This is a genomic window from Brevibacillus laterosporus, from assembly GCF_030489605.1.
GTDB classification, from domain to species: Bacteria; Bacillota; Bacilli; order Brevibacillales; family Brevibacillaceae; genus Brevibacillus_B; species Brevibacillus_B laterosporus_E.
On sequence record NZ_JAUKFY010000020.1, the window covers coordinates 1 to 57671 of the forward strand.

General features: G+C 41.9%; 59 protein-coding genes, 1 other RNA gene and 2 other annotated features (1 of these 62 running past the window's edge). Of the genes, 54 read left to right on the plus strand and 6 right to left on the minus strand.

What is annotated here, in order from left to right:
* Positions 1 to 63: 63 nt before the first annotated feature.
* Positions 64 to 1167, minus strand: coding sequence for a YaaC family protein (locus QZ995_RS18160; protein WP_301809675.1), 1104 nt, complete (start codon positions 1165 to 1167; stop codon positions 64 to 66).
* Between the two features lie 107 nt (positions 1168 to 1274).
* On the opposite strand from QZ995_RS18160, the gene guaB reads away from it, so the two are divergent.
* The 7 genes from guaB to aceA all read left to right on the plus strand — a co-directional run bounded on the left by guaB (position 1275) and on the right by aceA (position 11105).
* The gene (guaB, locus tag QZ995_RS18165; protein WP_301809678.1) at positions 1275 to 2735 is read left to right on the plus strand and encodes an IMP dehydrogenase; all 1461 of its coding nucleotides are present in this window, start codon (positions 1275 to 1277) and stop codon (positions 2733 to 2735) included.
* 376 nt (positions 2736 to 3111) lie between these two features.
* On the plus strand, positions 3112 to 4407 hold the full coding sequence (locus tag QZ995_RS18170) for a D-alanyl-D-alanine carboxypeptidase family protein (RefSeq protein ID WP_301809680.1): 1296 nt from the start codon (positions 3112 to 3114) through the stop codon (positions 4405 to 4407).
* Between the two features lie 157 nt (positions 4408 to 4564).
* On the plus strand, positions 4565 to 5449 hold the full coding sequence (gene pdxS, locus QZ995_RS18175; RefSeq protein ID WP_301809683.1) for a pyridoxal 5'-phosphate synthase lyase subunit PdxS: 885 nt from the start codon (positions 4565 to 4567) through the stop codon (positions 5447 to 5449).
* A 1-nt stretch (position 5450) separates the two neighbouring features.
* The gene (pdxT, locus tag QZ995_RS18180; RefSeq protein WP_301809686.1) at positions 5451 to 6053 is read left to right on the plus strand and encodes a pyridoxal 5'-phosphate synthase glutaminase subunit PdxT; all 603 of its coding nucleotides are present in this window, start codon (positions 5451 to 5453) and stop codon (positions 6051 to 6053) included.
* 109 nt (positions 6054 to 6162) lie between these two features.
* Positions 6163 to 6402 (plus strand) — a binding site (T-box leader).
* A gap of 49 nt (positions 6403 to 6451) precedes the next feature.
* Positions 6452 to 7735 carry a serine--tRNA ligase gene (serS, locus tag QZ995_RS18185; RefSeq protein WP_301809688.1) on the plus strand — a complete coding sequence of 428 codons (1284 nt, stop codon included), beginning with the start codon at positions 6452 to 6454 and terminating at the stop codon, positions 7733 to 7735.
* Between the two features lie 449 nt (positions 7736 to 8184).
* Complete coding sequence (aceB, locus tag QZ995_RS18190; protein WP_301809691.1) at positions 8185 to 9798, plus strand: malate synthase A; 1614 nt, start codon at positions 8185 to 8187, stop codon at positions 9796 to 9798.
* 23 nt (positions 9799 to 9821) lie between these two features.
* Positions 9822 to 11105 (plus strand): isocitrate lyase, encoded by a 1284-nt coding sequence (gene aceA / locus QZ995_RS18195; RefSeq protein WP_301809694.1) that lies wholly within the window; start codon positions 9822 to 9824, stop codon positions 11103 to 11105.
* Between the two features lie 128 nt (positions 11106 to 11233).
* Here the strand turns inward: aceA and QZ995_RS18200 are convergent, their stop codons facing one another.
* Positions 11234 to 11449: a hypothetical protein gene (locus QZ995_RS18200; RefSeq protein WP_301809698.1), complete on the minus strand. Its 216-nt coding sequence runs from the start codon at positions 11447 to 11449 to the stop codon at positions 11234 to 11236.
* Positions 11450 to 11704: 255 nt separating this feature from the next.
* Here QZ995_RS18200 and QZ995_RS18205 point away from each other — a divergent pair, with 255 nt between their 5' ends.
* The 7 genes from QZ995_RS18205 (at position 11705) to tadA (ending at position 15449) form a co-directional block, all read left to right on the plus strand.
* Positions 11705 to 12031 (plus strand): general stress protein, encoded by a 327-nt coding sequence (locus tag QZ995_RS18205; protein WP_301809701.1) that lies wholly within the window; start codon positions 11705 to 11707, stop codon positions 12029 to 12031.
* 174 nt (positions 12032 to 12205) lie between these two features.
* Positions 12206 to 12562: an STAS domain-containing protein gene (locus QZ995_RS18210; RefSeq protein ID WP_301809703.1), complete on the plus strand. Its 357-nt coding sequence runs from the start codon at positions 12206 to 12208 to the stop codon at positions 12560 to 12562.
* Positions 12559 to 13059 carry an anti-sigma B factor RsbW gene (gene rsbW, locus QZ995_RS18215; protein ID WP_301809706.1) on the plus strand — a complete coding sequence of 167 codons (501 nt, stop codon included), beginning with the start codon at positions 12559 to 12561 and terminating at the stop codon, positions 13057 to 13059. The genes QZ995_RS18210 and rsbW overlap by 4 nt, the downstream gene beginning before the upstream one ends.
* Positions 13010 to 13801, plus strand: coding sequence for a sigma-70 family RNA polymerase sigma factor (locus QZ995_RS18220; protein ID WP_301809709.1), 792 nt, complete (start codon positions 13010 to 13012; stop codon positions 13799 to 13801). The genes rsbW and QZ995_RS18220 overlap by 50 nt, the downstream gene beginning before the upstream one ends.
* Positions 13802 to 14164: 363 nt before the next feature.
* Positions 14165 to 14419 carry a GlsB/YeaQ/YmgE family stress response membrane protein gene (locus QZ995_RS18225; protein ID WP_301809711.1) on the plus strand — a complete coding sequence of 85 codons (255 nt, stop codon included), beginning with the start codon at positions 14165 to 14167 and terminating at the stop codon, positions 14417 to 14419.
* Positions 14420 to 14479: 60 nt separating this feature from the next.
* Positions 14480 to 14746 (plus strand): hypothetical protein, encoded by a 267-nt coding sequence (locus QZ995_RS18230; RefSeq protein ID WP_301809713.1) that lies wholly within the window; start codon positions 14480 to 14482, stop codon positions 14744 to 14746.
* 202 nt (positions 14747 to 14948) lie between these two features.
* Positions 14949 to 15449: a tRNA adenosine(34) deaminase TadA gene (gene tadA / locus QZ995_RS18235; protein WP_301809716.1), complete on the plus strand. Its 501-nt coding sequence runs from the start codon at positions 14949 to 14951 to the stop codon at positions 15447 to 15449.
* Between the two features lie 14 nt (positions 15450 to 15463).
* Here tadA and QZ995_RS18240 read toward each other — a convergent pair whose 3' ends face one another.
* Complete coding sequence (locus QZ995_RS18240) at positions 15464 to 16192, minus strand: pseudouridine synthase (RefSeq protein WP_031412563.1); 729 nt, start codon at positions 16190 to 16192, stop codon at positions 15464 to 15466.
* Positions 16193 to 16384: 192 nt separating this feature from the next.
* Here QZ995_RS18240 and ffs point away from each other — a divergent pair.
* From ffs to QZ995_RS18280, 8 genes are all read left to right on the plus strand, one after another.
* An RNA gene (gene ffs / locus QZ995_RS18245) (signal recognition particle sRNA large type) lies at positions 16385 to 16650 on the plus strand.
* 207 nt (positions 16651 to 16857) lie between these two features.
* Positions 16858 to 18282 (plus strand): ATP-binding protein, encoded by a 1425-nt coding sequence (locus tag QZ995_RS18250; protein ID WP_437124752.1) that lies wholly within the window; start codon positions 16858 to 16860, stop codon positions 18280 to 18282.
* 171 nt (positions 18283 to 18453) lie between these two features.
* Entirely contained in the window at positions 18454 to 20232 is a 1779-nt protein-coding gene (gene dnaX, locus QZ995_RS18255) for a DNA polymerase III subunit gamma/tau (protein ID WP_301809721.1), read from the plus strand.
* 37 nt (positions 20233 to 20269) lie between these two features.
* Positions 20270 to 20581, plus strand: coding sequence for a YbaB/EbfC family nucleoid-associated protein (locus QZ995_RS18260; protein WP_003333941.1), 312 nt, complete (start codon positions 20270 to 20272; stop codon positions 20579 to 20581).
* A 37-nt stretch (positions 20582 to 20618) separates the two neighbouring features.
* Positions 20619 to 21215 (plus strand): recombination mediator RecR, encoded by a 597-nt coding sequence (gene recR / locus QZ995_RS18265; protein WP_031412553.1) that lies wholly within the window; start codon positions 20619 to 20621, stop codon positions 21213 to 21215.
* Positions 21216 to 21434: 219 nt separating this feature from the next.
* Complete coding sequence (locus QZ995_RS18270; protein WP_301809728.1) at positions 21435 to 22400, plus strand: CPBP family intramembrane glutamic endopeptidase; 966 nt, start codon at positions 21435 to 21437, stop codon at positions 22398 to 22400.
* A 30-nt stretch (positions 22401 to 22430) separates the two neighbouring features.
* Positions 22431 to 22667, plus strand: a complete 237-nt coding sequence (locus tag QZ995_RS18275) for a DUF2508 family protein (RefSeq protein WP_301809731.1) — start codon at positions 22431 to 22433, stop codon at positions 22665 to 22667.
* Positions 22668 to 22684: 17 nt separating this feature from the next.
* A complete protein-coding gene (locus tag QZ995_RS18280; protein ID WP_301809733.1) occupies positions 22685 to 22954 on the plus strand; it encodes a pro-sigmaK processing inhibitor BofA family protein in 270 nt (89 codons plus the stop codon).
* 3 nt (positions 22955 to 22957) lie between these two features.
* Here the strand turns inward: QZ995_RS18280 and QZ995_RS18285 are convergent, their stop codons facing one another.
* On the minus strand, positions 22958 to 23482 hold the full coding sequence (locus tag QZ995_RS18285) for a hypothetical protein (RefSeq protein WP_301809736.1): 525 nt from the start codon (positions 23480 to 23482) through the stop codon (positions 22958 to 22960).
* A gap of 133 nt (positions 23483 to 23615) precedes the next feature.
* Here QZ995_RS18285 and QZ995_RS18290 point away from each other — a divergent pair, with 133 nt between their 5' ends.
* From QZ995_RS18290 to rsmI, 13 genes are all read left to right on the plus strand, one after another.
* Positions 23616 to 25127, plus strand: a complete 1512-nt coding sequence (locus QZ995_RS18290; RefSeq protein ID WP_301809739.1) for an alkaline phosphatase family protein — start codon at positions 23616 to 23618, stop codon at positions 25125 to 25127.
* Between the two features lie 27 nt (positions 25128 to 25154).
* Entirely contained in the window at positions 25155 to 26258 is a 1104-nt protein-coding gene (locus tag QZ995_RS18295) for a hypothetical protein (protein ID WP_301809741.1), read from the plus strand.
* A gap of 36 nt (positions 26259 to 26294) precedes the next feature.
* Positions 26295 to 26477 (plus strand): sigma factor G inhibitor Gin, encoded by a 183-nt coding sequence (locus tag QZ995_RS18300; RefSeq protein ID WP_003343399.1) that lies wholly within the window; start codon positions 26295 to 26297, stop codon positions 26475 to 26477.
* Positions 26478 to 26585: 108 nt separating this feature from the next.
* Positions 26586 to 28070: an aminotransferase class I/II-fold pyridoxal phosphate-dependent enzyme gene (locus tag QZ995_RS18305; RefSeq protein ID WP_301809745.1), complete on the plus strand. Its 1485-nt coding sequence runs from the start codon at positions 26586 to 26588 to the stop codon at positions 28068 to 28070.
* A 25-nt stretch (positions 28071 to 28095) separates the two neighbouring features.
* On the plus strand, positions 28096 to 28719 hold the full coding sequence (tmk, locus tag QZ995_RS18310) for a dTMP kinase (protein WP_301809748.1): 624 nt from the start codon (positions 28096 to 28098) through the stop codon (positions 28717 to 28719).
* Between the two features lie 407 nt (positions 28720 to 29126).
* Entirely contained in the window at positions 29127 to 29456 is a 330-nt protein-coding gene (locus tag QZ995_RS18315; RefSeq protein WP_003333929.1) for a cyclic-di-AMP receptor, read from the plus strand.
* 33 nt (positions 29457 to 29489) lie between these two features.
* Positions 29490 to 29933 (plus strand): YaaR family protein, encoded by a 444-nt coding sequence (locus QZ995_RS18320; RefSeq protein WP_301809757.1) that lies wholly within the window; start codon positions 29490 to 29492, stop codon positions 29931 to 29933.
* Positions 29934 to 29943: 10 nt separating this feature from the next.
* Positions 29944 to 30927, plus strand: coding sequence for a DNA polymerase III subunit delta' (holB, locus tag QZ995_RS18325; RefSeq protein ID WP_301809759.1), 984 nt, complete (start codon positions 29944 to 29946; stop codon positions 30925 to 30927).
* A 3-nt stretch (positions 30928 to 30930) separates the two neighbouring features.
* Positions 30931 to 31746, plus strand: a complete 816-nt coding sequence (locus QZ995_RS18330; protein ID WP_031412540.1) for a PSP1 domain-containing protein — start codon at positions 30931 to 30933, stop codon at positions 31744 to 31746.
* A gap of 26 nt (positions 31747 to 31772) precedes the next feature.
* Entirely contained in the window at positions 31773 to 32159 is a 387-nt protein-coding gene (gene yabA / locus QZ995_RS18335) for a DNA replication initiation control protein YabA (protein WP_031412539.1), read from the plus strand.
* Positions 32160 to 32262: 103 nt separating this feature from the next.
* Entirely contained in the window at positions 32263 to 33030 is a 768-nt protein-coding gene (locus tag QZ995_RS18340) for a tRNA1(Val) (adenine(37)-N6)-methyltransferase (protein WP_301809762.1), read from the plus strand.
* Positions 32984 to 33304 carry a GIY-YIG nuclease family protein gene (locus QZ995_RS18345; protein WP_301809764.1) on the plus strand — a complete coding sequence of 107 codons (321 nt, stop codon included), beginning with the start codon at positions 32984 to 32986 and terminating at the stop codon, positions 33302 to 33304. Before QZ995_RS18340 ends, QZ995_RS18345 begins: the two co-directional genes overlap by 47 nt.
* Before the next feature lie 20 nt (positions 33305 to 33324).
* Positions 33325 to 34203, plus strand: coding sequence for a 16S rRNA (cytidine(1402)-2'-O)-methyltransferase (gene rsmI / locus QZ995_RS18350; RefSeq protein WP_301809767.1), 879 nt, complete (start codon positions 33325 to 33327; stop codon positions 34201 to 34203).
* A gap of 70 nt (positions 34204 to 34273) precedes the next feature.
* On the opposite strand, the gene QZ995_RS18355 is transcribed toward rsmI, so the two are convergent.
* Positions 34274 to 34540, minus strand: coding sequence for an AbrB/MazE/SpoVT family DNA-binding domain-containing protein (locus QZ995_RS18355; RefSeq protein ID WP_301809770.1), 267 nt, complete (start codon positions 34538 to 34540; stop codon positions 34274 to 34276).
* A 440-nt stretch (positions 34541 to 34980) separates the two neighbouring features.
* Positions 34981 to 35233 (plus strand) — a binding site (T-box leader).
* Positions 35234 to 35284: 51 nt separating this feature from the next.
* Here QZ995_RS18355 and metG point away from each other — a divergent pair.
* From metG to spoVG, 10 genes are all read left to right on the plus strand, one after another.
* The gene (gene metG, locus QZ995_RS18360) at positions 35285 to 37318 is read left to right on the plus strand and encodes a methionine--tRNA ligase (RefSeq protein ID WP_301809773.1); all 2034 of its coding nucleotides are present in this window, start codon (positions 35285 to 35287) and stop codon (positions 37316 to 37318) included.
* Positions 37319 to 37466: 148 nt separating this feature from the next.
* On the plus strand, positions 37467 to 38246 hold the full coding sequence (locus QZ995_RS18365) for a TatD family hydrolase (RefSeq protein ID WP_301809776.1): 780 nt from the start codon (positions 37467 to 37469) through the stop codon (positions 38244 to 38246).
* A 715-nt stretch (positions 38247 to 38961) separates the two neighbouring features.
* Positions 38962 to 40005: a 3D domain-containing protein gene (locus QZ995_RS18370; RefSeq protein WP_301809778.1), complete on the plus strand. Its 1044-nt coding sequence runs from the start codon at positions 38962 to 38964 to the stop codon at positions 40003 to 40005.
* A 181-nt stretch (positions 40006 to 40186) separates the two neighbouring features.
* Positions 40187 to 40744: a ribonuclease M5 gene (gene rnmV / locus QZ995_RS18375; RefSeq protein ID WP_301809781.1), complete on the plus strand. Its 558-nt coding sequence runs from the start codon at positions 40187 to 40189 to the stop codon at positions 40742 to 40744.
* Positions 40745 to 40747: 3 nt separating this feature from the next.
* On the plus strand, positions 40748 to 41635 hold the full coding sequence (gene rsmA, locus QZ995_RS18380; protein WP_301809784.1) for a 16S rRNA (adenine(1518)-N(6)/adenine(1519)-N(6))-dimethyltransferase RsmA: 888 nt from the start codon (positions 40748 to 40750) through the stop codon (positions 41633 to 41635).
* Between the two features lie 191 nt (positions 41636 to 41826).
* Entirely contained in the window at positions 41827 to 42099 is a 273-nt protein-coding gene (gene veg / locus QZ995_RS18385; RefSeq protein ID WP_003333913.1) for a biofilm formation stimulator Veg, read from the plus strand.
* A gap of 78 nt (positions 42100 to 42177) precedes the next feature.
* Positions 42178 to 42360: a small, acid-soluble spore protein, alpha/beta type gene (locus tag QZ995_RS18390; RefSeq protein WP_104032317.1), complete on the plus strand. Its 183-nt coding sequence runs from the start codon at positions 42178 to 42180 to the stop codon at positions 42358 to 42360.
* A 137-nt stretch (positions 42361 to 42497) separates the two neighbouring features.
* Positions 42498 to 43376: a 4-(cytidine 5'-diphospho)-2-C-methyl-D-erythritol kinase gene (ispE, locus tag QZ995_RS18395; protein WP_301809851.1), complete on the plus strand. Its 879-nt coding sequence runs from the start codon at positions 42498 to 42500 to the stop codon at positions 43374 to 43376.
* Between the two features lie 62 nt (positions 43377 to 43438).
* A complete protein-coding gene (purR, locus tag QZ995_RS18400; RefSeq protein WP_003333910.1) occupies positions 43439 to 44269 on the plus strand; it encodes a pur operon repressor in 831 nt (276 codons plus the stop codon).
* 176 nt (positions 44270 to 44445) lie between these two features.
* On the plus strand, positions 44446 to 44733 hold the full coding sequence (gene spoVG, locus QZ995_RS18405; protein ID WP_003343428.1) for a septation regulator SpoVG: 288 nt from the start codon (positions 44446 to 44448) through the stop codon (positions 44731 to 44733).
* A 144-nt stretch (positions 44734 to 44877) separates the two neighbouring features.
* On the opposite strand, the gene QZ995_RS18410 is transcribed toward spoVG, so the two are convergent.
* Positions 44878 to 45894 carry a CobW family GTP-binding protein gene (locus QZ995_RS18410; protein WP_301809789.1) on the minus strand — a complete coding sequence of 339 codons (1017 nt, stop codon included), beginning with the start codon at positions 45892 to 45894 and terminating at the stop codon, positions 44878 to 44880.
* 158 nt (positions 45895 to 46052) lie between these two features.
* Here QZ995_RS18410 and glmU point away from each other — a divergent pair, with 158 nt between their 5' ends.
* From glmU to QZ995_RS18455, 9 genes are all read left to right on the plus strand, one after another.
* Positions 46053 to 47432 carry a bifunctional UDP-N-acetylglucosamine diphosphorylase/glucosamine-1-phosphate N-acetyltransferase GlmU gene (gene glmU / locus QZ995_RS18415; RefSeq protein WP_301809791.1) on the plus strand — a complete coding sequence of 460 codons (1380 nt, stop codon included), beginning with the start codon at positions 46053 to 46055 and terminating at the stop codon, positions 47430 to 47432.
* A gap of 24 nt (positions 47433 to 47456) precedes the next feature.
* Entirely contained in the window at positions 47457 to 48407 is a 951-nt protein-coding gene (locus QZ995_RS18420; RefSeq protein ID WP_301809793.1) for a ribose-phosphate diphosphokinase, read from the plus strand.
* Between the two features lie 84 nt (positions 48408 to 48491).
* On the plus strand, positions 48492 to 49115 hold the full coding sequence (locus tag QZ995_RS18425; RefSeq protein WP_301809795.1) for a 50S ribosomal protein L25: 624 nt from the start codon (positions 48492 to 48494) through the stop codon (positions 49113 to 49115).
* 148 nt (positions 49116 to 49263) lie between these two features.
* A complete protein-coding gene (gene pth / locus QZ995_RS18430; protein ID WP_301809797.1) occupies positions 49264 to 49836 on the plus strand; it encodes an aminoacyl-tRNA hydrolase in 573 nt (190 codons plus the stop codon).
* Between the two features lie 76 nt (positions 49837 to 49912).
* Positions 49913 to 50143, plus strand: a complete 231-nt coding sequence (locus QZ995_RS18435) for an anti-sigma-F factor Fin family protein (RefSeq protein WP_301809799.1) — start codon at positions 49913 to 49915, stop codon at positions 50141 to 50143.
* A 210-nt stretch (positions 50144 to 50353) separates the two neighbouring features.
* A complete protein-coding gene (gene mfd, locus QZ995_RS18440; RefSeq protein WP_301809801.1) occupies positions 50354 to 53920 on the plus strand; it encodes a transcription-repair coupling factor in 3567 nt (1188 codons plus the stop codon).
* A 43-nt stretch (positions 53921 to 53963) separates the two neighbouring features.
* Positions 53964 to 55058: a peptidylprolyl isomerase gene (locus tag QZ995_RS18445; protein WP_301809803.1), complete on the plus strand. Its 1095-nt coding sequence runs from the start codon at positions 53964 to 53966 to the stop codon at positions 55056 to 55058.
* Between the two features lie 350 nt (positions 55059 to 55408).
* Positions 55409 to 55948, plus strand: coding sequence for a stage V sporulation protein T (spoVT, locus tag QZ995_RS18450; protein WP_031412514.1), 540 nt, complete (start codon positions 55409 to 55411; stop codon positions 55946 to 55948).
* 192 nt (positions 55949 to 56140) lie between these two features.
* Positions 56141 to 57671, plus strand: the 5' portion of a protein-coding gene (locus QZ995_RS18455; protein WP_301809804.1) for a putative polysaccharide biosynthesis protein. It continues 119 nt past the right edge of the window; only the first 1531 of its 1650 coding nucleotides appear in the window; it begins with the start codon at positions 56141 to 56143; its stop codon lies off the right edge, out of view.

The window sequence follows — 57671 nt, forward strand, 5'->3', positions numbered from 1 at the left end:
CAGGGAATAAAGATAGAAGCTAGTTACCGTAATGGTAGCTAGCTTTTTTGGTGTGTGAACAGATTATTTAAGGAGTTGTAATTGCTGTCCTACCATGTATGGGAAAATTCCCATATGATACTTGCAGAACCTATCTATTAATAATTTTTCAGCATACTGATGCGACAATACTAGATCCCCCCATAATTCGCTTTCATAGCGACAAAGCATGCTTAGACCATAGAGTAGTAAATAATGATTTGCAAATTGGGGAACAGGATGATTCTCGGTAGCATTCCAAAGATAAACATTTCTATTCTGATCCATTGAAAAGAGAGGATGGTCTAACAGAGATACTTGGTCATCACACTCAAAAAATCGTCCCTGATTAGAAATAGATGAAGTTGAAGGAAGAGCGAATCTAGCTTTATCGGTGTTTTGTCTAAGGGTACAGAATAAAGGAAAGCTTCCAGAGGTTCCTTGGTTATTAGTAGCTGGAAATAGCCGATTTAAATAATGCTGCAAGGTTTCGTCTGAATAAGAGAGTGCTCCTTGGCTAGCATAAGGCAGAGTAAACACAAAGGGTCGCTCTGTCATAATTGATACAGTTACCCAAGGACTTGGTTTTTGAAAATGGTCCATTTCCTCACGAAGCTCAGGTATTGATAAGAAAAGATCACCTACTCGATAACGATCCGATATGGGATGGATTGAAAGGAGCCGACATAGATGGGGAAAGAAGCCTTCTTTTTGGGGTTTCATTTCATCATCTAATAGATGGTAAGGATTTTTCTTAACTTTTCGTGCTGTAACACCATGCTGCAACATGCGACTGTTCTGGGGATAATCTGGATCTTTGGCAAGAATTAGTCCCTTTAGTAAATGAACGCATCCGTAAAATAATAAGAGAGGCTTGATTAATAAAGAGCTTTTCGCAGCCATTTCATAATAATGTCTAGCCTGCATCCAGGTGTATAAAAAGCGAGTACTGTTTTGAAAGGCATGCTTTTCAGGATTTTGTAAGCCCATTCTATGGTAAGAGGCTGTAAGAAAAGATCGTGAAGTAGGTTCTGTTTCCATAATAGAAAGCTGTTGCCAGACATCTTGAAGAGACATGGAAAAAATTACCCCTTTATTTTCCGAATATTCACTTTTATAAATGATATTCTTATGGAATCTAAGAAACATTTATATTTTCTCCTATAAAAGCGAACAATATAAGCATTCCTTGACATTAAATTGAGCCGTTTGCTACACTGATGAAAAGATTTTCGGCTGAAAGGGGTCCTTGAACCGTGTGGGAAAATAAGTTTGCTAAGGAAGGCTTAACTTTTGATGATGTATTATTGGTACCAGCTAAATCAGAAGTGCTTCCAAAAGACGTTAATGTATCCACAGTATTAAGCAAAAAGGTGAAACTCAACATACCATTAATCAGCGCCGGTATGGATACAGTAACCGAATCTGCACTTGCTATTGCAATGGCTCGTCAAGGCGGTCTAGGTATCATTCATAAAAATATGACCATTGAACAGCAAGCAAGTGAGGTAGATCGCGTAAAGCGCTCTGAAAGTGGTGTTATTACAAACCCATTTTCGTTAACTGAAAACCACACTGTTGCAGATGCAGATGCCCTCATGGGTAAATATCGTATTTCCGGTGTACCAATCGTTAACGATCAAAATCAATTGATTGGTATTTTAACAAATCGTGATCTACGTTTTGTACATGACTTCTCTATCATGGTCAAAGAAGTAATGACTAAAGAAAATCTAGTTACAGCACCTGTGGGCACTACATTGCCGGAAGCTGAACAAATTTTACAGAAGCATAAAATCGAAAAGCTACCTTTGGTAGATGAAAATAATGTCTTAAAAGGGCTTATTACGATTAAGGATATCGAAAAGCTTATTCAATATCCGAATGCAGCGAAGGATGAGCAAGGACGATTGCTTTGCGGGGCAGCAGTAGGGGTATCCAATGATACATTTGAGCGTACAGAAGCTTTAGTACAAGCAGGGATTGATGTACTAGTTATTGATACAGCTCACGGCCATTCTAAAGGGGTTCTAGAGACCGTTAAGAAGGTTCGCAGTCTTTACCCTGATTTAACGATTATTGCTGGTAACGTCGCTACTGGACAAGCTACGAAGGACCTGATTGAGGCAGGAGCTTCTGTAATTAAAGTGGGAATTGGTCCTGGTTCCATTTGTACGACTCGTGTTGTTGCCGGTATTGGGGTTCCACAAATCACAGCGATTTATGAATGTGCGACTGTAGCACGTCAATATAATATCCCAGTTATCGCTGATGGCGGTATTAAGTACTCTGGTGACTTGGCAAAAGCTATAGGTGCTGGTGCATCTGTTATCATGATTGGTAGCTTGTTTGCGGGTACAGATGAATCTCCAGGTGAATTTGAAATTTATCAAGGACGCCGTTTTAAAGTTTATCGCGGAATGGGCTCCATTGGCGCTATGAAAGCAGGAAGTAAGGATCGTTACTTCCAGGAGAATGCTCAGAAGCTTGTTCCTGAAGGCATTGAAGGACGCGTAGCATATAAAGGGCCTTTGGCTGATGTTGTGTATCAGCTTGTTGGTGGTCTAAGAGCTGGTATGGGCTATTGCGGGGCGGCAACCATTGCTGATTTACGCGATAATTCTACTTTCGTTCGTATTACTGGTGCAGGCTTGCGCGAAAGCCATCCGCATGATGTTCAAATTACAAAAGAATCTCCGAACTACTCTATTTCATAAGGATAGAGCAACGATCGCTTTACCAAGCTAATTAGCAAGGTAAGACAAAAGGGCTTTCCATTTGGGAGTCCTTTTGTTTTTTATACAAACCAAAGACTAGAATATATGTCGTATAGTAGCTCATTACCATATAGGATTGCAGAATTCGAAACGATGTTCTAAATAAAAAAAGAAAATCTGAATCCAAACATCCTTTTGGAACGTCAGGTTAAAAGAGAGGTTTTTCAGTTGGCTATGATTACCAGTGCTTTTTCTTGTTGAGATGCGACTGGTGCTCTTCAAACAACGGCTTTTAGTATGATAGACTAAAGACTGTGTTCAACAGGAAAAAAGAAAAAAAAGGATATTTTTAAAAGTAGGGGGAGTGATTGTAGACATGATGCACAAATGGACAGCAAGAGTAAGCAAACTTTTATTGGCTGGTGCAATTGGTATGCTATCCATTGTGGGGGGAGCAATGCAGGCTTCTGCTGCTGAGACGGCTGCCAATCTTGATCTAGTGGCGAGTTCAGCAATTTTAGTCGAGGCATCAACGGGAAAGGTTTTGTACAGTAAAAACCCAGATCAGCCATTACCACCAGCTAGTATGACGAAAATGATGACAGAGTATCTGGTATTAGAGGCTATTAAAAAAGGTAAAATTAAACAAGATGAACTTGTACCTGTTAGTGACTATGCTTTCTTTATTGCCAAAAAGAAGGATTCCTCAGGCGTGTACTTAAATGCTGGGGAAAGTCACAAGGTAAGTGAACTATATAAAGCTATGGCGATTGCCTCAGCTAACGATGCTACAGCCCTGTTAGCCGAAAAGATTGGCGGAACGGAAGCCAACTTTGTAGACATGATGAATAAAAAAGCCCAAGAGCTTGGGATGAAAAATACGTTTTTTGTTACATCCACTGGATTGCCTGCTAATGAATTAGGACCTTATAAACCGGCGGATACAAGCAAGGATAATGTGATGTCTGCACGTGATGCAGCTATCTTGGCGGATCGTTTAGTGAGTGATTATCCTGAGGCATTAGAAATTTCTAAAATCCCGCGCTGGGTGTTCCGTGAAGGTCAAAAAGACGAAATCAAGCTAGCAAACAATAACTGGATGCTTCCAGGCTTGCCGAATGAAACGCTTGGAGTAGATGGTCTTAAAACGGGTTATACGGATGCAGCCCAATTTTGTTTTACGGGAACGGCTTATCGTGATGGAATGCGCTTAATCACAGTTGTCATGGGAGCTAAAACAAAAACAAGCCGTTTTGAAGAAACCAAAAAGTTATTAAATTATGGTTATAGCACCTACAAAACTACAGAAAAACTGGGAAAAGGCGTACCTGTTCCGGGATTTGAAAATGCGCCACTTAAAAAGGGTGTATCCCTAGAGGTTCCGGCTGTTACCGCTAAATCAGTTAATGTTGTGGGTAAAATCGGAGAAGAAGCGAAAGTAACGCCGCGGGTAGAATATAAAACTTTGACCGCGCCTATTAAAAAAGGTGACGTTATTGGAACCGTCTACCTTGATACAGAAGGAAAAAGCGATTATTTGATGCCAAGCAATCAAAAGGGCGGAGTGGATTTAATAGCTGCTGAGGATGTAGAAGAGGGTAGCTGGATTCGCCTATTCTTTAGAAGTATCTTCGAATTTATCGCTAATCTGTTTAAAAGTATTGTGGGCTAATGAAGCAAAAGGTAACTCTGCGGATGGCAGAACTTTAAAAGAAGGCAAATATTCTGTCAAGATATGTTGTCTACTTTTTCTGATTGGTTTACAATAAAAACAATGTTGCAAATCTAATCCTTTTGTAGGGATGTTCACTTATAGGGGAGGCTCACTGATGGTACAGCTAGGTACAGATCGTGTTAAACGTGGAATGGCAGAAATGCAAAAAGGCGGCGTAATTATGGACGTTGTCAACGCCGAGCAAGCTAAAATTGCGGAAGCTGCGGGTGCAGTGGCCGTTATGGCACTGGAACGCGTTCCGTCTGATATTCGTGCGGCCGGCGGCGTAGCGCGCATGGCTGATCTAGGAATTGTAGAGGAAGTATTAAAAGCGGTTACGATTCCTGTAATGGCAAAAGCACGTATTGGTCATTTTGTAGAAGCACGTGTCCTTGAATCTATGGGAGTAGATTATCTTGATGAAAGCGAAGTACTTACTCCTGCCGATGACTTGTACCATATTAATAAAAAAGATTTCACAGTGCCATTTGTTTGCGGGGCGCGTGATTTGGGTGAAGCTCTTCGCCGTATCGGAGAAGGTGCATCTATGATTCGTACAAAAGGGGAGCCGGGAACAGGAAACATTGTTGAGGCTGTTCGCCATATGCGTACGATGCAATCACAAATCCGTAAAGTGCAAAGCATGTCTTATGATGAATTAATGGCCGAAGCGAAAAATCTTGGGGCTCCGTATGAATTGTTAGAGCAAATTCACAAAACAGGAAAGCTTCCTGTTGTAAACTTCGCGGCTGGTGGTGTCGCTACACCTTCTGATGCTGCATTGATGATGCAATTAGGCGCAGATGGCGTATTTGTAGGTTCAGGTATCTTTAAGTCCGAGAATCCTGAAAAATTCGCTCGTGCTATTGTAGAAGCGACTACGCATTACACAGATTACGAATTGATTGCACGCGTTTCGAAAGACCTTGGTTCTGCGATGACAGGAATCGAAATTTCTAAGTTGCCGCAGGCTGAGCGTATGCAGGAGCGCGGCTGGTAATATGAGTAAGCCAAGAATCGGTGTTCTCGCCCTACAAGGTGCGGTTGCAGAACATATGCGCATGCTTGAGTTGGCAGGGGCAGAAGCAATCGCAATTAAAAAGGTGGACGAGCTATCTGAGATAGATGGCTTAGTCATTCCAGGTGGCGAGAGTACAACCATTAGTAAACTCATGCATAAATACGGCTTTATGGATGCGATTCGTCGGTTTGCGAATGAGAAGAAGCCTGTGTTTGGAACCTGTGCAGGTGCTATCTTAATTGCAAATGAAATTGAACATGCACCGGAAGCCCATCTAGGTCTAATGGACATGAAGGTAGCGCGAAATGCTTTTGGGCGGCAAAAGGAAAGCTTTGAAATCAAAATGCCAATTGCTGGCGTAGCTTCCGACTTTCCAGCGGTCTTTATCCGTGCGCCTCTTATCCTGAAAATCGGAGATAAGGGTGAAGTGCTGGCGAAGCATGAAGATAATATCGTAGCGGCTCGCCAAGGGCAATTTTTAGCGGCATCCTTTCATCCAGAACTAACTGATGATTATCGAATGCATAAATATTTTTTAGACATGGTGAAAGAATATCAAACAACAGGGAAAGCATCCGTATAGGGTGCTTTCTTCTTTTCAAAATAAAACAGAGCGTGTAAAATGGACATAGAGCATTGTTTGCAATTGCTTACATCATGTAGTACATTTAATAACAAGAAAAACACCCATAAAAAACATGTTGATAAGAAATAGTACTCTGTTTTAATTGGTTAAGAGAGTCGATGGTTGGTGCGAATCGACCCAATGGGCAGAAGAATCCATCTTTGAGTGGTAAAGGACATAACTTTGCCCGGTCTCGCGTACCGTTATTTACGTGGAATGAAGAGGATAAGACCAGCTTGCTTACCTATGCAGAGCAATATGGCTTATCAATGAGGGTGGCAACGCGGAGTTAACATTCGTCCCTGGTATATGGGATGGGTGTTTTTTATTTTGTCTAAATTTTGGAGGGGTTGTACATGTTAGACGTAAAAATACTGCGTCAGGATCTTGAAGAAGTAAGACGTCGATTGACGCACCGTAACGAGGATATCTCCGCACTGGAACAGTTTGCAGAAGTGGATGAAAAACGTAGACAGCTTATTCAAGAAGGGGATACGCTAAAAAATAAACGTAATACAGTATCAGAGCAGGTAGCTGTATTAAAGCGTAATAAAGAGAATGCAGATCATTTGATTTCTGAGATGAAGCAAGTGAATGAACGCATTAAGGCATTGGATGAAGAGCTGCGCCAGTTAGATGAACAGCTCACTATCATTTTATTAAGCCTTCCTAATCTGCCGCATGAAAGCACGCCAATAGGTACAACTGAAGATGACAATGTGGTGCATCGCGTGTGGGGAGAGGCTTCGACCTTCAGCTTTGAACCAAAGCCGCATTGGGAGGTAGCCGATGCGTTGGGTATTCTTGATTTTGAAACAGCCTCTAAAGTAACGGGAAGCCGTTTTGTTTTCTATAAAGGAATGGGTGCTCGCTTAGAACGTGCCCTAATTAACTTCATGATGGATCTTCATGCAGACAAGCACGGATACGAAGAAGTATTGCCGCCATATATGGTTAATCGCGCTAGCATGACAGGGACAGGGCAACTGCCTAAGTTTGAAGAGGATGCTTTTAAGATTGATGGGGTAGATTATTTCTTGATCCCAACTTCTGAGGTACCTGTTACAAATATGCATCGTGACGAGATCCTTGATGCGGCTCAACTTCCGATTAAATATAATGCATTTAGTGCATGCTTCCGTTCTGAGGCAGGGTCAGCTGGACGTGATACACGTGGATTGATTCGCCAGCATCAGTTTAATAAGGTTGAACTTGTGAAGTTCGTTAAACCTGAGGATTCATATGAAGAGCTGGAAAAACTGGTAAACAATGCGGAAACCGTGTTGCAAATGCTTGGCCTGCCATATCGTGTCATGAGCATGTGCACAGGTGATCTTGGATTTACAGCTGCGAAAAAATACGATTTGGAAGTATGGCTTCCAAGCTATAGCACGTACCGTGAGATTTCTTCTTGTTCTAATTTTGAGGATTTCCAAGCTCGGCGTGCCAATATTCGCTTCCGTCGCGATGCAAAAAGCAAGCCTGAATTCGTGCATACAATGAATGGCTCCGGCTTGGCATTAGGTCGCACAGTAGCAGCTATACTGGAAAATTTCCAACAGGAAGATGGTTCTGTTGTGATTCCGGAAGTATTGCGTCCTTACATGGGTGGCGTAGATCGAATTACGGCTAAGAAATAGCTGTATAAGTACAGATTGAGTGTTGGCAATAAACTTCATAGATAAAAGCATAACTGGTAGTCGTCTATTAAAAGGCGGCTACCAGTTTTTTTGTAAGTTTGAGTGTAAAAAAGCTGTTGGATTAAGGAATTTTTATGATAAAAAACAATTTATTGGAAAATAAATTTAAAAAAGATTGTCAATTCGGAATTAACTGTTATATATTAATTTATATAAACCGAGATTGTTATAATACAGTTTTCCCGCAGGATAAGGAGGATGGAAGATGGACTGCTACAAGTGTAATGGAAATGGCGAAAACGATTGCCCGCATTGCAAGGGGAAAGGTCATACACACGAGGGGGGTTACTGTGTCTCATGCCAGGGACACGGTTTCATAAGTTGTTGTACATGTAGTGGATCAGGATTAGTTGAATAATTGAGGCGTTATACGGAGGGGAGTGTTGAAAATGGAAAGAATTTTAACTGAAATTCAACCGTATCCAACTGGCGTTCACATTACCGGAGAGATGAATGAGCGTTATCTAGAAATATTGACACCAGATGCATTAGCTTTTCTAGCTGAGCTATCAAGATTATTTGAAGCGAGACGACAGGAACTTTTGGTAAAAAGAGAAAAACGGCAACAGGAATTTGACCAAGGGAAAATGCCTCACTTTTTAGAGGAAACCAAAGACATTCGGGAAGCGGATTGGACGATTGCTCCTGTTCTCGCTGATTTACAGGATCGCCGGGTTGAAATTACTGGTCCTACCTCAGATCGGAAAATGGTCATCAATGCTTGCAATTCAGGTGCTAAAGCTTTTATGGCCGATTTTGAGGATGCCAATTCTCCTTCTTGGCGAAATACGATAGAAGGTCAAATCAACATGAGGGATGTCATTAACCGGACGATTTCTTTTACTAGTAAAGAAGGAAAAGTATATCAATTAAATGAGCAAATCACTACGTTGTTAGTGAGACCGCGCGGCTGGCATTTACAGGAGAAGCATATTTATGTAGACGGTCAACCTATGTCAGCTAGTCTTGTGGATTTTGGTCTCTATTTTTATCACAATGCTAAAAAGCTTTTGGAACTAGGATCAGGCCCGTATTTTTATCTTCCCAAAATAGAAGGGCACGAAGAAGCAAGGCTATGGAATGATGTTTTTATATTTGCTCAGCAAAGACTAGGGATTGAACAAGGAACGATTAAAGCGACAGTGCTTATAGAAACGATTCTTGCTAGCTTTGAAATGGATGAAATTTTATATGAACTGCGGGATCACAGTGCTGGACTGAACTGTGGACGATGGGATTACATTTTTAGCTTTATCAAAAAATTCTGCAAAAATCACAATATTATCTTTCCTGACCGTGCTCAGGTAACTATGTCTGTTCCTTTTATGAAAGCTTATTGCGATCTAACGATTCAGACGTGTCATAAACGTAATGCCCATGCGATGGGAGGAATGGCAGCACAAATTCCTGTTCGCAATGATGCGTTAGCTAATGAAACAGCTTTTGAGAAGGTAAGGCTCGACAAAGAAAGGGAGGCACTGGCCGGTCACGATGGCACATGGGTTGCGCATCCTGGTCTGGTCCCAGTTGCAATGAGTGTATTTGATCAAATCATGCCTTCTGCTAACCAATTGCATCAAAAGAGAACCGATGTAGAGGTATGTGCGGCAGACCTACTTGCTGTTCCAGAGGGGACGATTACAGAGCAGGGATTACGGACAAATATTAGCGTCGCTATTCAATATATAGAGGCATGGCTGAGGGGAATGGGAGCAGTACCAATTAATAATCTCATGGAGGATGCAGCTACGGCGGAAATATCTCGTGCTCAAGTCTGGCAGTGGATTCGGCATCCAAATGGAAAATTAATAGATGGCCGCAAAATTACATGGGAATTGGTAGAGGAATTGATCCATGAGGAAATGGCTGTCTTAAAGCAGAAATTTGGTCCCGAACGTTTTGAGTTGGGAGAGTTTTCGCGAGCGGTTGCTTTGTTTAAAGAAGTTGTTCAGGCAGAGGAATTTATGCCTTTCATTACGATACCAGCGTATGAATACATCTAAAAAAGGAAGAGGAGTGGGGAAAAATGACTAAAATGAAGCAGATAAAGGATTTGGAGCAGTCTTGGGAGTCTAAACGTTGGGAAGGGATTACAAGACCATACTCGGCTGAGGAAGTAGTCCGCTTACGCGGCTCAATTCAAGTCGAGCATACCTTGGCAAAGCTAGGGGCAGATCGACTTTGGAATCTGCTGCATGCGGAGGATTATGTCCATGCTTTAGGAGCTTTAACGGGAAATCAAGCGATCCAGCAAGTGAAGGCTGGGTTAAAAGCTATTTATTTAAGCGGGTGGCAAGTCGCTGCTGATGCCAACCTGTCTGGTCACATGTATCCCGATCAGAGTTTATATCCGGCTAACAGTGTCCCACAAGTGGTAAAAAGAATTAATCAAGCATTCCAGCGGGCCGATCAAATTTCTCATTCGGAAGGCAAGGATGATATCAATTGGTTCGCACCAATCATAGCCGATGCGGAAGCAGGGTTTGGTGGCCCGCTTAATGTATTTGAATTAATGAAAGCTATGATTGAAGCGGGCGCGGCAGGTGTTCATTTTGAGGATCAATTAGCTTCCGAGAAAAAATGTGGCCATATGGGGGGAAAAGTCTTAATTCCTACTCAGGCAGCCGTTAGAAATTTAATAGCTGCACGATTTGCTGCTGATGTGATGGGAGTTCCAACCATCGTGATAGCTCGTACCGATGCCAACGGGGCCTACCTGCTAACCAGCGATATTGATCCGCGAGACCAGGAGTTTTTGACAGGGGATCGTACAGCGGAGGGATTTTATCAAATACATGGAGGACTAGATGCAGCGATTGCCAGAGGATTGGCATATGCGCCTTATGCAGATCTTATTTGGTGCGAGACATCTGAACCTAATTTAGAAGAAGCCAGACGCTTTGCCGAAGCCATTCATGAGAAATATCCCAATAAGTTACTAGCCTATAATTGTTCTCCATCCTTCAATTGGGAAAAGAAACTAGATGAGGAGACCATCGCTTCCTTCCAGCAGGAAATCGGAAAGATGGGGTATAAGTTCCAATTTGTTACTCTAGCTGGTTTCCATGCGCTTAACCACAGCATGTTTGAGCTAGCTCACGGCTATCGGGATCGAGGCATGGCTGCATACTCAGAGTTGCAGCAAGCAGAGTTTGCCAGTGAACAGAAGGGATATACCGCAACAAGACATCAACGTGAGGTGGGCACAGGCTATTTCGATGAAGTCGCTCAAGTTATCTCAGGCGGTACTTCTTCCACGACAGCCCTGCATGGCTCAACAGAAGAAGAGCAATTTTCAGGCAGCAGATAGGAGAGGGAGTTTAGCTATAAATTAGCACAAATATGATACAACCAGACTATATGAATACCAAAAAAGAGCAGGTTCTTTTTAAAAGTTAACCTGCTCTTTTTCATGCAGTAGCGAAATGCTGTTATTTTTTATGAAAAGGTATGGTAAACGGGTTTTGATTGTTTCTGCGGCGAACTTTGCTCTTCTTTTTTCGAAGACGATTCTTCGCGATTTACATCAGTAATGTCGATTGACTTTTTATCTTGTTCTTTTTTCCGCCAGGCATGCATATACTTGGCCACTGCTGGTGTTACGGCTGCAACAAACGCTACAGCACCCATTGCTATCCATGTAGACCTGTTCATTGGAAATTCCTCCTTATATTGATCATCTAGGCTAACTCTCGATAATCCCCTTGAGTATAGCGACGGTGAAAAGGAGTGGATGCTTTCGTTGCGCTGTTTTTAGGGGTGAGTGCTTATTTTTTACCCAACTGATAGATTACTGAAACAAGCAAGGAAGAGCAGTTTAAATTGCCGATATTTTTTGTTTCAGATAAAAAAAGCTAGGGTAAGGAAAGAGCAAGCAAGAAACATAAACATTTGAAGGAGGAATGAACAATGGTACCACACGTTCATGTAGTAGAAAACGGAGTACAAGTAAGAGAGGTTATACAACAGTTCGACCGTTTGGGATACGCTCCTGATCATATTTATGTACTAGCCCATGATGAAAAGCGGACCCATACCCTTGCTGAAACTACAGAAATCCAGGAAGTAGGAGTACGCGAGGAAGGAGTATTGGGTAGTATCGCTAATTTATTCCGTTCTCGTGGAGATGAATTGCGCTCTAAAATGGAATCGCTAGGATTAAGCAAATCAGAAGCAGAGCGTTATGAGCGTGAATTGGACAATGGGCGCGTATTAGTAGTGGCGAAACCAAGCTAAACCAAATAAAAGCGCACGGATGAAAAAGCGCACGGGGGAATCTCATTAGGTGGGATTCTCCCAATCTTGCATACCGTCAAAGAGATGTATGAAATGCTTTTCGACTGATTCAATAACAGATAAATGTGGTTACATGATAACAGATCAGTTATTAATGCAGAGGTGATAAAGAGAATGAACCCAACGAATATTTTTGAAGTGACAACGCAGGAAACCGAGTCAGGGACAATTGTATTTCTGCAGGGTCAGCTTGATTTATCGATGGCTCCTTATTTTCGAACGGTTTTGGAGCCCCTCGTTGTACAAAAGAACAAAACATTAACCTTAAATCTACGAGATTTACGATATATCGATAGTACAGGGATAGGAATTATTATTTCCTTTCTTAAAATGCGAAATGAAATGGGAACAACTTTGAATGTAGAGGAAGTTTCTCCTAAAACCCAGCGTCTATTCGATATGATTGGGATTACGAAGTTTTTAATGCCACAAAAGGAATCACGTATGGATAAGACAGGAGGAACGGCATGATTGCTCAAAATAAATTAGTCCGTATGACCATACCTGCTCATGCTGACTTTATCGATGTAGTTCGGCTTTCTTTATATGGATTAGCAACCAGAATGGGCTTTACTTTTGAAGAAATTGAGGATATGAAAGTAGCTGTATCAGAAGCTTGTAATAATGTTATTGTTCATGCCTATGCAGGAATGGCAGAAGGTTTTATTGACGTGGCATTCGAGACGGCTCCTGATAGTCTGCGCATTGTCATTAAAGACTATGGAGAGAGCTTTGATTATAAAACGGTGTCTGAAAAGGCGGACTCTTTACATGATAAAGAAATAGCGGATATTAAGGCCGGCGGATTAGGAATTTACATGATGCAAGCGCTGATGGATGAGGTAGAGGTATCAAACGATAATGGTACAGAGGTGGTACTTACTAAATGGCTTGGCAGAAGTCTAGGAGGGAATACGCATGCAGCAGAATCCAATGTTAGCGTCATCTCCCGGGATAGTAGAGAGTGATCTGGAAAAGATACGAAGGTATCAGGATACAGGTTGCCAAGAACTGGCTACGGATTTATTAATAAGTTATGATTCTATGATTAAAATGGCGGCTAAAAAGATCTCTCGTAACTGTCGGGATTTTTATGAGGATTTATATCAGATTGGGCAGATATCATTACTCCGCTCATTAGAGCAATTTGATGCTAGTTTAGGATTTGCTTTTGAACCTTATGCGATGAAAAGTTTAATTGGGCATATGAAAAATTACTTGAGAGATAAATCTTGGTATGTTCAGGTGCCACGTCGCATTAAGGAAAAAGGCGCACGTATTCAACAAGTTATAGATGAGTTAACCATTATATTGGAGCGATCTCCAGACGTTGGGGAAATTGCTGATAAAATGGAAATGTCTGTAGAAGAAGCAATTGAGGTATTAGCTGGTCGTGAGTATTACCAACTAACTTCTCTTGATGCACCTCTAAGTACAGACGAGGGCGGGTCAACAATTGGAGATTTAGTCAGTTCACCAGTGGACGATTTTGGAGCGCTCGAAAATCAGTTGGATTTAAAAGAGGCGTTAGAGCAATTAAAAGAAGAGGAACAAAAAGTCATATATTCTGCATACATAGATGGTCTATCACAGCGAACTATTGCTAATGAATTGGGGATTTCACAGATGAGTGTATGCCGTATCCAAAAAAGAGCGGTTAAGAAGCTGCGCAATCTATTATCGACAGGTCATATTGCTTCAGAAAAATAGAGAAGACACGTTATGTAATAGCGTGTTTTTTTTATACGATCTATTTCTGATAGCGTGAGTGTTGCTTCATTTATGATAAATTAACCTGTTTCAAATAAAAGAACGCTTGGTTATATTCATGCTACAACCGAAAATAAATAAAACAGGAATGGAGGAGTTCTTATGAGATGTAGAGCTGGGGTATGGAGCCGGATGCCGCTTCGAAGCAGGTTGCAAATTCTTGTAGACGTTATCTCCGAACAGAAGCAAGCTAGAACAAATTGGTTAGAAAATTCTGATTTAATTAAGGTTTTAAGGTGATGGGATTCGAAACCTTACAATAGTCGCTACTACAGATAAATTACAAAGTAAGGAGTGATTGATATGTTGCATTTTATCATCATGATTATTATGGCAATTGTCATTGGCATTCTCGGCGATGCCTTAGTAAAAAATAGTATGCCAGGTGGCTTGATCGGTTCTATGATTGCAGGCTTTGCTGGAGCATGGCTAGGCTCACTGATTTTAGGTAATTGGGGACCTGTCATTGGTGGATTTGCTGTAATTCCAGCCATAATAGGCGCTGCATTGTTTGTTTTCATCCTAGGATTATTCTCCCGAGCAGCAGGACGAGCTTAGAGCATAACCATCCTGATAGCTATTTTCATAAACAAATAATAAAGCGTAGGAGGTAGTTACATGCAAAAGAATATAGAAGTAAAAAATACGTTGCTTGAGATTGTGATTGCTGTTCTGCCCAGCTTAACGGATGCTGTTATTAAAACATTAGAAAAAACGATTGAAAATTCCCGGCGTACACCTCAGAGCTCAAGAAGTGATGGCTTGTCTCATCCCCCTTTTTATACAGGAGATGCTAAAGAAGTGGCAGCTACTTCTGACTCAGATAAGCGCACAACGGACAAATCTAATCGCAATGAAGCCACTTCAAGCTCAAATGAACCATAGAAGCTTGCTAGACATAGGGTGGGTGAGTCAAGGCACTCACCTACCTTTTTGTCTGTCAATGGTATTATCCTGCAAGGATTACTAACAAATAAGCGGGAGATTGTAGTGGTGATCGATCCAAAAGTGAAGAGTTTGAAGTTCAACACCTCGCGAGCTATACTGAAGATTAATAGAAAATGGGTGCGGAAAGTAGTGATGATAAATGGAACCACAACACGAGAGATTTATGAGAGAAGCGATGAATGAAGCAAAAAAAGCAGCAGCATTAGGAGAGGTTCCAATCGGTGCGGTTATCGTACGAAACGGAGAGATTGTCGGCAGAGGATACAATCTGCGTGAAACGCAAAAGGACCCGACTTTACATGCCGAAATGATTGCCATCCGGGAAGCGAGTCAAAATCTAGGGGGATGGCGGTTAATCGGCTGTGACCTGTATGTGACTCTGGAGCCATGTCCGATGTGTGCAGGCGCAATTGTGCAAAGTCGGATTGAACAGGTTTATTACGGAGCAACTGATCCAAAAGCCGGCTGTGCGGGAACTTTGATGAATTTATGCGCTGAACCAAGATTTAACCATCAGGTGCCTGTATGGGCAGGGATATTGCAAGAAGAATGTCAGATGATGCTTAAGGATTTTTTCCGACAACTGCGAAAAAAGAAGAAGGAAGATGCAAAGAACATCTCCCTCACACAAACTGATTAGATTCTGATATTCGCTTACTCGGCTTCTTGTCCTTTACGCAAGGAGTTCAATTCTTCTTCCGTCAGTTCACGGAATTCACCTAGCTCAAGTGATTCGTCGAGTAAGAGAGGACCCATGCGAACGCGTTTTAAATAGATAACTTTAAGGTCGAAAGCGGCAAACATACGCTTAACCTGATGATATTTTCCTTCCATGATGGTCACATGAATTTCAGAAATGTCCCCTGAATGAAGAATTTCGAGAGTAGCTGGCATGGTTTCATAACCGTCATCCAACGTTACACCTTGCTTGAAAGCAGCGATATGCTCCTCTGTAACACGCCCCTGAATCCGGGCAAAATACTCTTTATCTACTTTCTTCTTAGGAGAAAGCAGGCTATGGGAGAGTTGTCCATCGTTGGTTAGAAGGAGAAGTCCTTCGGTGTCAATATCGAGACGACCGACAGGGTGTACTTTATGTCTCCATTCATCTGGCAATAAATCGACAACGGTTTCATGCAGAGCATCCTCAGTTGCTGAAATGACACCGGCTGGTTTATTAAGCATGACGAATACCCAACGTTTGAATTGAAGCGGTACACCGTCAATTTCTATATGCTGTTGCTCTGGAATGACGTGCATACCAGGATCGGTTGCCACGACACCATCAACGGTAACGATGCGCTGTTTGATCAGTTGTTTTACTTCCTTGCGAGTTCCTTTTCCTGTGTTAGCTAATATTTTATCTAGACGTTCACGTTTCATTCATTCAGCCTCACTTTGTTCTTCCTTTCTCCCTATATTGGCTGATCTGATAACGAAAATCAAGGAGACACTCTTTGAAATATACTTGCTTGCTTTTTCCTGTGCTGGATTTGTTTATCGCTTGCTTATCCCAATTCTATTATGGTATGCTAAGTAAGCAAAAGGTTTTCAGTACTTTGTTTATAAAGTTTGCCGTGCTAGATGGGGAGGTTGCGGTGCCCTGTAGCCTGCAATCCGCAATAGCAGGATTGAATTCCTATCAGCGGTCATTTTATGTGAGGTCTGCCTTATACCGTTGGTGTTGAGGATTGGGTCCTATGCAACGTGAACCTATGAACCTGGTCAGGTCCGGAAGGAAGCAGCCATAAGTAGGACCTTGCGTGTGCCGTAGGGTAGCCTGGTCTGAGTCAATTGTATGAGTAACGCTCGGATGGAATGTATCAATGATAGGTGCACGGCATCTATACATATAACTAAAACGTCACTTTACTAAGTGGCGTTTTTTGTTGTTACCTGGCGAAGAGTAGCGATATATTTTGGAGGAAAACTATTCCATCCAAGCAGGGGCTTACCATTTTGTTGCCGAATCTCTATTTGAAGTCTACTAAAAGTAATAAACGCTTACTGTAAGTAATGGGGAAGGGGAGAGGCAACAGTTGGAGAAAATGATAACGTCACAGAAGTGCCATGCTTTCTCAAGACTAAAGCAATACTCACAGCATATCAAACACGCCTTGCTCATAGTTGATGGACAGGGTCTTATTTTGGAAGTGAGTGAAGCATTATTGCAGGCGACAGGATTCAGCTACGAACAGATCATCGCTGCACCATTTCAAAAAGTAGTACCGTATATGAATTCTGTTAGACATCTTTATGATAGTTTATTAGAAAAAGAAAAACAGTCATCAAAGCCAACAGAAATGATTTATCAGGATGTTCAGGGGAAAAAATCAAAAACACCTGTTATGATTACGATTTCTTATAAAAATGGGGAGCCGATCTATTTTTTTCATTTCTTCCAGCTAACCAAGGATTTATCCATATCCCTATCCCAACGCATGGCTAACCAGCTCACCTCTGAAATTAATTTGGGTGTCGTCGTTCTAGATGTTCAGGCTCGATTGGTCGATATCAGTCAAGTGGCCTGTAAAATATTGGGTGTAGAACGAATGCTTGTATTAAATCAGCATATTGATCAGGTTTTTGCAGGGATTCCTGAGGAGCAGCGACTAGTACAGCGAGAGCTTTTAGAAGGGGTAAAATTCCAAAATAAAGCGATGTCCTGGACAAATCAAAAGCAACGTTACGAGCTGTTAGTAGACTCTAATACCTTGCATAATGAAACAGGTCAAATTGTTGGAGCTTATGTTATCTTCAAAGATGTGACCAATATGCGTTCCTTAGAACAAAAGATTGAACGGAGTGACCGGCTGGCGATGATCGGTCAGATAGCGGCAGGCACAGCCCATGAAATAAGAAATCCGTTAACCTCAATCAAAGGGTTTTTACAAATGTTTCAGCAATCATTTAAGGAAAATGGGATGGATAAAGAAAAGACCTTTACTGATATTATGTTAACTGAGCTGCATCGGATTAATTCATTAGTAAGTGAATTTCTGCTTCTGAGTAAACCTCGCGATGTTCAATATCAAATGATCAGTTTACATACTGTCTTTGAAGAAATCATGCCTATCGTTGAAAATGAAGCACTGTTGCATGGAATTGAGGTTCGTTATACAGGGACAGAGGCCTTACCAATGGTTGTCGGTGATGCTGAATTATTAAAGCAGGTCTTCTTAAATATCTGTAAGAATGGAATGGAAGCAATGGGGAATGAGGGAACCCTGACGGTATCATACCATTATGAAGAGGATTGCAATAAGATTAGTCTAAATATTCAAGATACGGGTCCTGGGATACCCGGATATTTAATTGATAAGATTTTCGATCCTTTTTTCACAACAAAGGATGAAGGAACTGGGCTAGGATTATCTGTTTGCCAAAAAATCATTCACGATATTGGAGGACAAATTCGTGTCTCCTCTAAAGGATTTGGAACGACCTTTCACATTTTATTATCATATATCTAAAAGAACATAGCGTTCGGGACATCTTTCAGTGTGAGAGATGGGGCCGGGCGCTATATTATTTGAGCGGAAATATGGTTTGGTGTAACCAACTTTGGAAAAAGGCTATTGCTTATAGTATAATAAATAAGATGGAAAAGGTTTGACAAAACAGGTGAGAAGGAGTGAGCAAGGATGGCTTATACAGCGCTATATCGGGTATATAGACCGCAAACCTTTGGTGATGTGATTGGACAAACTCATGTCACAACAACCTTGCAAAATGCTCTTCGCGAGGGGCGACTTTCGCATGCTTACCTGTTTAATGGACCAAGGGGTACGGGGAAGACCAGTGCAGCTAAGATTATGGCAAAAGCAGTAAACTGTCAAAATCCACAGGATGGTGAACCTTGTAACCAATGTCCAGCATGTATAGCAATAACAGAAGGCTCAGTGACCGATGTCTTGGAGATTGACGCTGCATCCAATCGCGGTGTCGAAGAAATCCGAGATATACGTGATAAGGTCAAATTTGCACCAAGCGAAGTAAAATATAAAGTGTACATCATTGACGAGGTACACATGCTGACAACAGAGGCGTTTAACGCACTGTTAAAAACATTAGAAGAACCGCCCGGGCACGTGCTATTTATATTAGCGACGACCGAGCCGCATAAGCTGCCAGCAACCATTATTTCACGTTGTCAGCGCTTTGATTTCCATCGCATTTCGCTAGCCGAAATGACCCGGCGTTTACAGCATATATGTGATGCACAACAAATTGAAGCTGAGGAACAAGCACTCAAGCTAGTTGCGAAAATGGCTGAGGGTGGAATGCGTGATGCACTTAGTTTGCTAGATCAGGCTATTAGCTTTAGCGGGAATCAAGTAAACGCATCTGACGTGTTAAAGATTACAGGGGCTGTGTCCCAAGCATATTTTTCCACACTTGGTCGTATGATTTCTGAACAAGATGTAACGGGGGTAATGGAAGAGCTGGAGAAGATTATGTCTCAGGGAAAAGACCCTGAACAGTTCTTACAAGACCTGCTGTTTTATTTTAGGGATATGTTGTTATATAAAACAGCTCCTAATCTGGAAGAAATCATGGAACGTACACTAATTGATGAAAAATTCCCAGAGGTAGCCAACCGCTTTGCTCTGCCTGTTTTATACGAAGTAATAGAACAGCTTAATCAGGCCTTGACCCAACTGAAATGGTCAACGTTTGCACGAGTTTTGGTAGAGATGACATTGGTTCGCTTATGTCACCTGTCTGCCTCGTCCTCCGCATCGGGTGCTGTATCTGCAGGGCAAGAAGCAATGGAGGCTGGTAATGGAGCAGGTGCCACAGTACCCAAAACTGCTTCTGGAGCGATTCAAGCGGTGTCTAGTCCGGATGCGGCTTCTCTTTTCGAGCGTGTAAAAATGCTGGAAGAGAAACTAACCCAAATTCTACAGGGGAATCTTGTAGCAGGAGGAAAAGCGGCTTCAGAAGAAGGAAAACAACGAGAGGTTCGACGAGCTATGCCGGCTACAGGCGGTTCGAAGACTTCTATGACGAAGGTACGTGAAGCTGTTCGCCAAGTGGATGAGGGACTTTCCCAAAAAATCCGTGGTGCGTGGGCCCAAATTTTATCCGAAGTGAAAAAGGTCCACTATAAATATCATGCATGGGTCGTAAGCGGTCAGCCAGCGGTTGCTAGCTCTGATGCCGTAATCGTTACTTTTAAAGGATCGATTCATTGTGAAAAAACAATGGAACCAGAGCTAAGAGGCATTGTTGAGCGTGCGTTTCTAACTGTAACAGGAAAAGCGCTTCAGCTTCTATCCATAACAGAAGAAGAGTGGGAAAATGTCCGGGGAGAACAAACGCATTCAGATCCCTCAGGGGCAGATCAGCCTCAAGAAGACCCATTTATAGCTGAAGCGATTCGGGTCGCTGGAGAAAGATTGACACACATTAAGGATTAAAGCACGAAACACATATATTTATAAGGAGGAATTACGAATGAAAAACATGCAGCAAATGATGAAGCAAGTAAAAAAAATGCAGGATGAGATGCAAAAAGCACAAGAACAATTGAAAGAAAGAGTAGTAGAAGGAAAAGCTGGCGGTGGCGCTGTAGTTGTAAAAGCGAATGGACATAAGCAGGTAATTGATGTAACAATCAATCCAGAAGTAGTTGACCCAGAAGACGTGGAAATGTTGCAGGATCTAGTTCTTGCTGCAATTAACGACGCTATGAAAAATGTTGATGAAGTAGTTGGAAAAGAAATGGGACGCTTTACTGGCGGCATGAACATTCCTGGATTGTTCTAATTTGCCAGCATAAGCTCCTGTAAAGGAGTAGGTCATTTTGTTTTATCCAGAGCCCGTCTCGAAATTAATAGAAGGATTTATGAAATTGCCGGGCATTGGACCAAAAACAGCAAGTCGGTTAGCTTTTCATGTGTTAAGCATGAAGGAAGATGACGTACTTGATTTAGCAAAAGCATTGGTTAACGCCAAACGGCAACTGCACTATTGCTCGGTTTGTAATAATATCACCGATTCGGACCCTTGTCAGATTTGCCGCGATAAAAGCCGTGATGGTTCTATCATCTGTGTCGTTCAAGAACCAAAAGACTTGGTTGCCATGGAACGAACCAGAGAATTTATGGGGTATTATCACGTTCTGCATGGTGCCATTTCACCTATGGATGGGATTGGTCCTGAAGATATTCATATTCCCGATCTGCTCAAACGCTTAGGTGATGAACAAGTACAAGAGCTTATTTTAGCTACAAACCCTAATATTGAAGGGGAAGCTACAGCTATGTATATTTCTCGTTTAGTAAAACCCTTTGGCATTCGTGTTACCCGCATCGCTCATGGTCTACCTGTAGGTGGAGATTTAGAGTATGCCGATGAAGTAACATTGACTAAAGCCTTAGAAGGTCGCCGGGAATTATAATAATAGGGATAAGAGGTGCATGAGAAATCATGCGCCTTTTTGTTATATAAGGCAATAAAAGATATTTTATGGTTCAATGGGGTTATAGCTTGGACAGACCCACATTTTGCAAGTTCTTAGTACTGAAACTTACATTTGGTCAGGAAGTATTTTTTATAAGGAAAGAAAGTGCTTTTTTACTAGGACGAGGCATAACCTAAAGAGTAGGAGAGTGAATGAATGCAACCTTACATGCCATTGCTGCCAACGGTAAGAAGGCGCTCTGTAAAATGGGCTTGGGTATTAACCTTTCAATATGTTCTGTATATAGGCGTTCAACTATCAGCAACGTCAATCTTGCGAAAGGCAGACGGTACCTGGGAAATCCATATGTTAGCCAATATGGGAACGATACAAGCTTTATTGTTATGGGGGAATATATTCCTTACATTGTTTACTAGCATATTGTTTTTTGTTGCTTTGATTCGAGATCGGCGCATCTCTGCATGGACTGGTCATAAAGAGGTAAACGGCACGGATTTTATACATGCAGTCGCATTTATGCAAATCTTTTATAATGCCTCCATTTTCTTATATGGGACGGGGCTCGTGAGCTATCCGATGTTTACAACAGGAAGTATAGGAGGATTATTTGAATCTGCTTCCTTGCAAATTTTCTTATGCATGTTTTGTTTCATATGGTTTCGGGGCCGGTTAGAATCAATAGGCTTTCAAAGTCCAACTGATGTCGGGAAAATGTTTTTCTTTATCATCGGCTGTTATTTGGCGATTACATTCCTGCTGAGCTATGTGGTGGCCCCATTAGCTGACCTTTTTCACATGTCGTTAAGCTCTGCACGTGAGGAAGGAATCAGCCGTGAAATAAGGGATGCCAAACAAAACAGCTTGCTAACGATTCTTTTATCCTTTTTTATGACAGGCTTATTTGTCCCGATCGCAGAGGAAATGATGTTTCGCGGGGTTCTTCAGACATGTCTTGTGAAAAAGTGGGGAGCTTTCTGGGGAATCCTGATCGCGAGCTTTTGGTTTGCTATTATTCATATTGATTTAGCCCTATTTCTACCTTTATTTATAATTGGTTTGTTTCTTGGAATTGTCCGTCATCGCTTTCACTCATTGTGGGCCTCGATTATTTTGCATTCAATCAACAATGTAGTAAGTGTCATTCTTTCTTATCAATCATAAATCTGATGAATAGACGGAAGGGGGACTTGTATGAAATGGTTGAAGTGGAACACGGGTATGCAAGAGCAGCAGGTGCAGCCTTATCATTTACAGGAAGCGATTCATAGTGCACTACGGTATTGGCAAAATGCTCAGCGGCATGTGGATGTCTCGGAAGGCTTTCAACAGATTGACCATTTTATTTATCAATATCGTCTTGCTGAAAAGCGATACATGTACCTGCTCAAACAAATACGCCGTCAAAATGAGAAACAAAGAGAAGCGTAGAGGGAGAGGATGGCGAAATGAACACAGAGATTATGATAGCTGGAATGATCATTGGGTTCCTTGTTTTGGTGGCGCTCAGTAGATCAGTTTCCCGTCCATTGCGTTGGACGGGAACGATTGCTCTGAATGTCATTATTGGTGCGATCCTTTTGTATTTCTCTAATTTCTTTGGTGAGATGGCGGGATTCTATATACCGATTAATCCCGTAACAGCTATTATAGCCGGCTTTCTAAGGATTCCGGGCTTACTTGCACTGATTACCATTCGGTTCTTTCTGCTAGGTTAATCATTAACTCTTTCCATCAGTCATCAGAAATGCAAGGCTTGCTTTTTCGTATTTCACATAGGCTTCCTGCGGATGGCGGAATGAAACAAGCAACGGAATCAAACGCGGGAGCAAACTAAATATGGTGATGATTACTAAAAAATGACCGGAAGGAAAAGAAGACCATGGAAAAATAGCTAAACATGTGAAAAATACGCCTAGGCAAGTCACTGTCTCCAGCCTTCTGTAGCTTGAAAGAGATACCATAAGCGAATGAGTAGTGCCCCACCATGGAGACAACCAAGACAATTTGGATAGTTGAAATGGCTGAGCTAGAATAGAGGTATACACCCAAACAGCAGCCATATGTAATAGCGGGATGAAAATAAGGCAACAAAGGAAAAGAATGAAAGAATACCAAGTTAGAGCTTGCCAGAGGCCCAAAATAAAAGCAGCCGTAATGATTCCGATTAGTTGTAACAGATAACCGCCCATTCCCCAACGAAAACGATATAGTAAGCGGTAGCTGTAAATGGTCTGTTCTTTCATCAACAGGCCTCCTTTTTGTTCGTTCTATAGTATTATCGGTAGGTTATATAGATATTTGTATCCTTCAATTGACAGGTAAATATAGGATTATTATGATAGGGATTAATTGGTAGAATGAAAGGGAGGAGATGCCATGAGTACAGCTTTCAACAAGGAAAGAATTGCCGTGGGCTGCTGGAGTATTTTCCGACAGGGAAACATATTTACTCTCCTATTCGTAGTGGTTGCTTTTTTGTTGTTTCATTTTTCAGAATGGTTAGATATAGTGTTTTGGCAAAGCTTTTTCATATCTCTACTATTATGCTTCCCTATTTTCCTCTTATTGTTTTTCTATGATTATCCCTTGCATATTCGCTGGTTTTTATTAGGACCACTCTGCTTTGCAGGCATACTGTGGTATAAATGCCTGTTCCTTGGTATGACTGTATATACGATCTGTCTCTATCTCCTTGTGATTACCGCGTTATGGGGCGTTTACCATTTCTCCGGGGCTGGACATATCAGCTTCCCCTTCCAATTGATGCACTTTATGAAAAGGCTGACCAGAGCTTGTGATTCAAGCAGCGCCAATATCTTTGAGCAATTGCCCAAGGCATTGATTTTACTGATCGCGATGCAGGAAGCTTCTGTGTCATGGCAGGATTGGACGGTGAGTGAGAGTATTTTATCTCACTTTGTATTTGCATTTGTATTATTTTTTTACAGCTATGCCATCCATCAATTGTTTTTTACATGGAAGCCTGATGAGAATATAGATAATGCAAAAAAGATTACTACACAGTATGTTTTTCCCGTTGAACGAGTTTACTTGGTGGTGTTGAATGGCTGCAATAAGGAACAGTTGGTCAAAGCGCACACCCCTTTTCTTGATTGGTTACAACGAACAGGAACCAGCTGGGAAAAGGCAGAAAGTGTTTATCCGGCAGATACAAAGTCCTGTTTTTGCTCTCTTTTGACAGGAACCTATCCGTCTGAACACCAGATTAATAGCCATCTTGGCAATCGAAAAACAATACAGAACGAGACAATCCTTGATGTCCTGCACCAAGCAAGGAAGATAGGGATGATATTGGCTGAAGAGGAGACAAGCTGTCTATTTGATGGGGAAGCTCGCCGGGCATATGTACGGGAAAATCAACAGACTGATAACTGCCGAATGAATCAAGCTATTCAAATTGCAGAGCAAGACAATCCAGAATTTTTGCTGGTACAAATAACCGATATTTATCGAACAGGAATTACATGTGGAGTCTATTGTGATGAATATCTTGCAAAAATAAATCAGGCTGATCAAATGATCGCGCAGTTTTATCACCAATTAGACAAGCTCGGGAAGCTCAATCAAGCCGTATTTATGGTTTGTTCTGATCATGGAGAAGCGACAGGCATGGGTGGGCGTGTACATCTGAGTCATAAAGAACGCTACATTTCACTGATCATGCAAGGAACGTCTATCCATCAAGGGAAGGTTGTGGCTACACGGCGTGCCATCGTGTCAGTAGCTGCTACAATCGCTTATCTGTTAGCAGTTCCGTATCCGAAGCAAGCAAAGGGGCCTGTTTTGTTAGAAGGGATGATCACGTGTCAAAACGAGGATCATCAATTCCCCGTTTCTGGGAATGATAAGCTTGAGCAGATTATATGATAGGCAAGCGGAAGGAGCAGATCATAGGTGAGCCAGGCAACGCTTGTGTACTTGCACTCGGTAGCCTCCCTATCGTTACCGCGGGAATGCCTTGATGCATTTGCCGCATGTGAGATAGATATCATTTCTGCAAAGGAATGGGAGCAGACAAAAGTGGAAATATCCGGCTGGCTTTTTACTGAAGGCCTGTCTCCTGTAGTATGGCAACAGTTTATGCGTGATATAACAAAATGTGTTAGGAATAACCGGTCAAGCAATCGGCGCTATCTTGTGCTTTTAGCAGGAGATCATGCTTCTGATACGGTAGCGTATGATTTTATAAAACGGCTACTGCCTCTACAGGATTCTGTTGAAATCATCCGCTTACTCTGCTGGGCGGAGCAAAAAAAGGCGATAATCGGCAGCCGGACTTGCGAATGCTTTTCTGAAGATGCTTTTGCAGTACGAAATTGGCATGACCGTTTACGAAGAGGGCTTGCCGTGCACGGTTATATTTCGTTTTTATGCAGATATGAGGAAGCAGTTGAAATTGCTTGGGCACGTCAGATATTTTTGAATCAGAAAACAAGATTTTATCATAGGCTGGCCGCTCGATGTGACGAGCTGGGAGCTAGAGCATATATTGTAGGGCAAGGTCTGGGCATGGACAGACGAATTGGACAAGAATGGCTGTTTCCAAATGCTTATGACGAGGGGATTCTACGGTTGGAACAAGAATGGCTTGAACGTGAGTGGAATGATCTGTTGCAGCAAGTAAGCATCAAGCGTGTCGCTGTTTGGGGATTTGCCCCTAGCTTTCTTCTTGATATGCTTGCACAACGTGTCGACTTGGAAGTCTCGTGTTACTTACGAGCGTGTCAGCAAAAAACGAACAATCTACCTCGGGACTGGCACTATTGCAATACTCCGCTGGAAGCAGCAAAATTGGCTGATGTTCTGCTCATTGTGAGATATGATCAGGATATTCTCAGTATACGTTTAGACAGCTTATACGAAAGTATGGCTAAGCCTTATATTTTAGACGTAGTGGATTGCTTTCCGTCAAATGAGGCAAAGCTTGAGAAAATATACTATCGGACACTTGGTCAAAAGCCGAACATTTGGAATGGAACGGATTATAATGGGATATAATGGTTGATAAGCTTAGCGAAAAGGTAGGTGTCCCATATGGAAGACCACTCTCATCGCTGCATTATCTGCAACAGGGAACAAGCCGTTGGTATATCCATTTGTAACCAATTTATTTGTTATACATGCGAGCAAGAAATGGTCAAGACCGACGTACGTGATGAACGTTATCCCTTTTATATTAAACAGATGCGGCAAATCTGGTTTAAAAAGAATGCATAATAACATGAAAAAGAGGCATGTCCATGGGCGATGCCTCTTTTCTTATGGGCTTTTATACTTTTGAACATGGTACAATAGGGGGTACCGAAACAAAAGGACGTGAGAAAGATGATGCAAAATCAGGAAGATTTTTGGGAGAGACAGCGCAAAGCTCCGTTGTTTGATGCACTACAAAGGCATGTACGACAAACCCCTCATCCTTTTCATGTACCTGGGCATAAGATGGGGAGAAGCTTCGATAAGGAAGCAAGGTCTTTTTTTGAAAAATACCTGTCAATTGATTTAACAGAGATTACAGGCTTGGATGACTTGCATCAGCCGGAAGATATTATTGCTTTGGCTCAACAGTTGGCCGCAGAGGCATACGGAGCTGAAGAAACTAAATTTTTAGTAGGCGGAACAACAGTCGGGAATTTGGCTGCGATCATGTCGATTTGCCGACCTGGAGATAAAATTATTGTTCAGCGTAATTGTCATAAATCCGTTTACCATGGATTGATGCTTGCGAAAGCGGAGCCGATTTTTGTCGTTCCTGCTGTAGATGCAGAGACTGGTATTGCCGCAGGTGTACGGCGTGAGGATGTAGAGCGACTGTTGATGGAGAACCCTGATTGCAAGGCTGTCTTTCTTACCAACCCGACTTACTATGGGATGGGTATTGATTTAGAAAAGATGGCTACGGTTGTTCATCGTTATCACATTCCATTAATCATTGACGAGGCGCATGGCGCCCATTATGGTTTCCACCCGGACCTGCCTGCTTCAGCTATGCAGAGTGGAGCTGATATTTCGATTCAGTCTACGCATAAGATGGGAACTGCTTTTACAATGGGTTCAATGCTACATGTTCAAGGAAAGCGCATTGATCGTAGCCGATTGTATCGTTATCTGGCGATGCTACAGTCCTCGAGCCCTTCTTATCCGTTAATGGCGTCTCTTGATTTGGCCCGTCGACATATGGTGCTAGAGGGGCAACAAGAGTTACAGAAGGCGATTGCGCTTATAGAAAAAACGAAAGAACGCCTTAGCCATTTCGATTGGTTTTCAGTTGCCGGCTGGAAGAAGCAAACAGGGTATCAAACACTAGATCCGCTGCGAATTGTAATCAATTTACATTCCTCTCAGCTATCAGGCTTTGAATTGCAAACAAAGCTGGAAGAAGCTTATATTTATACAGAGTTAGCCGGATTGCATCATCTTTTGCTGCTAGGGTCTACAGGTACGACAGAGCTGGATTGTAAAAGGTTACTTACAGTTATGGAGGAGCTGTCAAAGCAAGTGCGTGGTGAAGGCCTGCGTGCTTTTGAAACAGGGTTAGTCTCCTCCTGCTTTTTACGTAAAGCAGCCATGAGCATGCATGTAGCGGCAGAAGAGGAAGCGGAGTCTATATTATTAGAAGAAGCACAGGGACGTATCTGTGCTGAGATGGTGATTCCATATCCGCCAGGGATACCGATGATTGTTCCAGGTGAAGTCCTAGACGAGCAGGTAATTGCTCTATTGCAGGAATTGCAAAGAAAAGAGGCACGTTTTCATGGTGTGAAGGATGCTGGGGTAAAAACCATTCAAGTCATAAAAGGTAAACATTGTTAAACGAGAGGGTATGGTGAACACAGGGATGTTTATTTCATTAGAAGGTGGAGACGGTGCGGGAAAATCCACTGCCATTGCACTTTTAGAAAAGAGAATAACAGAACAGGGGATGCCGGTCTTAGTCACCCGTGAACCAGGTGGGGTTGATATCGCTGAACAAATTCGTGAGGTAATATTGAATCGAGAAAATACAAAAATGGATGGGCGAACAGAGGCGTTATTATATGCGGCGGCAAGGCGCCAGCATCTAGTGGAAAAAGTAATACCTGCGTTGGAACAGGGGAAAATTGTACTTTGTGATCGATTCATTGATAGCAGTCTAGCTTATCAGGGTGTAGCGCGGGGGCTGCCTACCGACGAAATTTTTGCCATTAATCAATTTGCTATTGAGGATCGTATGCCTGATCTTACCTTTTATCTTGATGTATCCCCAGAAGTGGGACTAGCTAGGATTGAAGCTAATTCTAATCGAGAAAAAAATCGCCTTGATTTGGAAAAAGTATCATTTCACAATCGGGTGCGTGAAGGGTATGAGCTATTGATTCGTAAATTCCCGGAACGGATTGTTCGTATTAATGCTGACCAGCCAATAGAGCAGGTAGTCGATGAAATGCTTGCTATCGTCCAAGAAAAAATAAAAAAAGCATAGATGGACAGCCTTAAAAAAGAGCAGACGCATCATTAGTGTTTTCCCCGTCGATACGGTGAAGGCAGCAATGATGAGATGCTCTTTTTTTCAGTAAAACTCTTTAGCAAGAAAAATATGTTTGAATGAAAAATAGGTCGTACATGCTGTATAATAGGAAAAAGCACTGAGGAAGATTTCCTTGTGTGAAAGCTGGAAAAATTACACCAAGTAGCTATTTTGACATAACAATAAGGTAAGCCCCTTAAAAATAATGATAGTACCAAATTTTATTTGATTTTTCCGATTAAGCAATGCCCTTTTCTACAGGAAAGTGGTACCCTTCAATCGAATTATAGCCAGAGTAATTTATGTGTTACTGGTAAGAGAGCTAAGCACTACAATTGCGAAGCAGAAAGGATGAAATCACTATGAAAATGGTCATCGCTGTTGTGCAGGATAAAGACAGTGGGCGTTTATCACAAGCTCTTGTGAAAAAAGGATTCCGTGCTACAAAATTGGCCAGTACAGGAAGCTTTCTCCGCGCTGGGAATACGACGTTTCTTGTAGGGACCGATGATGGTCGTGTTACAGAGCTTATCACCATCATTGAGCAAAACTGCCAATCCCGCAAACAGATGGTGACTCCTGTGTCGCCGCTTGGAAGTGGAGTTGATTCATTTTTGTCATATCCTCTTGAAGTACAGGTGGGGGGCGCAGCCGTTTTTGTGATGGACGTAGAGCATTTCCATTCTTTTTAGTTTCGGGTAAAGGTGAGCGGGAGTGAGGACCAAGTGAAAATTGATAATGGCATCAGACCTACATTCGAGGTAAAAGGGATAGGTCAACGCAGGGATGTATCTGTGGAAAAGATGAACTTTCGAGATATGGTTAAAGGTGAAGGGCAGAGATTGAACGAGGAAAGACTTCAGCTACTGCTTACAGAAATAGATAAACACGGAGATATTTTGGCTCGCTCCCGCAATGTACGAGATTACTATACGTATCGTAATCTTATCAAGCGATTTATGGAGGAAGCCGTTCGGTTTGGGATTGCTCTTGACGAGCGTAAAGGAACCAATCGCCGAGGAAGAGGTCGCATTCATAAAATTATCAAAGAGATCGATGCCGAATTATTGTCATTGGCAGACGATCTATTGAGCGAGCAGGCTCCTTTGATAGATATGCTTGCTCGAATTGGTGAAATCAGAGGCATGCTAATCAATTTATATTTTTAGGTGACAATAAATGAGCTGGAGTAATGTAGCAAAAGAACAAGAGCGTGTGGCAGAAGTCTTAGCTAATAGTATGAAGCACGATCGTTTGGCTCATGCCTACCTGTTTACGGGGCCAAAAGGGGTAGGCAAAATGGAAGTGGCTGAGCATTTGACTAAATCCATTTTTTGTTTAGATCAGCCCGGTGACGCTTGTGGGACATGCCTGAACTGCAAACGTATTCAATCAGGGAACCATCCTGATGTATATCAGATCTCTCCAGATGGTGCATCTGTCAAAATAGAGCAAATTAGAGCCTTACAAAAAGAAATGAAGATGCGTGCTGTTGAATCGAAGAATAAGGTTTATATTCTAGAGCATGTAGATAAAATGACAACCCAAGCGGCAAATAGCTTGCTGAAATTTTTGGAAGAACCGCCAGCAGGTGTGCTTGCTTTGTTGCTATCTGAAAACAGTCATGCCATTTTACCCACAATTTTATCCAGATGTCAGACAATAGTATTCAACCCTCTACCGGTTGAAATGATTGTGAAATCGCTTGTAAACGAAGGAATTACACGGGGCATTGCCCAAGTTGCTTCCCAAATTACAACAAATCTGGACGATGCACGGCTATTAAGCCAATCAGAATGGTTTGCACAGCTTAAAGCTATGGTGATACAATTGGGAAGGGATTTGAAACAACGTGATTCCCAAGCGCTGTTTACGATTCAAGATCAATTTCAACGTAACGATAGATTAAAAGAAGAACTTCCTCTCTTTCTGGATTTGCTCATCCTTTGGCTGCGAGATATCCTCTATATTCAAGTAGGGCGTAGGGCCAACATCATCAACATAGACCAACAGGATGCATTAGAAGAGCAGGCCTTGCAGTGGGCTCAAACCGAGATATTGCGAGGAATTGATGTAGCCATGGAGACAAGAAATCGGATAGAGCGTAATGCTAACCCACAATTAGCGTTAGAGCGACTTGTTCTTCATATCCAGGAGGGATAAATTTTGTACGAGGTGGTCGGAATCCGCTTTAAAAAAGCGGGTAAGATATATTACTTTGATCCTGACGAATTGCAGATAGAAAAAGACAGTCACGTGATTGTTGAAACAGCACGTGGTGTTGAGTATGGCAAGGTCGTGATCGGACAAAAGACTGTGGAAGATTCCGATGTAGTTCTTCCTTTAAAGAAAGTGATTCGAATTGCTGATGAATCGGACGCTAGGCAAGTCGACGAGAATCGGGCTGCTGCAAAAAATGCTTTTCAGGTGTGTCAAACCAAGATTAGAGAACATCAACTGGAAATGAAGCTGGTAGATGTTGAATATACATTCGACCGGAATAAAATTATTTTTTATTTTACAGCGGACGGCCGCGTTGATTTTCGTGAATTAGTAAAGGATTTAGCAGCGGTGTTTCGTACGCGCATTGAATTACGGCAGATTGGTGTTCGAGATGAAGCCAAGATGCTTGGCGGTATAGGACCTTGTGGTCGGATGCTATGCTGTTCCACCTTTTTGGGTGATTTTGAACCGGTATCCATCAAAATGGCGAAAGACCAAAATCTCTCGCTTAATCCAGCTAAAATCTCCGGTTTGTGTGGACGTCTCATGTGCTGTTTGAAGTATGAAAATGATAACTACGAAACAACGAAGGAAGAAATACCTGAACTAAGCTCATGGGTGAAAACACCAATGGGGGATGGCAGAGTTGTAAGCTTGAATATTTTAGGCAGAGTGGCTCAGGTTGATCTCCTTGAAGTAGGAAGAGTCATGGAGTTTACCTTTGATGAAATTGTAACGAGTCGACCAGAGATCGGGTAGAGGACGGGTAGCGAGAGGTGATGAAGTTGGAGAAACAGGAAATCTTCGCTAAAATCGCGAGCATGGAAGAGAGAGTGGGCGAACTCTATCAGGAGATTGGCAGCCTAAAAGACGTGATCGTCAAACTTTTGGAAGAGAATGCTCAGCTTCTCATTGAAAATGAACACTTGCGTAACCGATTCCAGAAAAGAGCCGATCAGTCTACTTCCAAAAAACAAAGTGCTGGCCAACAAAAAAGGGCAGCAGCCAGTCAAAAGGTAGTAGGCAATCAAAAAATAGTGGGCGAAGGATACGATAACCTTGCGCGACTATATGCGGAAGGATTTCATATTTGCAACGTACACTATGGTAGTATAAGAAAAGAAGGCGATTGCCTGTTCTGCTTATCTTTTTTAAGCGGTGGACACAAGTGATACGAAAAACAAAAGCGACCTGATGTCTTTTACACAGACGGGTCGCTTTTTACTGATAAAATGATAGGATAACTACCTTCTTATTGGTAAGAGAGGATACAATATGACAGAAAAACAGCAAGTCCCCTTGTATGATACAGAACGGATTGACGACTTGTTAACCTACGAATTAAAAATCATTCAAAGCCATGAAGTGTTTTGTTTTTCAATGGATGCAGTATTACTTGCTCGTTTTGCACAGGTGCCTAAAAGGGGAAAAGTGTTAGATTTTTGCACTGGCAATGGCGTCATTCCGTTATTAATGAGCACAAGAACGCCATTTGCTGAATTTGAAGGTATTGAACTGCAAGAACGATTGTTTCATATGGCAGAACGTAACGTGATCATGAATGGATTGCAAGAACGTATTACTATTCATCATGGCGACGTACGCAAGGCAGTAGAGAGATTTGGAGATAATAAATATGATCTCATCACTTGTAATCCGCCTTATATGCCTTCGATCGCAGGAGAAGCAAGCAAAAATGACCATCGTGCCATAGCTCGCCACGAGATTCATCTTACGTTAGATGATGTACTACGGGTTGGAAGCAGACTGCTGAAGCATGGGGGGAAGCTGGCATTGGTGCATCGTGCAACTCGTCTGATAGATATTGTTACAGGCATGAGGCTGTATGGTATCGAGCCTAAACGTATGCGGTTCGTGCATTCCCGCCAAGACAGTGAACCTAATATGGTACTTGTGGAAGGTATACGCGGAGGGAAACCTGAGCTTCGGATACAACCACCGCTGATTGTGTATAAGCAAGGGGAAGAGTACTGCGATGAATTATATGAAATCTATTATGGAAAACGAGATTCCCTCGCATAAAAGTCACTATGTATATATATTACAATGTGCAGACGGTTCGTTGTATACAGGATACACAACTGAGATACAGCGTAGACTTAAGCAGCATAGAATAGGGAAAGGTGCCAAATATACAAGAGGGCGTTGTCCGATTGAGCTGGTGTATTGGGAAGAAGGCGCTGATCGTTCGTGGGGACTTAAAAGAGAAGAACAGATTAAACGTCTTCAACGTTCGGCCAAGGAAAGCTTGATTTTATTCGGGAATACATCGGTTCAATCTACTTTGATGAAATAACCATTTAGGAGTTACGATAGATGAATATACAAAAGAGTTTTGCTCAAAAGACAAGCACAGGTATCCTATACCTAGTGGCAACACCTATCGGAAATTTGGATGATATTACAGTCCGTTCCTTGCAGACATTGCGTGAGGTGGACGTGATTGCTTGTGAGGATACACGCCAAACCAGAAAGCTTCTTACTCATTTTCAGATAGAGAAACGCACACTTAGCTATCATGAACACAATAAAGCATCAAGTGGACCGGAATTAGTTAGCTGGTTGTTGGATGGAAAAAACATTGCTCTAGTCAGTGATGCAGGCTTGCCTGCCATTTCTGATCCTGGAGCCGATCTTGTACGAGAAGCAATTGACGCTGGCTGTACGGTCGTTCCCATACCTGGTGCAAACGCGGCATTAACAGGTTTGATTGCCTCTGGATTACCGACAGAAAAATTTGTGTTCTGCGGGTTTTTACCGCGTGATAAAAAGCAACGCAAGGGAGAACTGGATCGTTTAGCGCATTACCCAGAAACGTTATTATTTTATGAAGCGCCTCATCGCATTACCAAAACATTAGCAGCTATGCAAGAGGTATTAGGCGATCGTGAGACCGTGCTGGCGAGAGAGCTGACCAAAAGATACGAGGAATTCGCCAGAGGCACGATGTCTGAGCTGATAGGCTGGCTAGAGCAAACAGAGATTAGAGGAGAGTTTTGCATAATTGTTTCTGGTTATAATGGGCAGCTTTTAGCGGAAGAAGATACAGAGGTTTGGTGGAGCGGCTTTAGTCTAAAAGAACATGTAGATCATTATATCAAACAGGGAATGTCTGTTAAGGAAGCGTGTAAAAGAACGGCTGAGGATCGGAAGCTGACACGCAGAGAAGTGTATAATGAATACCACCAAGACTAATTGAGAAGAATGACAGCAAATATTCAAAAAAAGGCTACTGCTCATTATCAAGAGCAATAGCCTTTTATTATTATTTCGGTTGGGAACTCTCGTCAAGCAAAGATGCCATCTCTTGAATACAAGTTTTGCTGATCATTTTTCCTTTGTAATATACCAAATCTTCCGCGTTTCCTGTGAAAATACAAGCTGGTTCATATTTTTTCAGGATGATGCGTTCTCCGTCAACGAAGATCTCTAGTGCATCCTTTTCTGCAATTCCAAGTGTACGGCGAAGTTCAATTGGAATAACAACACGTCCTAATTCATCTACTTTTCTTACAATACCAGTTGATTTCATACCCTTCAAGCTCCTCTCAAACTCTTAAAAAAGTGGGTGGATCCTGTATCGATGAATACCGAATATTTATCTATTAATCGTCAATATTCGACAATTTATTATAGCTTATGATACCAGTGATTACCAAAGGTGTCAATGGCGTTTTTACAATTATTACAATTTGCACGAATAAAACGTGATAATAACGAAGCATCAGTAATAATTATATGAAATTAGAGGCTAAAAACCCCTTTGTATATGAATCTGTCAGAAATCTTTTTTCATAAAAGATGGAAAATGTCATACGACAAATTAACCTAATAATGGATATTAGTATAAAAAAATGTCGAATTATATGTCGAGATTCGACATTTTTTTGGCGAAAAAGAAACCTATCTTAAATCCCTTGACATTACGTTTATGAACAGATAATTTAGTATACAATAGAAGTATCATTTTAATAGCAAACGTTGACGGGAAGAGTACACTTTCAAAAGCTTATTTAGAGAGCTGGGGTAGGTGAAAGCCAGTTAAGTGAAGGAAGTGGAAGATGGTCCTTGAGTTTCGTTCATGAACGGTCATTGTAGTGATGGCGGATAAGGAGCGACGTATTCCTGCGTTATAGGAGAGTAGCTGTTGACTACTTACCGAGTCCGTTTCTGTGAGGGAACGGAGCATTTGGGTGGTACCGCGAGTACAAGACTCGTCCCAATTAGGGGAGGAGTCTTTTTTTATGTGTAAAAATATATTAGGAGGGTGTATGACATGACGAAAAAGCCAACATTTTATATTACAACGCCTATCTACTATCCAAGTAATAAGCTACATATCGGGAATGCTTATACAACCATTGCTGCAGATGCGATGGCCCGTTACAAAAGATTGCGCGGATACGATGTATACTATCTGACAGGTACAGACGAGCACGGTCAAAAATTACAGGAAAGAGCTGCCGCAGAAGGCCTGGCTCCTTTGCAGTTTATTGATCCTGTAGTTTATTGGATTAAGGACCTGTGGCAGAAGCTAGACATTTCTTATGATGATTTTATCCGTACGACAGAGGAACGGCATGAAATTATCGTTCAAAAGATTTTTAAACGTTTAGTCGATCAAGGTGACATTTATCTAGGTGAATATGAAGGCTACTACTGTGTGCCAGATGAAGCGTTTTGGACTGAAACTCAGGCGAAAACCGATAAAGGCTACTTCTGCCCAGATTGCGGACGTCCTGTAGAAAAGGTAAAGGAAAAGAACTATTTCTTCCGTATGTCCAAGTATCAAGACAAACTCCTTGCTCATATTGAGGCGAATCCTGATTTTATCCAGCCTGAATCTCGTCGCAATGAGATGGTAAACAACTTTTTAAAACCTGGCTTACAGGATTTGAGTGTATCTCGCAGCACATTTGATTGGGGCGTAAAGGTGCCAACAGATCCAGAGCATGTGATTTATGTATGGATTGATGCGCTTGCAAACTATATTACAGCGCTTGGTTACTTATCCGATAACGATGAAAAGTATCAGCGCTACTGGCCTGCTAATGTTCACTTAGTAGGAAAGGATATTCTCCGTTTCCATACGATTTATTGGCCAATCATCCTGATGGCGTTGGACCTTCCGTTGCCGAAACAAATTTTTGGTCATGGCTGGTTATTGATGCCAGATGGCAAAATGTCCAAATCAAAAGGAAATGTTATCGATCCTAAATTCTTAATTGAGCGCTATAGCTCTGATGGTGTTCGTTACTTCCTGCTCCGCGAGATCGCTTTTGGTCAGGATGGAGTGTTTACACCAGAAAGCTTTATCCAACGCTTGAATTACGACCTGGCAAACGATCTAGGTAACTTGGTCAGTCGTACGATTGCCATGATTGAAAAATATTTCGACGGCATTATTCCAAGTCCAAGTCAAGCAGGGGAATTTGATGATCAATTAATTAAACAAGCGCTTGAAACGAAAAAGCTTGTAGAAGAGCATGTAGACGAGATGCGCTTTAGTAATGCACTGGGCCATCTGTGGGATCAAGTTGGCCGCACGAATAAATACATTGATGAAACACAACCGTGGGCTTTGGCTAAATCAGAAGAAAATAAAGAGCGTCTAGCTACTGTTATGTATAATTTAGCGGAAAGTATTCGCATTACTTCTATTATGTTGCAACCATTTATGACCAAGACTCCAGCCAAAATTTGGGCGCAGCTAGGCATTGCAGAACAAACGGATATATTGACTTGGGAACAGGCTGGTGAATGGGGAAGATTGCCGGTTGGAATCAAGGTAAATCGCGGCGGAGAATTGTTATTCCCACGCCTTGACGTTGAACAGGAGCTAGCGTTTATTGATGCAAGCACAGCAGAAGCTCGCAAGCAAGCAGAAGAGAATAAAAAGAAACAGGATGCATTGAAAGGGGAAGGCAAAGTGAACGAAGAGAAAAAAGAAACAGTTGAAGCAAAAGAAAAGGCTTCTGAATCAAAAGAATTGATCGGAATTGATGATTTTGCAAAAGTTGAATTACGTGTAGCAGAAGTAAAAGAATGTGCTGCGCATCCAAATGCAGATAAGCTGTTAGTTTTGCAAGTTGATTTAGGTGATGAACAACGCCAAATCGTCTCAGGCATTGCGAAATATTACAAGCCAGAGGAACTGGTTGGTAAAAAGGTTATCGTTGTAACAAACTTGAAGCCTGTAAAATTACGCGGAGAAATGTCTCAGGGCATGATTTTAGCAGCTTCTCATGGTGACCAATTGACTGTTTCTACGGTTGATGCCAGCATGCCAAATGGTTCTGTTGTAAAATAACAGTAACACAAGCTGATAAATAAGAGGAATTGTTGCTTAAAAGCAGTGCGGAAGCCTTGTGTGGCGTTCGCACTGCTTGCCTTTTTTTGATTATGATCTTCACGGTAGATGATCTCAACACAGGATATGAAATAAAGGAGGGAAATCTATGCTGTTTGATACACATGCACACTTGAATGCAGAACAATTTGACGAGGATCGCGACGAGGTAATTGCTCGTGCGAAGGAAAACGGAGTAAGTACGATTGTAAACGTTGGTTTTAACCGGGAGACAATCCCTACAACAATGGAGCTGGCTGAGAAATACGACTTTATTTACGCGGTTGTTGGCTGGCATCCACAAGATGCCATTACTATGAAAGAACAAGACCTGGAATGGTTAGAAGAATTGAGTAAACATCCTAAGGTTGTCGGGCTAGGAGAAATGGGGCTGGACTATTATTGGGATACGTCGCCGCGTGATGTACAAGCAGAGGTATTCCGTAAACAGATTCGTCTGGCTCGAAAATTACAAATGCCGATTATTATTCATGACCGTGATGCACATCAGGATATTATTGATATTCTGCGAGAAGAAAAAGCAGGGGAAGTAGGCGGTATTATGCATTGCTTCTCTGGCAGCTATGAGTTGGCTAAAATGGCTTTGGATATGAATTTTTATATCTCGTTTGGCGGTCCTCTTACTTTTAAAAATGCGAAAAGACCAAAAGAAGTGGCAGCAAAAATCCCGCTTGATCGTATTTTGATCGAAACAGACTGTCCATATTTAACACCTCATCCATTTAGAGGTAAGCGCAATGAATCAGCGTATGTCAAATTTGTTGCTGAAGAGATGGCTCAAATCCATGAACTGCCTTATGAGGAATTGGCAAAAATTACAGCTAATAATGCACACCGTTTGTTTAACATTAGAGAAACTGTATTATAATGAAGAAACGCGTAAGCCTGATCGATTTCATCTGGAAATTGATCAGGCTTTTTTATGGGAAGTTGTTGTTTGGACGTTAAAAAGTAGCCTTCTAGTAAGTACTTTATATAGAATGTTTGGAAAAAGCTCTCAAGAAAATTCTTGTATTTTTGTAAAAAAAGCGATGAAAATTCACTAGATTAGTGGAAGTGAATTTTTAATATATTTAAAACTAATGAAAGGGTTTTTACTTGTTTATTTTCCATTATTGGTAAACAAAATGTAGTGAAACCAAATATAAGCAGATACATAAAATGCATATTTTATTAAAATTTTAAAAAGTATCACTATATATAAACTTTTAATGGGTTTTTATTTTTTTGTTACAAGATTGTCACATGATCTCTGGGCGATGAGTAAAAATTATATATGCGTTCTATCAAACTGCATATTGACATAACATGTTTTCGTAGGTTCCCTTTCTTTCGTTTTTTTAAAGCGAAATCAGTGTCCTGTCGAACGAAAAAGAGGAATCGACAGAATTGCTCGACAGAAAACTGCTTTCATTCTCCGTTGCTTCTTTGGTAAGGTAAAAGACATCTTGAGAAACACAGAAATAGCTGGATTTTCCGTAAAAAAATCAGCCGCACAATCTGGAGAGGAAAAGGGGGAGAATTTGACAAAAGAAAAAAAGTGATATAATATCCTTCTCAGGCTTAAAAAAGGAGTGTGGGGAATGGAATTAGGTAAAATCTGGGTACCGCACAATCGATTGTTCCTCTCGATTTTAGGAGCTGCAACCTTTGTGTTGTTATCAGTGGGTATCTACTTCTTTAACCTATCTACCCAGCCAAAGCAAGTAACGCTAGTCATTGATGGGGTATCCCAGGACATCACGACTACGGCAAAAACGGTTGAACAATTATTACAAGAAAAACAAATTCAAATTACTGATAAAGATAACATTAAACCAGGCTTGGACACATCTGTTGAAAAAGCCATGACCGTTGATTTGCAAACGAGCTGGGCAATACCTGTCCAAATTGCCGGACAGAAGACAGTGGTTCATACAACAAAACGTACAGTAGCCGGTGCATTGGCGGATGCAGGTGTCAAAGTAAGCCAGAAGGATAAAATAAATCCATCTGTAGATTCAAAGCTGACAAAAGATACGGAAATTTCTGTTATTAGGGTAGAAGAAAAAGCAGTTCAGGTTAATAAAGATATCGCTTTTCGAGAAATACGCCAAAAAGACACTTCCCTCAACAAAGGCGAAGTGCGTGAATTAAAAAAGGGTCAAGCTGGGAAAGCTATTTTACACTATAGTGTGGTCCTTGAAAATGGCAAAGAGGTATCCCGCAAACTGGTAAAAACCGACGTGGTAACAGAAAAACAAGACCGCGTTTTGGCAGTGGGTACGAAGAAACAAGAAGTTATGGCGGCTTCCCTACCTTCGCGTGGCGGAAAAGATATTCGCGCAAAACGCGTCTTGAATAATGTAACTCTTACAGCCTACGCTCCGAACGCTGGCGGCGGATACGGAAGAACAGCAATGGGTGTAAAAGCTACAGTCGGAAAAACAGTGGCAGTCGATCCCAAATTGGTTCCATTAGGCTGGTGGGTCTACATTGAGGGCATCGGTTATCGTCGTGCAGAGGATACCGGCGGAGCCATCAAAGGGCACAAAATGGATGTTTATTTGGGCAGCGAATCTGAAGCAATGAGATTCGGCCGTAAAAAAGGATACAAGGTACATGTAATCGGCCCGAAGTTGCCGTAACATCTACTTTAGAAAAAGGCAGGAGTTTCTCCTGTCTTTTGTTTTGTGCATAAATGTGGTAAGCTGTTTGAATCTCTATACTTCTTATACGCAAGTAAGCTTGCTTTCGTTTCCTATTTTAGGACAAATAAAAAAAATTTTTTTGCAAGCAAGTACACAAGAACGAAGGATGGATTAACGGATGAAGATCAAAGAGGTTATCGTGGTGGAAGGACGAGACGATACAGCCGCAATTAAGCGGGCAGTCGATGCTGATACCATCGAGACAGGTGGTTCCGCAATCAACGAGGTAACCCTTCGAAAAATAAAGATGGCACAACAGAAACGCGGCGTGATTGTGTTTACCGATCCAGATTATCCGGGTGAGCGCATTAGAAAAATTGTCAGCCAATCTGTACCTGGATGCAAGCATGCTTTTATTAAAAAAGAGGATGCTAGAAAAAAGGGAAGTAACCTTGGCGTGGAGCATGCAACACCGGAAGCCATTAGACAGGCTCTTTCTGATGTAAAAACCGAGTTCCTGGAGGGGCAAGGGGAAATTACCTTGGAGCACCTCGTGCAAGCCGGAATGGTAGCCGGAATGGATACCAAGCATCGCCGCACCCGATTAGGAGAGATATTGGGTATCGGTTACTCTAACGCTAAACAATTAGGCAAAAGGTTAAACATGTTTCAAATCAGCAAGGCGGAGTTTGATGCTGCTGTGGACCAGATTGATTCAGAACAAGGGGGAAGCTAAGAGATGACGGCTGGATATAAAGATATCGCAACTCCAACCAGAACGCGGGAGATCATTGAGAAGTACGGCTTTTCCCTTAAAAAAAGCTTGGGACAAAACTTTTTAACCGATATTAACATTTTGCATAACATCATAGATGCTGCAGAGCTTTCTAAGGATAAAGCTGTTATTGAAATAGGGCCGGGTATTGGAGCCTTGACTGAGCAGCTTTGTCGGGCAGCAGGAAAAGTAATGGCGATTGAGATCGACCAACGCCTCCTGCCAATTTTGGAGGATACACTTTCTCCTTATGACAATATCACAGTGGTACATGGAGATGTATTAAAGCTGGACGTAGCTGCTCTTATAGCAGAACACCTATCTGGGTGCAGCGGAGTCAGTGTGGTAGCTAACCTGCCTTATTACGTAACGACACCAATTCTCATGGGATTGTTAGAATCTGGTATCCAGCTTGATCACATTGTTGTCATGATCCAAAAGGAAGTGGCAGAGCGCATTGCTGCTAAACCCGGTACGAAGGATTATGGCTCGCTGAGTGTAGCAGCTCAATTCTATGCGGAGACGAGCATAGAGATGATTGTGCCAGCCAGCGTATTTATTCCAAGGCCTAATGTTGATTCAGCGGTCATTAAGCTGTCTATTCGCAAGCAACCAATCGTAGAGGTAGCAGATGAAAAGCTCTTCTTCCGGGTTGTAAAAGCTTCCTTCGCTCAAAGACGCAAAACTTTACTGAATAACTTAGTTACTAACTACTTCGGTAAAGAAAAGAAGGAGCAGGCCCTGCAAGCGCTAGAAGAAGCCGATATTCTGCCGAGCAGACGTGGAGAGACGCTCTCTATTCAGGAATTTGCGACATTAGCCAATACCATTCACCGCCTACAGATAAAATAAGTGTATGCCCTATCCCTCACGAAAAGGATAGGGCATTTTTATGTAAGGAGAGATATTTTTCGATGAGAATTGACATAAATGTCCTAAAAAATTCATTGACAAAAAGCTCCTTTGGTTGATATAATTTTTCGTTTGTTTGACAAACTAAGTATAGGCTGTTATACTTGTACATAAGCGAGGTGGATAATTGAATGGCTAGGAACGCGTTAGTTGATATTAAACGCAGTTTGGACGGACACATTGGAGAACGTATCATGCTCAAGGCCAATGGCGGTCGTCGTAAGACCGTCGAAAGGACTGGCATCCTAGAAGAGACATACCCCTCAGTATTTGTAGTTAAGCTTGATGACGACCAGTTATTTGAACGTGTTTCTTACAGCTATGCTGATATTTTGACGGAAACCGTAGAACTAATGGTATGTCGAGACGATACACATATAAAGATTACCTTTATTCAACAGTAGAGCCTTTGTTCTACTGTTTTGTTTTACCCTTTACTGATCATACTAACCTTGTCAGTAAGTAAGGGAGGCTGAAGCACGATGAGTCGAAGAAGAGGCATCATGTCCGAGGAGTTCAAAAATGAATTGGCCAAGGAACTGGGCTTTTACGACACCGTCAAAAGCGAAGGCTGGGGTGGTATCACAACCCGCGATGCTGGTAACATGGTGAAACGAGCAATTCAAATTGCCGAAGAAGCATTAGCTAGACAATCGATAAAATAACTTACTGACACCAAAAGCCGCGGGGAATCCCCTCGGCTTTTTTGTTTCTTATTGACTTTCCCTCTCGCAAGTGGCAAGCTTATTTCTGCCTGTGATAAAATCAGAAGAAGAGATTAGGATAAGCTGAGGTGAACACGGTGCGAGTTTCAATCAAAGCTCCCGCAAAAATAAATCTTACACTGGACGTACTCTCCAAGCGACCAGATGGTTATCATGAAGTTGAAATGGTTATGACTACGGTTGACTTGGCTGATCGCGTTGACCTGACATTGTTGGAGTCAAGAGATATCCTAATCGATTGTTCCGCAAGCTTTGTTCCAAATGATATGCGAAATCATGCATACAAGGCTGCCAAGCTATTACAAGAGCGTTATTCGGTCAATAAAGGAGTTCATATCTATATAGATAAACAAATTCCTGTTGCCGCAGGTTTAGCAGGAGGAAGCAGTGATGCAGCTGCAACGCTAAGAGGCTTGAATCGTTTGTGGAATTTGAAGCTAAGTCTGGATGAATTGGCTTTGATTGGGGAGGAGATCGGTTCTGATGTGCCTTTCTGTGTGTACGGAGGTACAGCTCTGGCTAAGGGCAGAGGAGAAAAACTCAGACACATGATCAGTCCCACCCCCTGCTGGGTGATATTGGCCAAACCGCCGATCGGAGTTTCCACAGCAGATGTATATGGAAATTTGCGGGTCGATCAAATTAAGAAGCATCCAAAGACAGAAGAGATGCTACAAGCTATAAGCGAGCAGGATTTTTCTTTAATGGCAAGATCTTTAGGTAATGTCTTGGAAGAGGTTACCCTTAATCGTTATCCTCAAGTCCGTCAAATTAAAGAGCTTATGCTAGAATCAGGAGCAGATGGTGTACTGATGTCAGGAAGTGGTCCCACTGTATTTGCTTTGGTACAAAAAGAAGCTAAAGTGCATCGGATCTATAATGCATTGCGAGGTTTTGTCAAAGATGTGTATGCAGTCCGAATGTTGGGCGAATCAGAGATGGAAATACTTGATTAAACACGTACATTAATGTTACATTATGGTAATAATATACGGCTTTTTGTTTGGAGGAAGAATTGATGAGAAAATTGCGCAGAAGCGCGAGGTTAGTGGATATGACGCAACATTTGTTAGCTCATCCACATACATTGATTCCCCTGACATATTTCTCAGAAGAATATGGTTCTGCCAAGTCCTCTATCAGTGAAGACTTGTCCATTATCAAAGAAGCATTTGAGTCTCAGGGAATCGGTGACCTGCGCACGGTAGCAGGTGCGGCTGGAGGAGTTAAATACATCCCGCGAACCACTCATGAACATGCCGCAGCGTTTATGGAAACATTGATTATGGAATTGGCTAAACCTGAGCGTTTACTGCCAGGCGGATATTTGTATATGTCTGATATTCTTGGCGATCCCAAAACCTTAAATCATATTGGGAAGCTACTTGCCTCAGCTTTTCGTCAAAGCGATGTAGACGTGGTAATGACGGTAGAGGCAAAGGGGATTCCACTTGCTTATGCGACCGCAAGCTTTTTGAACGTCCCTGTGGTGGTTGTAAGAAGAAACAATATGGTAACAGAAGGCTCAGTAGTAAGTATCAATTATGTATCTGGCTCCAGTAAACGTATTCAGACGATGTCTCTTGCCAGACGAGCACTTCCAGAGGAGTCTCGTGTCCTCATAGTGGATGATTTCATGAAAGCAGGTGGAACCATTCAGGGTATGATGGACTTATTGCAGGAGTTTAAAGCTACAGTTGTAGGCTGTGGCGTGTTTGTAGAAACAGCAGATGATGCAGATCGTTTAATTGAAGATTATATTTCACTTGCAAAGCTTCAAGAAGTAGATGTCAAAGAAAAACAAATAATGATTGAACTAGGTAGTTATTTTTCCAATAAAGAAGAATAATACACTAGATAAATGGGTCCTGATAGCGTAGCTATGCACGGGACCCTTTTCTATATCAAAATAAAGAAAAGACAGATAAAAATATTTTTTACAATTTTTCGGAAAACAAAGCAGGAATATTTAACCATCACGTTGAAAATATAGGCTATCCGACATAGATAAAGGGAGTGAACATGATGGAAGTAACTGATGTAAGACTTCGCCGTGTTAATACGGACGGCAGAATGAAAGCGATTGCCTCAATTACCATTGACCACGAGTTTGTGGTTCATGATATCCGCGTAATTGATGGGAACAACGGAATGTTTGTGGCTATGCCTAGCAAACGCACTCCTGATGGTGAATTCCGAGATATTGCCCACCCAATTTCTTCAACAACTCGCGAAAAAATTCAGGCAGCAGTTCTATCTGAATATGAGCGTGTCGGAGTTGAAGAAGAAGCGCAGATTGAAGCGGGAGCATGATGAAGAAGAGCTGGCATTCGCCCTGTATTCGGTGAATGCCTAGGCATTTTACAAACGTCCTAATTCTGAAATTAATGAAAAATGAAATAAAAGGGCACCTGTTTTTTTAGGTGCTTTTTTATTTTTTTCGGCATAAATGGTTGATTATGAAGTGCGGTAGCATTTTTCGAGAGCTTCTATAATATTGTCTTTGTCAAATCCCTCTCCAATGAAGACTGCCACCATTTTTGGCCCGAAATTGGTAAAGGGAAATAAATGGACCTGTGTTTGCGTTTGCTGGAAAGAAATCAGATCGTCTTGTCCAATAAATTGCACGTATCCTTTTGCTCGGTAGATAGTTTTGGGAAGATCATATAGAAAATCTTCAAAGGCTTCAGCATCAACGGGCCCCTTGAAATGATATGAAAAAGTATCAATTGAGTGAAAAAGGGAAGGCTGGTTCGTTTTAAGCCCTAATGTGTGCTTTAATTTATCTAAGGGAGAAAATCGGCCGATCGTTTTTTGGACAGGGATAGAGGTTGTGTTTGCCATCTCTCTGCTTTGAGCCAGTCGTTTAACCTGTAGCAGCTTCTCCAGATCCATTTCTGTCCGTATCGTTACATGCATAGGAGCATGAGAGTTTGTTTCCTGAAGCTTTGCTGTTACTTTTGTTAAGATGTCTTCCTCCACTAAATCAACTTTGTTTATGATTAAAAGGTCAGCGTATCTTACCTGGTTCCGAATAGTCTTAATCAACGCCCCGCCAGCTTGAAAGAAAGAAGTCAGCTCTAAATACCTCGAAGCATCTATGACGCTGATAATTCCTTTTAAATTCATTCTGTCATAAAGCTCGGGATGGGTCATGGCATCGACTACTTCAATGGGGTCAGCTACACCAGTTGTTTCAATAATGAGGTGCTCTGGTTTTATATGTTGCATAATTTCCCTTAGATTTTCTGTCAACTCTCCACGAATCGAGCAACAAATGCAACCATTGAGCATTTTTTTTACGGGAAAACCAAATTCCTCGACTTGCTCCCCATCTACATCCTCTTCTCCCATTTCGTTCATCATGACAACGACATTACTGCTTTTATCACGCAGGTAAGCTAGGAGCTGTTGTAGCAGAGTCGTCTTTCCACTTCCTAGATAACCTGTCAATATATATACATCTGTACTCATTTCATCCTCCTTGTATTTTGAATAAAATAGAGTATGTTATTTAAATAGTAGTTGTTTTATTAAGTGTTATCAAACAGGAAAAGTTTCATCATGTCTTGAAATGAACACCTATTTTAAGATATAGTCATGATGGAACTTCAGTATGTTGGAGGGTTAACATGTCTATTATACATGCGGTAATTCTTGCTGCTGGTCAGGGAACACGTATGAAATCCAAATTGTATAAAGTACTGCATCCTGTATGCGGCAAGCCAATGGTTCAGCATGTTGTGGATACTTTGGCTTCCATGCAAGTAAACGATGTAGTTGTAGTAGTAGGGCACGGAGCTGATAAAGTTCGTGAAACGCTACAAGACCGTGTTCAATACGCCATGCAAGCAGAACAATTGGGAACAGCTCATGCAGCTTTGCAAGCCATAGACTTCTTACAGGATCAAGAGGGAACGACTCTGCTTTTATACGGGGACGTGCCATTGCTCTCAAAGGAAACGCTTACCAAGCTATTGGCTTATCATGAAGAGCAGAACGCTGCTGCTACCGTTTTAACCGCTTTAATGGCCGATCCAACTGGATATGGTCGCATTGTTCGAAATGAAAGAAATGAAGTGTTACGCATCGTTGAGCACAAGGATGCAACAGACGAGGAACGTAACATTGCAGAAATTAACACAGGTATTTATTGCTTTGATAATCAAAAGCTTTGGGAAACATTATCTCAAGTGAAGAATGATAATGCTCAGAATGAATACTATATCACTGATTGTGTGGGTATTCTACGAGAAGCGGGCGAGAAAGTAGCGGCTTATGCTGCCGAAGACCCAGATGAAACAATGGGAGTTAACGATCGCGTTCAGCTTTCTGAGGCAGAAGCTTATATGCGTAAACGCATTGCTGTTGAACACATGAAGAACGGTGTTACTATCATTGATCCAGCTTCTACCTATATTGAAGCAGATGTAGTGATTGGAGCCGACACAATAATTGAACCGAATTCCTATTTGCGAGGAAAAACGGTTATTGGCACAGACTGCAAAATTGGCCCACAAACTGAATTAACCAATATGGAAGTGGCGGATGGCGTAAGCATTTCTTATTCCGTACTAATGGACAGCCAAGTGGATGAACAGGCTACAGTTGGCCCGTTTGCTTATGTACGACCGCAAACACATATTGGACCAAATGTAAAAATTGGAGATTTTGTGGAGCTGAAAAATGCTAAAATTGGTGCAGGAAGTAAAGTTCCTCATCTCAGCTACTTAGGAGATGCTGAGATTGGTCAGGGTGTTAATGTTGGATGCGGAACAATCTCCGTAAATTATGATGGAGCGAAAAAGCATAAGACGATAGTAGGCGATCGATCCTTCATCGGATGCAACTCTAACCTAGTTGCTCCTGTGACGGTAGGTCATGATGCTTACGTTGCTGCTGGCTCGACCATTAATCAAGATGTACCAGATGGAGCGTTTGCCATTGCGCGTGAACGCCAAACCAATAAACTGGACTACGCGGTAAAACTACCACGTAAACAAAGCGAATAAGAATAACGGGAGGCTTTTAACAAGATGGCTAATTATCGTGACCCGAAGCTGAAGGTTTTCACTTGCAGTGCCAATCCTGAATTGGCTCAGGAGATTGCTGAACATATCGGCTTAAACGTAGGCAACATGGAGACAGCAAGATTCAGTGACGGTGAGTGCCAAATCAAGCTAAATGAGAGTGTGCGTGGATCAGACGTATTCATTATCCAACCTACTTGCGCACCAGTTAACGAACACCTGATGGAGTTACTGGTTGTGGTCGACGCTCTAAAACGTGCTTCTGCCAAAAGCATTAATGTTGTGATTCCGTATTATGGATATGCAAGACAAGATCGCAAAGCGCGTTCTCGTGACCCTATCACAGCGAAATTAGTTGCAAATCTTATCGAAACAGCAGGGGCACAGCGTGTGATTACAATGGACTTACACGCGACACAAATCCAAGGTTTCTTTGATATCCCTGTAGATCATCTGTTGGGAGTTCCAATCTTGGCTAAATATTTCCAAGAGAAAAATCTCTCAGACGTTGTCGTTGTATCACCAGACCACGGAGGAGTTACACGTGCTCGTAAGCTGGCTGAACGATTAGAAGCACCAATTGCCATCATTGATAAACGCCGTCCTGAACCAAACGTAGCTGAGGTTATGAATATTGTTGGTAACATTGAAGGTAAAACAGCTATCATCATTGACGATATCATTGACACAGCCGGAACGATTACTTTAGCTGCGAATGCATTGGTAGATGCAGGGGCTCGTGAAGTGTATGCTTGTTGCACACATCCTGTTCTCTCTGGTCCTGCCATAGAACGCATCCAGAATTCCAAGATTAAGGAATTGATTGTAACAAATACGATTCCTTTAGATTCGGACAAATTAATTGATAAGGTGAAGGTATTATCTGTGGCTCCATTAATTGGAGAAGCGATTGTCCGTGTTCACGAAGAATTGTCAATTAGTAAATTGTTCGATTAAAATTACAGTATAGTTGATAATCATTACCTCCTCTGGACAAGCTAGAACTGTCTTAGATCTACTTGGTCAGAGGAGGTTTTTATATTGGTAGCAATTAAAGCAGAGATACGTGCAGCTCAAGATAAAACAACGGCTAAAGCGATGCGCCGTGAAGGCTGGGTTCCTGCGGTGTTATACGGAACGGATGTAGGAAATAAGGAAGTCAAGATACTTGCTCTTGAGCTGGATCAAGCTTTACGTACGCAAACCACCAACGTTCCCTTTACGCTACAGATAGATGGAAATGAATATAACGTGATGGTGTATGAGCTTCAGAGACATCCAGTTCAAGGCAGGATTTTGCATGCTGACTTTAAACAGATAGACATGAAGGAAAAAATTCATACGTCTGTGCCTGTTACGATGACGGGAGACCCTGAATTAGGAGTAGCTACATTGGTCCGTCACAGTGTAGAAATCTCCTGCTTACCTACAGATATCCCAGCAACGCTAACTGTAGATACAGATGGGCTACATATAGGGGATGTTGTGCTTGTTAAAGATTTACAAATACCTCCAAACGTAGACGTGCATCTTGACGAGCTGGAAGTAGTCATGAACGTACTTCCGCCGAAAGCAAAATCGCATGAATCCATTGAAGCTCAGCAAAGCGCTGAGGAAGTTGCTGAACAAGCAAAATCTCCTGTAGCCGAAGCGGAAAAAGTATAACCAGTGACCTCCCAATTCCTTTGGGAGGCTCTTTTATGTATGGACATGCCGTTTTTTGACGGAAGAAGTCGACTTCCCTTGCTTTTTAAAAGGCTTACATTCATGTACAATGGAATGAGTAGGTTATTTTTGCTTGGAGGTAATTTCAGTGAAGGTCATCATTGGGTTAGGGAACCCTGGTAAGCAATATGAGGATACCAGACATAATGTAGGGTTTCTTACAATAGATACATTAAGTAAAGAATTACAAATTCCGTTAAGCACGATGAAATTTCGTGGAATTATAGGAGAGGGAAATGTACAGGGAGAGAAGGTTTTATTAGTAAAACCACAAACCTACATGAACCTATCTGGAGAAACGGTAGGGCAAATCGTTTCTTTTTATAAACTGACAGCAAAGGATATCGTTGTCATCTATGATGATCTTGACTTACCGGTAGGCAAGCTGAGATTGCGGGAAAAGGGCAGTGCAGGAGGCCATAACGGGATTAAATCCATTATTGCACATTTAGGCACACAAGATTTTAGCCGCATCAAAATTGGTATTGATCGTCCAGAACCGGGTAAAAGTGTGAGTGACTATGTACTCCACTCATTTTCAAAAAGCGAGTGGCCGCATATCCAAGATGCAATTCAATCAGCAGCAAAAGCCGGTGAAGATTGGGTCAAAGGTGATAGCTTCCTGACAGTTATGAATCGCTATAATCCAACACGTGGATAGGTACAGTATCGAATAGCTATAATATGCCCATACTAAGTGGAAGAAAGTACTATATTTTCACTTAGGGGGTAATCATATGAGTTACCGCTATGTATGTCGTTGTTGTGGCATGAAGGTGGGGGAAATTCAGCAATCGAATGTCTCCGAATGGCAGCTAGGCTTTCAATTCTTGACCCAACAGGAGCGCCAACATATAATATCCAAGGATGAGACAGGGAATACAGTTGTTCGCGTTGTTTGTGACTATTGTAAAGAAGCCCTTGATCAAAATCCTGATTTGTCGGTTGTAGGTAATCCGCTGCAATAGCAAGCCATTTTTACCTTTCAAAATGACAAGGCATGAAATAAGGTAGCTCTAGCTCTTGGAGAAGCTAAGGCTACCTGTGGATTTTTATCGATTGAATAAATAAATAACTTTTTCGTACAAACTGCGATGTGGGAAGGTTGATCTGCACCGCAGTTTTAGTGCTGTAACCTATGTAGTAATAGGAGAGTAAGGTTGGAGAGGAGATTAGGGATGCAAGTCATCATTAATCGTATAAAAGAAGATTCCAATTTCGGAACCATTCTTGCTGGTTTGTCACAGGGTTTGCATGAACAGTTGATGGCCGGACTATCTGGTTCCGCTCGTCATATTTTCATGGCAGCCGTTTATCAAGAGAGTAAACGCCCCCTGTGTATCGTGACGCATAATATGTTTCAAGCGCAAAAAGTGTATGAGGACGTAGCAGAGCTGCTTTCCCCAGAGGAAGTCATGCTTTATCCGGGTAATGAGCTGATTGGGTCAGAAATGGCCATTGCGAGTCCAGAGACATTGGCACAACGCATTCAAGTATTTAACCGTTTAGCGAATGGCTTCACGGGTATTTTGGTTGTTCCTTTTGCGGGTATTCGCCGCTTAACTGTGCCTCACAATGTATGGAAAGAGGCCCAAATGACCGTAAGTCGTGGAGGAACTTTAGATTTACAAGACTTTTTAGAGAGAATGGTCGAATTAGGCTACGAACGAGTTGAGATGGTTGAACGTAAAGGGGAATTAAGCATTCGTGGCGGAATCGTTGACTTATTTCCTGTTGATTCGGACTGGCCGATTCGAATTGAGCTCTTTGATGATGAAATTGATTCCATTCGAACATTTGATATGGGTACACAGCGTTCTCAAGAACATTTAGAACAATATGTGATTGGCCCGGTAAAAGAGACCGTTGTTTCTGCTTCGAAGCTAGTAGAGAGTGCTGCTTATTTAGAGAAAAAACTAGGTGAAACATTAGGCAACACCAAGGATGAGGCTGTAAAAGAAAGATTGATGGAGCAGATAGGGCGCGATATTGAATTAATGCGTCAGGGTAGCCGGCCAGCTAATCTATACAGCTATTTATCCGTTCTGTATCCTGAGATGGAAACCATCCTAGACTACCTGCCTTCTGATACGTTAATGATTATTGATGAACCGTCCCGTGTCATTGATACTGCGGTGCAATTGCAAAAGGACGAATCAGAGTGGATTACTGGCCGCATCGAACAAGGCGATTTTATGTCTAATCTTATTCTGTCACAGTCGTATGATGAGCTCATTCATGGGCAGAAGAGACAGATTATTTATTTATCGCTATTTTTACGTCAAACCCCAAAAACGCATCCACAAAATATCGTCAACATGAACTGTCGTACGATGCAAAATTTTCATGGGCAAATGAACGTATTAAAAAGCGAGCTGCAACGATGGATAAAGGGTCAACATCAAATTATCTTCGCTGCTGCTGATGCGGAGCGCGCCAAGCGTTTGGAGCGGGTTCTAGATGATTATGAGATGGAAGCTGATTTGCTGTTAGAAGAGGTAAGAACCATTCCTCCAGGCCGACCTACTATTATTATTGGAAATATTCAAAGCGGTTTTGAAATGCCATTAAGCAAAATGGTTGTTGTTACAGAGGGAGAAGTCTTTACAGCAAAGCAGCGCAAGGCTCGCAAAGTAAATCAAAACATGAGCAATGCTGAGCGGATCAAGAACTACATGGAATTAAAGCCTGGTGACTTTGTTGTACACATTAATCATGGGATTGGTAAATATCTAGGAATTGAAACAAAGGAAATCCTAGGTATTCATAAGGATTATTTACATGTACAATACGCAGGCGGAGATAGCTTGTTTGTCCCTATTGATCAAATCGATCATGTACAAAAGTATGTTGGCAGTGAAGAAGCTCAGCCTAAAATTTATAATTTAGGCGGAAATGAGTGGAAACGTGTAAAGAGCAAGGTAGAAACATCGGTAAAAGATATCGCCGAGGATCTAATCAAGCTGTATGCACAACGAGAGCAAGCTGTAGGCTATAGCTTTAACAAGGACAGCTTGGAGCAAAGAGAATTTGAGGCTATGTTCCCGTATCAGGAGACCGTGGATCAATTGCGTGCCATCACAGAAGTGAAAGCTGACATGGAAAGCAAGCGACCTATGGATCGTTTGGTTTGCGGAGATGTAGGGTATGGAAAAACAGAAGTAGCGATACGTGCTGCTTTTAAAGCGGTCATGGACGGAAAGCAGGTAGCTGTACTTGTACCGACCACGATTCTAGCTCAACAGCATTTTGAAACGTTTAAGGAGCGTTTTTCTGATTTTCCGATCAGAGTAGAGGTTTTGAGCCGTTTTCGTTCTCGGAAGGAACAAAATGCAACAATGAAGGGTCTAAAGGAAGGAACGGTAGATGTGGTGATCGGTACGCACCGATTGCTGTCTAAGGATATTGTATTCCGAGACCTAGGGCTACTGATTGTCGACGAGGAGCAACGCTTTGGTGTAAGCCACAAAGAAAAACTGAAGCAATTAAAAACCAATGTAGATGTACTAACGCTTACAGCTACTCCTATTCCGCGCACGCTTCATATGTCTATGCTGGGAGTACGCGATTTATCTGTTATTGAGACACCGCCGGAAAATCGCTTCCCTGTACAAACTTATGTATTAGACTATAGCCCGGCTCTGGTTCGAGAAGCGATTGAGCGAGAATTGGCCCGTGAAGGACAGGTTTTCTTCCTTTACAATCAGGTGCAGGGTATAGAACAAATGGCGGAGCATATTTCAGCCTTAGTTCCTGATGCGAGGGTAGCGGTTGCTCATGGACAAATGAATGAAAGTGAGCTAGAACGAATTATTCTCGATTTCTTAGACGGAAATTATGATGTGCTGGTAAGTACCACAATCATTGAGACTGGTGTCGATATTCCAAATGTAAATACGTTAATCATCTATAATGCCGACCGGATGGGCTTGTCCCAGCTTTATCAGCTACGCGGGCGCGTAGGCCGTTCTAATCGCATTGCCTATGCATACTTCACATACCAACGCGACAAGGTGCTGACAGAGGTAGCGGAGAAACGGTTACAGGCTATTAAGGAATTCACAGAGCTTGGGTCCGGCTTTAAAATTGCGATGCGAGACTTATCAATTCGTGGAGCAGGTAATTTATTGGGAGCAGAGCAACACGGCTTCATTAATACTGTCGGATTTGATTTGTATACACAAATGCTTAAGGAAGCAATAGATGATTTACGTGGTGAAGTAAGGACAGAAGAGATTGCTCCTGTTCCACCAGTTGAAATTAATCTTCAAATTGATGCGTATTTACCTTCTGATTACATTACTGATAGTCGTCAGAAGATCGAGATGTACAAAAAATTTGTAGCAACCTCTACGATCGAGGAGCTGGACGATCTTGCAGATGAGCTGATCGACCGTTTTGGTAATATCCCGTCTCCAGTAGATAATTTACTGATGATTTCACGTTTGCGTATTCAAGCGATGGAGCATCATATTGTTGAGATTAGTCAGAAAGATCCTGATGTTATTAAAATCATTTTGGCAGAACATCAAACCTCTAACATTGATGGTGGGGCTTTATTTGGCTTGTCTAGCAAATATGACCGCCGGCTTGGGCTTTCGACAACCCCAGGTGGACAACAGATCATTGTAACTGTTAAAGTTAAGGGGTTAAAGATTGAGGATGGGGTCAAGATGGTAATAAACTTAATTAATGATTTCCATCTGATTGAAAAGAGTAAGAACCCTGACCCCTCATTACACTAAATCCACCAGGTGCTAAAGGTGCCGAGAAGGGAGCTTTTGTTTCATGAAAAAGACAACATTTACGAAGGGTAAACGTATGTTGGCCCTACTTTCCACCACGGCATTAACGCTAGCGATTTTGAGTGGCTGCGGAGCGACTAATAAAGCGGAAACAGCACAACCGGCTAAACCAGGAGCAGAACAGCCGGCTGATAAAGAAGATATGCTTGCGCAATTCCCACCGGTTAAATTGCCTTTTACGGTTGATCCAAATGCGTCTATTTTTGAATATCAGGGCGGGAAGCTGACAGGTCAAGAGTTTGAAGACTTCTTACGTGCACTTGGCTTCATGAATCCTCCGCAAGCCTATGCTATTGGAGTTTCTACACAAGAGATGGTCGATAACTATGCACGTCAATACCTAGCTACCAAGCTAAAAGCGGAAAAGGCTGACGAAGCAATTAAGAAAGCAGCAGCCACAGAAGCGGATAAATCTTTTGAATCGCTAAAAGGTCAGTATATCCAAGTTCTCGGCAGCGAGGATAAATTTAACCAATTGATGAAAAATCATAACATCACAAAAGAAGCGATTGTGAAACAACTAGCAACCATTAATGCTTCTGTGAAGGTTATGGAAGGTGAAGTGAAAGATGCTGATTTGAAGAAAGCCTATGATACAGCAGATAAATCTGCGTATACAACAGCTTCTGTACGCCATATTTTGGTTAAATTTGAGAACCGTAAACCAGAGGAAGCAGACAAATTGGCAAAAGGTTATCTTGCTCGCTTGAAAAAAGGGGAGGACTTTGCCGCTCTTGCCAAACAAGTGTCTGAGGATGAAGGAAGCAAAGCAAACGGTGGATTATATGCAAATGCTGATGTGAACAACTGGGTGCCAGAATTTAAGAAGGCAGCTCTAACCCAAAAAATTGGAGTCCTCAGTGAACCGCCAGTTAAGACTGAATATGGATATCACATTGTGAAAGTAGAAGACCGTAAAGTAAAAACCTTTGATGAAGTAAAAGCTCAGTTGAAGCAGCAGGTGTTGGAGAAGAATTTTGAACAATACACTACCAAAGATTTGGACGCGATTATTACGAAGAAATCCCTTCCAGAGGTAAAAGCGCCAGCTCCAGCAGCTACTCCTGAAACAAAATAGCATAAAATAAAAGTAGCTCCTTTTGTAAACAAACAGACTGTGCTTACAGTTTGTAGTTGATTACAAGAGGAGCTTTTTTATTGGGAAAATGTAAGTGCGGGACAAACCCATCAAAAGGTTATCTTGGAATAAAAAAAGCTGGTTTAATTTTGTTTTGATCGCATATTCTTCTTGCCAAGGCAAATACTATTATCACTCGCTACCGCCCGGGGGAGAGTACAAAGCAAGGTTAGTTGGTAACAAATACAAATACAAGATATTAGTAAAAAGCGAGAAGATAGGAAATCATAGGAGTAAATCCTCAAAAAACTACAAAATCAATCTTCTCAAGAAAGCGAGGCAACAAGATTATGAAGGCAACTGGAATTGTTCGTCGTATAGACGACCTCGGACGGGTCGTGATCCCGAAGGAAATCCGTCGCACACTTCGTATTCGTGAGGGGGATCCACTTGAGATTTTTGTCGATCGTGATGGGGAAGTAATCCTTAAAAAATATTCTCCAATTGGGGAATTGGCTGATTTTGCCAAGGAATATGCTGACTCTTTATACGAAAGCTTAAATCATATTGTCATTATTTCCGATCGAGATACGGTCATTGCAGTAGCTGGCGCTTCCAAGAAGGAATACCTGGAAAAACCAATTGGTGGTCTAGTAGAAAAATCATTGGAAGAACGCAAGAGCAGAGTAGAAAAAAATTCCGGTCAATATGAATTATGCCGTGATATGCCGGAGCAGTACTCATCTTATGTAGTAGCTCCTATTGTAGCAGGCGGAGATCCGATTGGCGCAGTAATCCTTGTCAGCAAAACAGAAGCTAAAATGGGCGACTTAGAGCTGAAAATGGCAGAAACAGCCGCTGGATTCCTAGCTAAACAAATGGAACAATAATAGTGATTAAATAACGAAAGTCAAAAAACAAGCCTTACACAAGGGGCTTGTTTTTTTGACTTTCCCTACTATATGCAAGCAAACCACGAATGACCCACGTCTCATCCCCCTTGATTACACACTTCCTCTGTGTGGTATAATGGACAAAGTTTCTGAACGTAGACTTTTTGTAAGAGGAGAAATAGATACTGTATGGCAGGAGAGAGAAGTGCGAATCATTTTGTCAAAGGTGCTGCTATTCTAGGTATTGCCGGCTTGCTCTCCAAGGTTCTCGGAGCGATCTATCGCATACCTTATCAAAATATTACAGGTGATGTTGGGTTATATGTGTACATGCAGGTATACCCGTTGTACACAGCCTTGTTGATTTTGGCAACAGCAGGTTTTCCAATTGCCATTTCCAAAATCGTCTCAGAACGTTTAGCAGTCGAGGACCATCTAGGTGCACGTAAGGCTTTCCGTGTAGCCAGCGTTTCACTAGGAATACTAGGAGTATTCTTTTTTCTCCTTTTGTATCTAGGGGCTCCTGCATTAGCCCGATTTATGGGCGATGAACAGCTTACATTGCCGCTGCGAGCCGTAGCATGGTCTTTACCATTAGTTCCGTTGGTATCCATATTGCGTGGTTATTTTCAAGGACAGCAAGACATGGTGCCTACGGGTGTATCACAGGTAGTCGAACAGATAATTCGTGTAATCGTTATTTTAGTCTCAGCTTACTGGATGATGAGTGCCTATCAGGATGCTTATCTTGCCGGTACAGGAGCAGTATTTGCCGCTTTTCCGGGGGCGTTGGCAGCCTTTTTGGTTTTGTATTATTATTATCGGAAATCCAGACGATATTATCGACGCAGAGGATATCGTAAAAAATTGCGTGCTCAACAGCTTACCGATACAGTAACAAACAAGCAAGTGCTGATCAGCATCTTACATTACGCAATTCCGATTTGTATCGGTGCTCTGGTGTTGCCGATGATCCCATTAATTGATTCGGTGACAGTTTCTAATTTGCTGCAATGGAACGGATATGAACTTGATACAGCAAAAGAATTAAAAGGAATTTATGACCGTGGACAACCACTCATTCAATTTGGGACGTTTTTTGCCACATCACTTTCCTTGGCATTAGTTCCTGCTATTAGTGAGGCTGTAGCACAAAAACAGGATAAGATGATCATCAATCGTACCGAGATGGCTCTACGTCTGACCTTGATGCTAGGGTTACCAGCCTCAATCGGACTGGCCTTGTTAGCTGAACCGGTCAATATTATGGTATATGGAAATGATAAGGGTACCTGGTCACTTGCTATTCAGGCCTTTGTCATTGTGTTTGCGACATTAAGTATTGCTACCTCTGGAATCTTGCAAGGCTTGGGACATGTTAAATTACCAGCTAGACATTTGCTGATTGGTGTACTGGTAAAATTGTTGGCTAATCTTGCATTAACGCCTTTGTGGGGCATACAGGGGGCGGCAGTGGCCACAGTCCTTGCCTATGTGACATCCATGGGCTTAAACATGAGGTCGATTCGCCACTATCTGGGGCTTTCCTTTAACATAAAGGAAATGCTGACCAAGCCTCTGATAAGTGTGGCTCTTATGTCAATCATGGTCTTACTCGTTCAAGGCCTAATGAATCTAATTGTGGGTTCTCTGCTTGATAGCGAGCGTTTGGTTCAAACGATCGTCGGAGTTTTTGCAGTTTCTGTGGGGTTAGTAGTAT

Bases quoted from the DNA above. Each gene is read 5' to 3' on its own strand.
- QZ995_RS18160 (WP_301809675.1), bottom strand. From the start codon at position 1,167: ATGTTTCTTAGATTCCATAAGAATATCATTTATAAAAGTGAATATTCG.
- QZ995_RS18170 (WP_301809680.1), top strand. From the start codon at position 3,112: ATGATGCACAAATGGACAGCAAGAGTAAGCAAACTTTTATTGGCTGGT.
- pdxS (WP_301809683.1), top strand. From the start codon at position 4,565: ATGGTACAGCTAGGTACAGATCGTGTTAAACGTGGAATGGCAGAAATG.
- pdxT (WP_301809686.1), top strand. From the start codon at position 5,451: ATGAGTAAGCCAAGAATCGGTGTTCTCGCCCTACAAGGTGCGGTTGCA.
- serS (WP_301809688.1), top strand. From the start codon at position 6,452: ATGTTAGACGTAAAAATACTGCGTCAGGATCTTGAAGAAGTAAGACGT.
- aceB (WP_301809691.1), top strand. From the start codon at position 8,185: ATGGAAAGAATTTTAACTGAAATTCAACCGTATCCAACTGGCGTTCAC.
- aceA (WP_301809694.1), top strand. From the start codon at position 9,822: ATGACTAAAATGAAGCAGATAAAGGATTTGGAGCAGTCTTGGGAGTCT.
- QZ995_RS18200 (WP_301809698.1), bottom strand. From the start codon at position 11,449: ATGAACAGGTCTACATGGATAGCAATGGGTGCTGTAGCGTTTGTTGCA.
- QZ995_RS18205 (WP_301809701.1), top strand. From the start codon at position 11,705: ATGGTACCACACGTTCATGTAGTAGAAAACGGAGTACAAGTAAGAGAG.
- QZ995_RS18210 (WP_301809703.1), top strand. From the start codon at position 12,206: ATGAACCCAACGAATATTTTTGAAGTGACAACGCAGGAAACCGAGTCA.
- rsbW (WP_301809706.1), top strand. From the start codon at position 12,559: ATGATTGCTCAAAATAAATTAGTCCGTATGACCATACCTGCTCATGCT.
- QZ995_RS18220 (WP_301809709.1), top strand. From the start codon at position 13,010: ATGCAGCAGAATCCAATGTTAGCGTCATCTCCCGGGATAGTAGAGAGT.
- QZ995_RS18225 (WP_301809711.1), top strand. From the start codon at position 14,165: ATGTTGCATTTTATCATCATGATTATTATGGCAATTGTCATTGGCATT.
- QZ995_RS18230 (WP_301809713.1), top strand. From the start codon at position 14,480: ATGCAAAAGAATATAGAAGTAAAAAATACGTTGCTTGAGATTGTGATT.
- tadA (WP_301809716.1), top strand. From the start codon at position 14,949: ATGGAACCACAACACGAGAGATTTATGAGAGAAGCGATGAATGAAGCA.
- QZ995_RS18240 (WP_031412563.1), bottom strand. From the start codon at position 16,192: ATGAAACGTGAACGTCTAGATAAAATATTAGCTAACACAGGAAAAGGA.
- QZ995_RS18250 (WP_437124752.1), top strand. From the start codon at position 16,858: ATGATAACGTCACAGAAGTGCCATGCTTTCTCAAGACTAAAGCAATAC.
- dnaX (WP_301809721.1), top strand. From the start codon at position 18,454: ATGGCTTATACAGCGCTATATCGGGTATATAGACCGCAAACCTTTGGT.
- QZ995_RS18260 (WP_003333941.1), top strand. From the start codon at position 20,270: ATGAAAAACATGCAGCAAATGATGAAGCAAGTAAAAAAAATGCAGGAT.
- QZ995_RS18270 (WP_301809728.1), top strand. From the start codon at position 21,435: ATGCAACCTTACATGCCATTGCTGCCAACGGTAAGAAGGCGCTCTGTA.
- QZ995_RS18275 (WP_301809731.1), top strand. From the start codon at position 22,431: ATGAAATGGTTGAAGTGGAACACGGGTATGCAAGAGCAGCAGGTGCAG.
- QZ995_RS18280 (WP_301809733.1), top strand. From the start codon at position 22,685: ATGAACACAGAGATTATGATAGCTGGAATGATCATTGGGTTCCTTGTT.
- QZ995_RS18285 (WP_301809736.1), bottom strand. From the start codon at position 23,482: ATGAAAGAACAGACCATTTACAGCTACCGCTTACTATATCGTTTTCGT.
- QZ995_RS18290 (WP_301809739.1), top strand. From the start codon at position 23,616: ATGAGTACAGCTTTCAACAAGGAAAGAATTGCCGTGGGCTGCTGGAGT.
- QZ995_RS18300 (WP_003343399.1), top strand. From the start codon at position 26,295: ATGGAAGACCACTCTCATCGCTGCATTATCTGCAACAGGGAACAAGCC.
- QZ995_RS18305 (WP_301809745.1), top strand. From the start codon at position 26,586: ATGATGCAAAATCAGGAAGATTTTTGGGAGAGACAGCGCAAAGCTCCG.
- tmk (WP_301809748.1), top strand. From the start codon at position 28,096: ATGTTTATTTCATTAGAAGGTGGAGACGGTGCGGGAAAATCCACTGCC.
- QZ995_RS18315 (WP_003333929.1), top strand. From the start codon at position 29,127: ATGAAAATGGTCATCGCTGTTGTGCAGGATAAAGACAGTGGGCGTTTA.
- holB (WP_301809759.1), top strand. From the start codon at position 29,944: ATGAGCTGGAGTAATGTAGCAAAAGAACAAGAGCGTGTGGCAGAAGTC.
- QZ995_RS18340 (WP_301809762.1), top strand. From the start codon at position 32,263: ATGACAGAAAAACAGCAAGTCCCCTTGTATGATACAGAACGGATTGAC.
- QZ995_RS18345 (WP_301809764.1), top strand. From the start codon at position 32,984: ATGAATTATATGAAATCTATTATGGAAAACGAGATTCCCTCGCATAAA.
- rsmI (WP_301809767.1), top strand. From the start codon at position 33,325: ATGAATATACAAAAGAGTTTTGCTCAAAAGACAAGCACAGGTATCCTA.
- QZ995_RS18355 (WP_301809770.1), bottom strand. From the start codon at position 34,540: ATGAAATCAACTGGTATTGTAAGAAAAGTAGATGAATTAGGACGTGTT.
- metG (WP_301809773.1), top strand. From the start codon at position 35,285: ATGACGAAAAAGCCAACATTTTATATTACAACGCCTATCTACTATCCA.
- QZ995_RS18365 (WP_301809776.1), top strand. From the start codon at position 37,467: ATGCTGTTTGATACACATGCACACTTGAATGCAGAACAATTTGACGAG.
- QZ995_RS18370 (WP_301809778.1), top strand. From the start codon at position 38,962: ATGGAATTAGGTAAAATCTGGGTACCGCACAATCGATTGTTCCTCTCG.
- rnmV (WP_301809781.1), top strand. From the start codon at position 40,187: ATGAAGATCAAAGAGGTTATCGTGGTGGAAGGACGAGACGATACAGCC.
- rsmA (WP_301809784.1), top strand. From the start codon at position 40,748: ATGACGGCTGGATATAAAGATATCGCAACTCCAACCAGAACGCGGGAG.
- veg (WP_003333913.1), top strand. From the start codon at position 41,827: ATGGCTAGGAACGCGTTAGTTGATATTAAACGCAGTTTGGACGGACAC.
- QZ995_RS18390 (WP_104032317.1), top strand. From the start codon at position 42,178: ATGAGTCGAAGAAGAGGCATCATGTCCGAGGAGTTCAAAAATGAATTG.
- purR (WP_003333910.1), top strand. From the start codon at position 43,439: ATGAGAAAATTGCGCAGAAGCGCGAGGTTAGTGGATATGACGCAACAT.
- spoVG (WP_003343428.1), top strand. From the start codon at position 44,446: ATGGAAGTAACTGATGTAAGACTTCGCCGTGTTAATACGGACGGCAGA.
- QZ995_RS18410 (WP_301809789.1), bottom strand. From the start codon at position 45,894: ATGAGTACAGATGTATATATATTGACAGGTTATCTAGGAAGTGGAAAG.
- glmU (WP_301809791.1), top strand. From the start codon at position 46,053: ATGTCTATTATACATGCGGTAATTCTTGCTGCTGGTCAGGGAACACGT.
- QZ995_RS18420 (WP_301809793.1), top strand. From the start codon at position 47,457: ATGGCTAATTATCGTGACCCGAAGCTGAAGGTTTTCACTTGCAGTGCC.
- QZ995_RS18435 (WP_301809799.1), top strand. From the start codon at position 49,913: ATGAGTTACCGCTATGTATGTCGTTGTTGTGGCATGAAGGTGGGGGAA.
- mfd (WP_301809801.1), top strand. From the start codon at position 50,354: ATGCAAGTCATCATTAATCGTATAAAAGAAGATTCCAATTTCGGAACC.
- QZ995_RS18445 (WP_301809803.1), top strand. From the start codon at position 53,964: ATGAAAAAGACAACATTTACGAAGGGTAAACGTATGTTGGCCCTACTT.
- spoVT (WP_031412514.1), top strand. From the start codon at position 55,409: ATGAAGGCAACTGGAATTGTTCGTCGTATAGACGACCTCGGACGGGTC.